Below are 51,816 nucleotides of genomic sequence, written 5' to 3'. Positions count from 1 at the left end.
GCCGCGCTGGAAATCGGCATGGGTCTGAAAGGTGACGTGGTTGTGATGGTCTCCGGTGCTCTGGTACCGAGCGGCACAACTAACACCGCCTCCGTGCATATACTCTGAGCGGGAGTCGAGTCTTTTTAGTCCCATACTAGACTTAAACATTCTTAGCTAACTTCTAACTACTCAGAACCCGTGATGCACCATATCACGGGTTCTGTATTTCAAGAGGGGGTACGCATATGTTATAAATATGCGCTATCTTACCGCCTTGATATCACTGCAGAAAACGTGGTTTACCACCTTTCCATCTTCTGCGGGGCACTTCCATTTTACCTATGCTTCTGAAGAGCTCATACATCACAGTCAGTAGCATTTCATCAAATTTGAGCAAATAGTTCAGCACATTATGCAATAGCAGATGACGTTCTTCTAAGTCATCGTGATACACCATGCTAATATCGTATATTCCCTACTCCTCAAACTTATTCCTATACGCATTACAGTTGTAATATGTTCTGGGTGCACTGCTCAGTGATTTCCAGCCTTGGCCTAATCGACGCCAAAGGTTAATATCAGTGACGGCGTATCGTTTGTGGGCACGGATGGCGCCAGATAACGGCAAGCATTAAACCTCAGGCCTAGGTTCCAATACGCCAGCGAAGGAGGCGATCCGGGTCGGTTTCGATTACTTCAAAGGCAACCTGAATCGGGTCAGCGCAACGGCCAAGTTCTCCGAGCATGAGTACCATTTGCATGTGGTCGAGCTACATAACTCCGGCCCCAGCACCAAAACCAGTCTGGCCGCGCTGGTGGCGTTTTGTTCCATTCTGATGGGCAAGGTGGTGCAGGAGCAGATGGTGGTGCTGGGTGACATGACGCTAGGCGGTGTGGTCAATCCGGTTGAGGATTTGGCTGGCAGTCTGCAACTGGCAATGGACAGTGGCGGAAAACGAGTATTACTGCCGATGGCGTCAGCCTCGGATATTCCAACCGTACCGGCGGAGATCTTCTCCAAGTTTCAAATCAGCTTTTATGCTGATCCGGTGGATGCCGTCTACAAGGCATTAGGGGTTCAGTAGTCAGCCAAAAAAAGAAGTCTCAGGTAGGGCGAGCTACATGCTCACCCTCTGCCTCAGATTTATCTTTTCGTGGCTTGAACATTACCGCATTCCTGCCGGTAGACATCCAGATAGAGATATCCGTAGCTGGCTTTGGGATTAGCCAGACATACCCATTCCCCTTGCTGCAACGTCACCAATTTATCTTGGTCACTCAGTAGTTCTCCTTGTTGAAAGAGCTTGCTAAGGCGCTCAATAAAACTCGGTATAACGGTATCAATGTCGGTGAGCCATTGCTCGTCAGCATCGCCATAGACGCCGCAGCGATCCCAAAGCAGGGAAACCCTGCTTCGTTCAACAATTGCACGTGCGCCAAAACGTGGTTGAACTTGGGTGTGTAATCCCCAACTCCCTATGGTTCCCATTTTCTGTGTACTCCTAATGATGGTAAGTCGTTGTAGAGCTCACTGCTGGCCATGCCTTCTTCCTCCATGGGCTACCTGACCGGCGTGGTAGTTACAAATTCCCTCGTTCTGCCAGCGACACCACACCCTCAGTACCGACGACCAGATGCTCCAAAATCCGGATATCCACCAGTGCCAGGGCATTCTGTAGGCGCAGGGTGATCTCGATATCTGCCCGGCTGGGTTCCGGGTATCCCGACGGGTGGTTATGCACCAGCATCAGGGCGGCAGCATTGTGGGGCAGTGCTCGCTTGACGACATCGCGGGGGTAGATGGTCGCAGCGGACAGGGTGCCAAGGAACAGTTCCTCGTAGGCCAGGATCCGGTGTTGGTTATCGAGGAACAGTGCCGCAAAAACTTCTCGATCCCGTGTTTGCAGCAGCCCTTGCAGGGCCTGATGGGCCAAGTGTTTATCGGTAATAGCTTCTCCCTTGGCCAGTTTCTGCCGGGCAACAGCTTGGGCGATGGTGAGCAGGTCATCGTCGGTGACAAGGTCAGTCACCCGGTAGGTGCCGGGTTGCTCCCCGGCGGTGAGTTTTTGATGCAACATGATTAGGCTCCATACGCCATCGCCCCACCGCATTGGACGCGGCAGGCTAGGCGAAGTAGTTGGTTAATGGGTTACTGAATGGGGTGTGACCGCAGGCTTGGCTGGCTGTGTTCAGGCCGCCAAGGTGTGCGGGGTGTAGTCGTGTAGCGGAATGTGGTAACTGGTGGCGAGCATGGTGCCTAACTGGGTTAGCCAGCGGTGATCCGGATGATCGCACAGCCATTGCGCCAGTCTGTCACCCCGTTCGTTTTCATAGCGTAGGTAGATAGCGTAACCGGCCACCGGCTGGCCTTGGTCATGCACTGCTTCAATCTGACCATTGTGCTCAAGATAAGCCTTCAGCTCGATGGCGATCACGGCGTTAATCATCTTCGCTCTCCTTGTCGGCGATGGGGTCACTCTCCAGGACATAGCCGCGATGGGTGCAGATGCGCTGCAGGTCAGCCAGGAAACTTGCCAGTACGCGAGGCCGCTCGGTGAGCGGCACGGGTCCAGCTTGGCAACGCCAGAAACAGCGACGTTTGGGGGCGATGCAGATCTCATCTCTCGGCTGGCTCATGGTGTGCCAGTCCTCGGCATTGCTGATGGTGAGCAGTTGCCACTGCACGCCTGACCAACGGACCTGCAGGGTGACTGTGCGGATGTGTGGACTATCCGGTGTCAGGTGCAGCAGCCATCGCTGACTACTGCGGGTGGGGGTTATCTTGGCGTTGGCGACAACTTGTCCCAACCACTGACGTGAGTAGTGGGAGAGCGCTAATTCTTGGCTCATCGTGTCCTCCTAATCTCCTGCGACCGTGACGCTGAAACACTCCAACCGGCAGTAGGCAATGAAGTTGCTCTGCCAGATATCGAACAGCTCCCGCGCTTCGGCCAGCCGCAGCGGTCCCCAGCCCAGCATGGTGTGTTCCCCATCAAGGAAGTTGAAATCGAGCTCCTTGCTGAGCTCGGCATCCGAGCCCAGCCCTTGATAACTGAAGTCGGTGACGTAATCGAACAGCCAGCCATCGAGCCCACGGATCAGCCGGATCTCGACTGGGTGCACGCCGCCTTGAGCGGCACTGTAGCCGGGGTTACGAAAGTTGAAGGTCAGTTGGGTTAAGCGCTCGATGTCGAGCTCGGTTTTAGCGACTTCTTGGTTGAGCAGAACCAGCAAAGCTTGGGCAACGGGCAGGGCAAAGCCCTCCCGGAAAAAGGGAATGGCCATGGTGTACTCCTTGTGGGGGTTAATCTTGGTCGAACAGCTCGCGCATTTTTTTGGCCACACGGGCACGGATCTGTTCATCAATAAAGGCGGCAATGCTGGCGAGAGCTGCACTCAGTACCGCTATGTCATCGGTGAGTCCCATCGGCAACACATCCGGGATCGCATCAATGGGCGATATAAAGTAGGCCAGCGCACTGTAAATCAGGAGCTTGGCCCAAAGCGGCAGATCATCCTTTTGGCTGGTGTAGTAGAGCAACAGGCAGGTCTCGATAAAGGGCCGACCGGCACGTTTGGCAAAGGCCCAGAGTTTGTGCCAAAAGCCTTGGTGATCGAACGGCTCGCATTCAGGGGGAATGCAGGGGGGCATAGTGCGTCTCCTTCAAGAGTGGGTGAATGGCAGAAATAAAAAGAGGAGGCAAATGCCTCCTCTTGGATGGGAATGGGTGTGACCTATTGGTCCCACATCAAGCAGTCAAACTCGGGGGTATTGGTGGCGGGCAGAACTGATGCCACCTCTTGGGTCGGCAGTGCGAGCTGCTTGCCGTCAGCCGTCAAAATTCTGATCGACTTGGCCTTGCGTAGTTTGCCCCACATGTCGAAGAAATTGTTCTCACCGACACGGGACTCGGTCTCATAGGGCGCATCGTATTGGCTGCCATCGACGACGATGGAGAAAGCCTGCCCAGCATAAGAGCCGTACTCCTTGCCCTGCACGGTGGCCGTCATGCTGACCTTGCGGGTGTCATTACAGGCGATATAGAGGTTGTTTTGCTCGTTGACCACCGCCGTGTATTCGCTGGTGCCCTGACCCCAGCCGCTGCTCCAGCGTCCGGCCTCGCCATACGCCATGGCGTTGCCGCACAGCAGCAGTGCTGTTGAGGTAATGAAGAGTTTTTTCATCCCTGTGACTCCTAAAGGCTCAAGGATTTAGATGAGCCATTAACGTGGTTATTTTTTGTAAAGCACGCTGAGTGAGTTATCCACCAAGTGCTTAACGATTTCATAGTCTGGATTGTAAGTGGCGAGATTATGTGCCGCGATGGTGACGGCAGATGCGATCCCGGCTAGACCGGTAATACCGCCAAAGACACTGGCCCCTGCTGCGGCGATCCGGCCCTTGGTATACACCCGGCATTTCAGCCCGGCAGGTTCGATGCTGTTTTCAAGTTTTGTCACAGCGGCGCTCATACGCCCAGATAGCCCCACGACTTCGAAAGATTTTCGTGCACGGATCAGTGAGGCCAGCTTGTCAGTACCTAGATCTTCATAAGTCAGTCTTTCCATGTTTTGTTTCCTTGGTCGTTTAGTAAAAGGGTCTTATGGAGCCCACCTGTTGCGAGTTGGTCACGCTGGTTTATTGGTTGAGGGCCTCGCATCTGTGTCAAATCAGCGCCAATTGCCGTTTATGGACTCATTAAGTCTTTAGTCTACCTTTTGAGTCCTTATCGTCAATGGGTCCATGGTCAACCATAGAGGTTGACTGGAGGACCCATGACAGATATCAACCTTGAGCTGTTAGCCAAGAGCGTTGGCAAGGCGATCAGCCACAAGCGTACTCAAGCCGGATTCACGCAAGAGCATGTGGCTGAACACCTCAATATCGGGATGGAAGCCGTCTCTCGAATGGAGCGGGGAATTGTGGTGCCGACCGTGGTGCGGCTGGCGGAGCTCGCTCAACTGTTTGGTTGTGAGCTAGCCGACTTTCTGCGTGAGACCAGTAACCGCCCGACCGAGCAGGGCATTGTGCTGAGCCAGCAACTGGCTCGGCTCGATGATGCTGACCGAACCCTGTTGCTGGAAACGGTAGAACGGTTGGTGGAGCGGTTGGCGCGTCCCCGCTGATCACCCGCCATTCACTGGGGAGGGGATGGGTTCCCTTTCCCCAATTTGTTGGTGAGTGGACTCCTTCTTGGTTGCGGCCTCTGCGGCGTTCTGGTTGCTTGGCTTTGCGGTGCGGCATGCGAAGTAGTCGCCTCCACACCAGCGTTACCATTCGCCGTCTCGTCGCTGTTGGTTTCGGGATAGAACTCCTCCAGCAGCATCGGTACCTCTTCATCAATATCCTCAAACTGGCCGTTACGCAGCAGCTCACGAGCGGCTTGCTCCATCTGGTCGATTGCAAGGCCTGCCTCCTGGTCACGCTGGGCCGCCTCCTGTGCGAGCCTGACAGCCTCGGTCAGGTTGGTTTCCTCCCGCAAGGTTAAATCCACGTAGTAGACCGGGGTGCGGTAGGACTGGGTGGTGCTCTTGGCCCGCAGCCGTAGAGTGAGCGGCAGATAGCGGGTATGGCCCCCGCTCACAGCCTCCAGGTACTTCAGTCGAGCCGCCAGAGTGCGCACCGAGTTGTAGCCGGTGGTGCGGAAGATAAAGCTACCCAGCTCATCCCCTTGCCCCTCCACAAACAGGTTCAGTCGACCGTACAGCTTGCAGCCCTGTTGCCCTGCAAAGGCGCAGCGCTCTGGTCCAGGGCAGCTGACTTCCTCCATGCCTTGCGCCCCCACTCGTCTCGCCACCTCCCCATTCCCGACACACAACGGCCTGCCGGTTTGACGGTCAAAGGCGCTATATTCCGCCCGCAGATTCAAGTCGCTATCGTTGAACAGCACCCGTACCGGAATGGCGCGGATCTTGGTCTGCTCCTGCCCTTGGCTACTTTTTTGCGATGAGTAGTGTTGATGCAGGGGATGGAGCAACCATCCCCCTTTTTGTTGTATCTGGGTGGTGAGGGTGAAACTGTCGTCCTTCTCCGGTACCCACTTATCTTGTTTTTGCACCAGCTTGCCGATGCAGACCCGCCCGATCACGGGCGGGGTTATCGCCAGTCCTTTGATCATGGTGTTTGCCTCAAGGGTTGAATGGTGAAACGGCGCACGCCGGGCACCGGTTTGACGTAACGGGTGAGCAGGTCGGGATGATCCTGACCGAGCTTATCGAGATCCGGCGCCAGCCGGTCTTTACTGCGTTTCCAGGTGATCTTGCCGTCGGCAAACAGCCCGGCTGTCGCTTCACCCAAAGTGGCTTGCAGCCGCTGTTTGAGTTGTGACTCCTGCAGCTCGACGGCTTCCTTTTGCTCGCGCAATCTCAATAGCTCGCCAAACAGCTGGTTGAACTCGGGGGAATCGGAGAGATCCACCGTCTGGCCATCGTCACGCGGAAACAGCCAGCTCAGGGCATTGGCGGCATCACTGGATCCATCAGGCTCAGGCTGTTGGTCTTGTTGCACCATTTGCCAGAACTGTGCTTCCCGCTCGGTGAGATCCTGGATCTTCTCCTCATCGCGCTCGATGCGGTAAATCCGGAAATCCTGGCCGCCGATGAGCACTGCCACCTCAGCCCAGGCATGGCCGGTGACGGCCAGTTGATGCAGCACCTGACACTGGTAAGCCACCGGCACCCCTTCCTCCCACTGTGGGGCGCTGTGATAGCTGGCGGTCTTGATCTCCAGAATGCCCGGCCCATCGGGATGGCCGATTACCTCCCGGTCGAGGTTGGCGAGCATGAAGGGTTGCTCGGGGTGCTGCAGTACCGCATTGACCCGGCGCACCTTATAGCCGGTGCGTTTGGCGTAGACCTGCGCCAGCACAGGTTCCAGTTCGATACCCCACAGCACAGCTTCCTTGTGAGAGATATCCTCCGGCTCCTTGCGGCCAGTCTTCTCCAACCACAGGCTGAGTGGACATTTGTAGGGGGAGAGCCCCACAGCCACGGCGGCATCGGAAGAACCAATGCCGAGCTTGCGGATAGCGAGCCACTGCTCGCGGGTTAATTGAGTAGTGGAGGCCAGTCGCAGGGCCTGGCCGTATTTGGCTTTTGCTTTCATGACGACTCCTGGTTGACGGCATAAATGGCTACGCCCGGATTGGCTTGCGCCAGTCCGGGTGAGGTCGTTATGCGGCTGAATTGGGAAAGAGGAATTACTGCAGCAGAGTGAGTGCCTGATTCAGGGCTTGGGATTTGAGTTGGGCGCCCTGACCAAACCAGGCGGAATCAAGCCGGTGATCCTGGCTGCGAGCACGGCGATGGTGATCCACGTATTCCGTTACCGCATTGACCAGCCCCCAGGCGGTATTGCGGGAGCTGACAAGTTCTGAGCCCATGCCTGCGCCCTGATAGAGCTCATGCAGCCGTTGTACCGGCTTGGTGAGGATGATGTTCTCCTCATCCAGCGGTTGCGCCAACAGGTCGCTGAAAAAGCGCAGTGCCTCTTCGGGGGCGACGGGCCGCTGTGCCAGCGCCTTGGTCTGTGCCTTGAACTCATCCCAATGGGAGAGCCCCAGCCCGAGCGACTCTTTGACGGTCGCAGCATCGAACTGAGTGGAGTGGGGCACCTTGATGGCTCCGGTAGCGCTGCGCAGTGCCATCTGCAGGGTGTTGTTGCAGACTACTCGCAGCGAGGTGAACTGCGCCGTAGTGCAGAGTGTGCCGTCGCAGCTGGTCGACAGCAGCAGATAGGACTTTACCAAGTCATTGCCTTTGAGTTTTAGGTCCTGGCCGGTCTTAGCCAGTGCCCACAGCTTGCGGCCACCTTTGAGCGAGCCCGCGGTCTCCAGCTCAAAACCACCGGCTTCCACTAGGTCTTGATAGAAGTGCAGCACCTCGTGAGGCTGTACCACGTTATAGCGACGAGAGACGACGGATAGAGGCTCCAGATTATCAGAGCGGTACAAAACCTTGCTGTCTGAATAAGGGCGAATATGGAGTGCATCGGAGGCGACGTTAAACATTACGTCACTCTGCTCAATAGTCCAATTCATCCCGGCAGCCTGTAGCCATATATCGAGGGACTGTTGCGGGTGCAAAACATTGCCAAGGCCATGCCAAGGGGTTTGGCCGGTATAGGCCATGGTGTCGATCAGGTGAGCCATATCTCCTCCAAGAATTGCGAAATGCAGACATCAGCCTGCTAACTCATGGGGGTGATGTAGGTTTGAAAGATTATTGAATAGGATTCATTTGCCATTAAATGCTCATTATTTCAAGGGGCGTTACAGCATGATGGTGTTGTGCAATGAACTGCGCTGGAGGGGTACGGAGAGGGGTACGAGGCCAAAAACGACCAAGGGGTTAGCACCATGATGATGCCAACCCCTTGTTTTATATGGCGCTCCCGACTGGAGTCGAACCAGTGGCCTGTCCCTTAGGAGGGGACCGCTCTATCCTGCTGAGCTACGGGAGCTGTGTGGCGGGCATTATACAAGAAGCAACTCCCTTTTAAACCCTTGATTCTTATTCCAATACTGCCAAATCCCCGTTCTGGATGTTAAACGGCGAATATTTGTTCTGGCTGCTGATGATGGCGCCATCGTCGAATACCTGTACCACCTCGAACAGGCCGTCGGCCGGGTTGCGCATCATGCGCGACTTGCCGTAGGGGTCGATAAAGTCGGCGTTGTGCTGGATGCGGAACTGATCGCCAAGCTTGACGCCGTTGCGCCGTCCCAGATTGATGTAGGGGCCGCGTTCGTTCTGGCCGACCACTCTTGCGGTGACCGGGGCACAGGTGAGCTGGGCTACCAGGTCCTGAGCCGCCTGTTGCAACTGGTAGTTGACCTCCTGGCCATAACTTGACTGCCAGAACTGGCCGCTGCTGCTGCCCACTTGCTCCCGCTTGCCAAAGGTCCAGGTGGCGCGCCCTTCGTAGACCTTGCGGTTGACCAGACTGCCGTTGATGCCATCGAACAGGTAGAGCTGCATGCGAAAGTTGCGCACGGGATCCTCATACCAGCTGGTCAGCTGGTTGCCCTGAGACTCGATGGAGAGATCGTCGATGCTGCCGAGCACCAGATACTGGCTGTCGGTACGCAGGCTGAGCGCCTTGATCTCCTCGAGGGCACTGCGATCTCCCTGTTGCAGATGGAGCGGATCGATGCGCAGGTTTTCATCCAGCCACTGGCGCACCGCGACACCTTGCGGCGCATTGGCGAGGGTCTCGAACAGTCGTCGCGAGAGGTTCTCCGGCATGTCGTCCATGGCGCCATAGCTGGCCTGATCCGGATAGCGCATCCGCAGCCTGACCAGTGTCAAATCCTTGGCGAAGTGCTGGGTCTGGCAGATCTGGCGCTCGGCCTGAATGTCGGCCACTAGCGTGATATACATGCGGCCGTTGCGCACCTCTTCCCGCTTGAGCCGATACTGGCGAATGTCGCCGCCGGAGCGGATCTGGATCTGCTCGGATCGCAGGCTGCCATTTTCCAGACGCTGGACGCTGGAAACGGCCGCGCCGCTAGCCAGCAGCGCCTGACGCAGGGCGTCGCGGGTCGCCTGCTCGCGGGCATAGACCTCATCGCCCCCCAGAATGGCGGCGCTGCCCTGCGCTTCTATAAGCTCGGCTCGGGCGCTCAGGCTGGCCAGCAGCAGGGTCAACAGCAGCGGTAATTTCATAGCAGATACCTTGAGTTGGCGGGCAGCCGCGCCATGTTGAGGAAATGGCGCCTGCTGGCCGACATGGATCACAACACGTTCCAAGTGGCAGCGCACGTTGGCGCTGACGATGTCCATTAAAAAGCAAGAATCATGCCTCATTCCCGGCTCAAGCTTTGTCCGGCGCGTCCGATAATAAGTCAGGTGCAGATACAGGAAAGGTATCCATGAACAAACTCATCACGGCGTTGGCGCTTGCCCTGGCATTGACCGGGTGTGGCTCCGACCCTATCAATCGGGATCAGGGTGACCCCCGCCAGGCGGCGCAGGGGATGGAGCTCAACTGGCTGGTGGCGCGCATGACCGATCAGCTGATGGAGCGCAAATCGCTGACCACCCTGACCGAGCCCATCGCGGTGGCCTCTTTCGTCGATCTCGATACCCTGCAGGATACCAACTGGATGGGGCAGCAGATTGAGGAGAGCTTTATCTACGAGCTCAATCGTCGCGGCGAGGTGGTGGTGGACTTCAAGCTGACCGGTAGCATCAAGGTGACGCCGCAGGGGGACTTCGTGCTGAGCCGCAACTATAAGGAGCTCTCTTCCCGTTTGCCGATCTCCCGCATTCTGGTCGGCACCTTCAGCCGCAACAGCAAGGGAATTCTGGTCAATGCCCGCGTTATCGACATGCGCACCAAGATGGTGGAGACCACGGCCCAGAGCCTGATCCCGCAAAAATATCTGTTCGGTGCCAACAATTCGTTTGGTCGGGCATCGATCAATCGCGGTTATCTGATGCGTGACAGTCAGGCCCGGCCGGGCGGTCATCTGGTCAATCTGACCCCGTGAGGAGCGAGTCATGAAGATCCTGTTTGGTTGCCTGTTGGCACTCTTGCTCACCGGTTGCAGCTACAACCGGGTGGTGGATTACACCCAGGGTGGCAAGCCCGATGATTTTCCGGTGCTCAAGGCGGTGGGCTATGCGGTGATCGACATCCAGCCTGGCCCCTCCCAGTCGGAGAAGATGCTGCAAGCCATTCGCGCTTCCAAGATGGATGCTTATCGCGAGCTGGCAGAGCAGCTCAATGGTCAGCAAGTGCGCGGCCAGAGCAGCTATCGTGACCTGACCCAGACCTCCAACTCGCTGGATGTTTCTGTGGCGGGGGTGGTGCGTGGTGCCCGGGTGGTTGCCTCTTATCCGCGCGGCAATACCTATGCCACCGAGATGGAGCTCGATACCCGTGCCCTCTACAACATCAACCAGCTGATGGCCGGTCAGTTCTGAGTTGATGGGCTTGCCGTGAAAACCGGCATCAAAACAAAAGGCGAGCAGGGTGCTCGCCTTTTGTCGTTGTGGGCTGGTTAGCTCCCCATCAGCACCGGCGGCACTGCGGTGGGTTTCACATCCTCGCTCGGGTAGCAGCCCAGCACCTTGATATAGCGGGTGATCTTGGTCAGCTCCACCAGTGCGGCCTGCATCGCCGGGGTCTGCAGGTTGGCGGAGACATCGAGGTAGAACATCTCTTCCCACGGGTTGCCCTGCACCGGACGGGATTCGAGCTTGGTCATGTTGATCTCGTGGTTGCGCAGTACCAGCAGCGCCTCGACCAGCGAACCCGGCTTCTGGGAGGTGGACATGATGAGGGTGGTCTTGGCCGGGATCTGCGGCGCCACGTCGATGGGCTTGCGCGCCACCACGATGAAGCGGCTGTAGTTCTCTTTCTGGTTGGCGAGCTGCTCGGCCAGCACGTCCAAGCCATACAGTTCGCCACCGGCGGCGCTGCCGATGGCGGCGGCCTCCGGGCTTGCCAGTTCCTTCACCTTCATCATGGCGCTGGAGGAGGAGTCGCAGATCTCGTGACGGGCACCTTCCAGCTTGCTCAGATAGTGGGAGCACTGCTGGAACACCTGCGGGTGGGCATAGAAGGTTTTGATGCGACTCAGCTCGGTCGGCACGGCGGTGAGGATGCAGTGCTCAATGGGGTAGGTGAGCTCGCCGACGATGGAGAGGCTGGTGTGCTGCATCACGTCATACACCTCGTTGATGGAGCCCGAGCTGGTGTTTTCGATGGGCAGCACGCCGAAGGCGGCGCGGCCTGACTCCACCGCATCCAGTACTTCACGGAAGTTCTGGCAGTTCACCTCGATCACCTGATCCTTGTAGCGCGCCAGATATTTGCGGGCGGCCAGGCTTGAATAGGAACCGCGCGGTCCCAGATAGGCGACGCTGGTCATCGGCTCCTGCTGCTCCGGGTTGAGCAGGCTCTGCAGATAGGCCTGCTGGGAGAGCACAGAGTCTTCGATGATGGTGTGATAGATGCGGGTGATGTACTGGGCGTCCAGCCCCAGCACGCGCCCTTTCTGGATCAGGGCGACCAGCAGCTCCTGCTCCCGCTGATGGTCACGAATGGGGCGCGGGTTGGCTTGCTTGGCACGGGCGACCTCGATGCTGAGGGTCTTGCGTTTCGCCAGCAGGGCAAGCAGCTCCTGATCCAACCGGGTGATGTCTTGTCTGATCTCGTCGAGCGTTGCCATGATTGTTCCCTATCCAAGTAATCGATTGATATTAATGCAAAAAAAAGCCTCCGCTAGGGGAGGCTCGATTCGTCTTTGCTTTCTGTTCACACGACGACAGGCCTTCCCTCAAGCGGGCCGGATAAACGAGAAAGCAAAGAAGAATGGTGCGTGCATAGGTGTGTCCTTGAAGTAACGTCATAACCATTAAGGGATTTGCCGGTCTGATGCAAGTAAAACTTGCCCGCGGGCAGGGATGGGGGCAGGGTATCCGGTTAAGAAAATGGCGTATAAGCGATGTTCTATTGACTCTGTTTTGATGACTGAAACCCAGTGGGTGAGGTAAAGACGATGGCGATTATTTTCGATCTGGGACGGGTGGTGGTGAGCTGGGATCCGGTAGGCATAGTGCGTTCCGTGCGTGGTCCGCAAGGGGCCGAACAGTTGGCCGAGCAGCTCTTTAACCACCCGGATTGGCTGGAGGTGGACAGAGGCACCATGTCGCTCCATACCATGGCCCGGGAAGCGCAAGCGCGCACAGGCCTCTCGGCGGCACAGAATCTGGCCATTTTACAGGCAGTTCCCGCCTCCCTGCTGCCAGATCCCGCTATGCTAACCCTGATAGCCGAGCTGCACGGGGCGGGGCACACTCTGTATGCCCTCTCCAACATGGGTCATGCCAGCATCGACTGGTTGGAGCAGCATCAGGATTTCTGGCGCTTCTTCAGCGGCAAGGTGGTCTCGGCGCGGGTGCGGATGATGAAGCCGGAGCCGGATATCTACCGCTATCTGCTGGTGTCGTTCGATCTGAAACCGGCAGAGTGTCTCTTCATCGATGACAGTCCCGCCAACATCGCGGCCGCCGAGGCCCTCGGTATCAGGGGGATCGTCTTTACCGACGCGGCAAGTTGCCGCCAGCAACTGGGTGAGCTGGGCTGTTTGCCCGCCACCGGCAAGGGGTGATGCCCCTGTAGGAGCACTATGGAGCATGGCCGGTTTCGCAATTGGCTCAGTCACTATCCCGAGGCGACCCTGATCATCGCCTGCAAGGATGGCAGCGGTTATCAGCTCTGTGTTGAGGCTGAAGGGGAGTGCCTCTGCCTGACCGACAGTGAGGGAGGGCGCTTGACCTTCACCTCGCTGGATCAGGCGCAGGGTTTCTTGCGAGCCCATCGGGTTCACCAAGCAAGATTACGAATTTATGACGCCTAAAATGAAGACTTAGCAGCAGAATCACAGGAAATAATCATCAAGTTTTAATTTTAACCAGACTCTTTAAGGGTCTATTCAGTTTGTTTGCCGCACAATACTGCACCTGTTCATCATCCGGAGCTGTTTAATGGGTGCCAATGTAGTTGTACTGAATCAGGGATATGATCACTCTTTTCAAGCCAGGGAACAGCTGCTGATTGAGCGACTGGCAAGTTTTGACGAGCTGGTTGTCTCTTTTTCGGGACGGTTGGAATCCTGCTACAGCATCGAGCTGTGCCGCGCTGCCGGTGTGAAAATCCACGCAATTACCCTCGATAATCCGACCCGCAGTCGTAGCGAAGTGGCCCGTGCCCGCCGTTATTGCCAGCGTTATGGCATAGATCACTGGGTTATCAAGAGTGACGAGATCGTCTTTTGCGATCGCCTGCCAAATATTGAAGGGCTGATCGACCCGATTCGCCGCATTGGTGAGTATGTGCAGACTCGTTCTGAGTGGGCTCATCTGCCGTTGCTGGTTCCGGCAGCGGTGGAGGAGCGTGATGATTATCTTGCCCAGTTCGGGTCTCTGCCTGCCAACTCAATCTGGTTTTTTGCCGACAACGGATTGATGCGCCGCGATTATCGTTACGGCTTCAACAAGCGTCAGCTCGGTCGCTGGGGAAAGGGGAGCAACGGTTGCCTTAGCAATCGCTTCACCAATCCACGGCAGCTTGAGCAGCGTTATTTGCGAATGGTGGATCAGGCCGAGCAGATGCTGGCCGACATGGGGCTGGACGAGGCACAGGTCTTTTTCCATACCCTGTGTGACTGCTCCACCACCCTAGCCCGGGTGCGTCTGCCAGAACATCAGCGTGCGCAGGCATTTGATATGCAATCGGATATTTTGTCTGCCCTCAAGGGGAGTAAGTTCGATCTGGTGACCCTGGATATGGCACAGAAAGAGCGGCACGATCTCGCCATCTAGCCTGCGGGCAAGCGATGCGGGTGCCAGAACGTGAGTGCCGTCATAGGCAAGGGGCGACGGGACTGTTTATACTGTCGCCCTTTCACCCGTTACCGAGCTTCGCCCAATGAAACCCTTCTCCCGTCTGCTGATTGCCCTGTGCCTCTCCCCCGTATTGGCGCAGGCTGCCCCTCTTTCTCAGGTGACGTTGCCCGATGGTCGGCAGGTTCAGCTCAACGACGACTTCACCTGGGAGTATCTGGTGGTTAAACCGGCCGAGTCCGTACAGGGCATGGCTGCTGATGGGAAGGCTGGGGCCGTGGTAGCCGTCGCTGCTCCGGTGCTGACCGATCAGGCCAAGGCCAATCCGGAACTGCTTGCCCAGATGGCGCGTGACGGTGTGGTGGTCAAGCTGGACAAGATCGAGGGATCTGACCCGCTGGTGCTGACCTTTATGGTGAGCAATACCGGCACCCGCAATGTAGTCGGGGTGCGTGGCATGGTGACCCTGTTCAGTGCTGACGGGGTGCAGCTGAGCCGTCAGGAGGCCCGCTTCTGGGTTGCCGAGAATCGCCTGCCGGAGACCTATCTGCGCAAGGGGCAAGCCCGTCCGTCACTGGCACTCGAGATCCCCCGTCCTGCCGGATTGACTGGTCAGCCGCTGGTGCGGGTCGAAATTGACGAGGTGGTCTTCCGCTGATTTGGCGTTGTTCCGGCCCATGCAAACCGTGTGGGCCGGCAACTTGTTGCCGCTGACACCCCCTGCAATATCTGCTTACATCTGACATGGTTCTGCAATAGCTTGCAGCTCGGCAAGCCGGGAACCTGATCGCACAATGACTCCATACCAGCTCGCTAGCAACGGGCCCAATCACATGGAGTTATCATCATGAAAAAAGCAACTGTCTCTCTTCTGGTTCTGGCCGGGTTTGCCTCTACTTCCGTCATGGCGCAGGATGCCTTCAGCTACGCCAAGGGTTCCGCCACCTGGGCGCACACCAAATCCGACTATCTGAACAACAACCCGCTGTTCCCACGTGATGCCAGCAATCAGGGCACTCGCGATTTTGGCGGTGTGACGCTGGATCTCTCCAAATCGTTCTCCAACAACTTCTACGGTCGTCTGCTCTCCGAGGGCTCCTCTGCCCAGCACGGCAATGACAGCATGGGTATCGGCAGCCTGGGTATCGGTGTTTTCACCCCGCTTAGCACCGGCTTGAACCTCTACGGTGAAACCGGTCTGATGGGTTACACCATGGAGCGCGAGCAGGCGTATGACGTCAAGGGCTGGGATCTGGTGAGCCGCAAGAGCAGTGGCAGCATGTACGGTGAAGTGGGTCTGCGCTACGACATCGGCAATGTCGAGCTCTCCACTGCCTACCGCTACGCCAACATGACCGACGATATGCACGACTTCAAGGTGGGCGGTGCCTACAAGCTCAACCAGAACTGGGCACTGACTGCCGATTACACCTATCGCAACTGGGATCTGCAAAAAGGTTCCATCTCCAGCCTGGGTGTGAAGTACAGCTTCTAATTTTCCTTCCCGTAGTCCGTAGTGTCTTGATTTTTACCCATGGCGTTCGCCATGGGTTTTTTCTTTTTCCGGTGATCCCTTTTTTCTCCTTGTGTCGTATCAGTCGCAAATAGTTATACAACTTTCATTTTTTTGTATAACTGCTATAACTGAATCAAGGCTTATACAAGGAGCGCCATTATGTACAAGATTAAAGTCGGTATCAGTGCCTGCCTGCTGGGACAAGAGGTGCGTTTCGACGGGGGCCACAAGCGCTCCAGCTTCTGCGAACGGGATCTTGGCGCTCACTTTGACTACCACCCCGTCTGTCCCGAGATGGCTATCGGTCTCGGGGCGCCCCGTGCCGCCATCCGGCTGGTCAAGCGCAACGGCGAGATCCGCGCCGAGGCGAGCAACGGTAGCTTCGATGTCACCGAAAAGCTGATTGCCTTCAGCGAGCAGAAGGCACGTCAGCTCGACTTTATCTCCGGTTATATCCTCTGTGCCAAATCACCCAGCTGCGGTATGGAGCGGGTCAAGGTCTATGGCGCCAACAACGAGGGGAGCGCCAAGGAGGGGATTGGCCTCTTTGCCAAGGCGTTAATGGAGGCCAACCCCCTGCTGCCGGTGGAAGAGGATGGTCGGCTCTGTGATCCCATCCTGCGGGAGAACTTCGTGCTGAGGGTCTTCGCCTACCACGACTGGCAGCAGCTCTGCGCCCGCGGCATTACCGCCTCTGCGCTGATCCGCTTCCACTCCCGCTACAAGTATCTGGTGCTATCCCATGCCACCACCCACTACCGGGCGCTCGGCAAGCTGCTCGGCAATCTGGGCAAGTCCACCAACCTGCAGGAGGTGGCCGACAACTACATCAAGGGATTGATGACGGCGCTGACCCTGCGAGCCAACCGCCGCAGTCACACCAATGTGCTGATGCACCTGCAGGGCTACTTCAAGCGGGTGCTGACCCCGGCCCAGAAGCAGGAGCTTGCCGATACCATCGACAAGTACCGCACCGGCATATTCCCCTTGCTGGTGCCGCTCACCCTGATCCGTCACTACCTGCGCGAGTACCCCAATCCCTATCTCGCCGAGCAGGTTTATCTCAATCCGCACCCCGATACGCTCAAATTGCGTTACGGGCTCTGAATCCGTGCTGTTGCCCCGGCGCATGGCTTGCGCCGGGGAGCCTTACCCCTCTGTTTGATGGACGTTGTCATGTCTGATTTATCGCAAGAAGTTGCTCCTCTGGCTGATGAGGGGATCTACCCCATTCGCGAGGTCTCCCGTCTCACCGGCGTCAACGCCGTGACCCTGCGTGCCTGGCAGCGCCGCTACGGTCTGGTGCAACCGGCTCGCACCCAAAAGGGCCACCGCCTCTACAGCGAGCAGGATATCCGCCAGATCGGCGAGATCCTGAGCTGGCTGGAGCGGGGAGTGAGTATCGGGCAGGTGAAGGGGCTCCTGAGCGAACCCCAGGCCCAGCCAGTGAGCGATCACTGGCAGCAAACCCTGGAGCAGTTCAGTCAGGCGCTGCTCGCCTTCAACCAGCGCAAGGCGGAGGCTGAGCTGAACGACCTGCTGGCAAGCTACCCGTTCGAGCTGGTGCGCAGCCGGATACTGCAACCGCTGGTGGAGCGGCTGCTGGGGCTGTGGCGCGAGCGGCCCGATGGCGAGCTGCTGCAACAGGTGTGGCTGGGCTGGCTCCATACCCGCTTCGCCCGCCACCTGATCGAGCAGGAGAAGGGCGTGCCGATCACGCTGGCGAGCTGGGGACAGGTTGGCCCCCTCGATCTGGTGTGGGCCGCCTACGAGCTGATCGGTCAGGGCTATGAGGTGCAACTGCTGGGGGCGGTCGAGCCGCGCCATGCCAGCCTGCTGGAGGGGCGTGCCGTTACCCCCTGGCTGGTGCTGCTGGGGGCTGGGCTCGGCAAGCAGGAGCTGGCCGCCGGGTGGCCCGCAGGCACACGCCTGTTTGGCGAACTGGGGCGCCTCTACGACGATGAGTGGCTTAAAGCTCACGGCTGGCAGGCGAGCCTTGCCGAGCAGATGGCGAACGCGCCTGCTGCGGCTGGCACCAGCGGACGCGGGAGGAAAAAATCATGAAGCTGGTCTGGTTTCGCAATGATCTGCGCCTTGCCGACAACCCCGCGCTGCGGCATGCCTGCGCCGGTGATGAGCCGGTCGCCGCGTTCTTTATCATCCCCCCCACCCAGTGGCGGCAGCACAAAATGGCCCCCATCCGTCAGCGCTTTATGTTGGCGCAGGTAGATGAATTGGGCCGCGAGCTGGCGGCCCTTGGCATCCCGCTCCATCTGCTGCGAGTGGAGACCTTTGCCGAGGCGCCCGCTGCGTTGGCAGACCTCTGCCGCGAGCTGGGGGTGACCCAGCTCTATGCCAATCAGGCTATCGAGATCGACGAGCAGCGCCGCGATCATGCCGTCAGCGCCGCGCTGGCAGAGCAGGCGGTGAGTTGTCACTGGCTCAACGGTTGTTGCGTATTGCCGCCGGGGAAGGTGCTGACCGGCTCGGGTGAGATGTTCAAGGTCTTCACCCCTTTCAGCCGAGCCTGGCTCAAGGCCCTCGATGAAGAGGGGTTTGTCATTCATCGGGCGCCGACACCGCGTGGCGAGCCGTTGCCGTGGCAGCCGTTGGCCGAGCGGGACTTCATCGATGCCACCCTTGGCAAACTGACGGCAGACCCCCGCTGGCCTGTGGGGGAGGTGGAAGCTCTGCGTCGTTTGAATATTTTTCTGGAGCAGGCAGTGCTCGACTATGGCGAGACCCGCGATTTTCCTGCCATCGCGGGCACGTCCGTGCTCTCCCCCTATCTGGCGGCGGGCATCATCAGTCCTCGTCAGTGTGTGGCGGCGCTTCAGCAGCGGCTTGGCTATCGGCCCCAGTCCAAGGCCCAGCCCGGCTTTGTCTGGCTCAATGAGCTGGTCTGGCGCGAGTTCTATCGCCACCTGCTGGTGCTGATCCCGACCCTCTCCATGAATCACCCCTTCAAACCCGAGACGGCGGCCTTGCCGTGGAGCTGGGATCCGGATGCCTTCGCCGCCTGGTGCGAGGGGCGCACTGGCTACCCCATCGTCGATGCGGCGATGCGCTGCCTCAACACCACCGGCTGGATGCACAACCGGCTGCGGATGATAGTGGCGAGCTTTCTCACCAAGGATCTCCATATCCACTGGCGGCTCGGGGAGGATTACTTCATGAGTAGGCTCATCGACGGGGATCTGGCGGCCAACAACGGCGGCTGGCAGTGGGCGGCGGGCACCGGCGCCGATGCGGCGCCCTATTTTCGGGTGTTCAACCCCACCACTCAGGGGCAACGATTTGATCCACAAGGGGAGTTTATCCGTACCTGGGTAACTGAACTTGCCGATATTCCCGCCGCTTATGTGCATCAGCCCCACGATTGGCTGCGACTCAAGGGGCGGCAGGATTATCCGGCACCCATGGTGGATCACGCCGTTGCCCGGGTGAGAGCCATCGAGATGTTTCGCTCTCTGGAGAAATAGGATGAACGAGCCGCTGGCCCGCTTTATTGGCCTCTATCAGCAACTGGACAAACAGCAGTTGCACCGCTTGCCCGAGGTCTATGCCGAACAGGTGGTCTTTACCGACCCGGCTCACCGCATTGAGGGGCTGGCGGCCCTTGGCGACTATTTTGCCGCCCTCTATCAGCGCCTCGCCTACTGCCGCTTCGTCATCACCAGTCAGCAGCAGCAAGGGCCGCAGGCCTGGCTCGGCTGGACCATGACCTTCTCTCACCCCAGATTGCGTGGTGGTGAGCCGGTGACGGTGGAGGGGGCCACCCGCCTCGAGTTCGACGAGGCGGGCAAGGTGTGCCAGCACCGGGACTATTTTGACCTGGGCGCCATGCTCTACGAGCAGTTGCCGCTGCTCGGGTCCGTGGTGCGCACTATCAAGATGAGGCTTGGCGCATGAGCGGCCGGGTGCTGATCACAGGGGCGACCTCCGGCATCGGTCGCCAGTTGGCGCTCGATTACCGGCGGGCAGGCTGGCAGGTGTGGGGTTGTGGGCGCGATGGTGAACGGCTGCAGGCGCTGGGGCTGCACGGTGTCACGCCGCTGCAGTTCGATGCCCAGGATCTGGCCGCTATGAACGGGGTGGCTGCTACGCTGCCATTCCTCGATCTGCTGATCCTCAACGCAGGCAACTGCGAGTACATGGATGTCGGCGATGGGTTTGACAGCGAGCTGTTTGCCCGTGTCATCGACACCAATCTGACCGCCACAGGCCATGCGCTGGCCGCCTTCTTGCCGTTGCTCGGGGCTGGATCTCGGCTGGCCATCGTCAGCTCGTCGGTGAGCTGGCTGCCGCTGCCGCGAGCCGAGGCCTATGGCGCCTCCAAGGCGGCCCTCGACTATCTGGCGGATACCTTGCGCCTCGATTTGGCCAGCAAAGGGATCGGGGTGACCCTGATCCGCCCCGGCTTTGTCCAGACGCCGCTCACCGCCAAAAATGATTTTCCCATGCCCTGTCTGGTGACGGTGGAGCAGGCCTCCCGCGCCATCATGGACGGGCTGACTGCTGGTCGTCACCAGATCCACTTTCCCCGCCGTTTCATCTGGTTGCTGCGCCTGCTTGGTGCGCTGCCGGTGGGGCTCTGGCTGCGCCTTGGCCGCGCACTCGTATCGAAAGGAAGCCATTCATGAAGAAAAAGATCGCCATCGTCGGTTCAGGGATCTCGGGGCTGACCGCCGGTTTTCTGCTCCACAAACTCCATGACATCACCCTGTTCGAGGCGGCGCCGACTCTGGGCGGCCATACTGCGACCGTCGATGTGAATCAGGCTGGCCGCAGCTATGCCATCGATACCGGCTTTATCGTCTTCAACGATCGCACCTACCCCAACTTCTTGAAGTTGCTGGCGCGGATCGGCATGGCGCGCCAACCGGCCGAGATGAGCTTCTCGGTGAAGAGCCCGGAGGGGCTGGAGTATAACGGCCACAACCTCGACACCCTATTTGCCCAGCGCAGCAATCTGTTGAGCCCCCGTTTCTACGGTTTTGTTGGCGAGATTTTGCGCTTCAACCGGGAGGCACGGGCCTGGCTAGCAGATGGTCAACATCAGGGGGCTGGCCCCGAGCTGACGCTGGGAGACTTTCTGCTGGCGGGGGAGTTTAGCGACTACTTCGCCCGCCACTACATCTTGCCGATGGGAGCGGCGATCTGGTCATCGACCCTGGCCGATATGCGCGCCTTTCCCCTTGGCTTCTTCCTGCGCTTTTTTGCCAACCATGGCCTGCTGGATGTGGCCAATCGCCCCCAGTGGTACGTGATTCCGGGCGGCTCGCGGGAATATATCGGCCCCCTTACCGCGGGTTGGCAGTCGCAGATCCGCCTCGCCTGTCCGGTGCAGAGCGTACGGCGGGACGCGGATGGCGTGGTGATCCAGAGCAGTTACGGTGAGGAGCGGTTTGACGAGGTGATCTTCGCCTGCCACAGTGATCAGGCGCTGGCGCTGCTGGCGGATCCCGGCGAGCGGGAGCAGGCCATTCTCGGCGACATGCCCTATCAGGCCAACGATGTCTGGCTCCATACCGATGCTCGCTGCCTGCCCACCCGCCGCAAGGCATGGGCCAGCTGGAACTATCAGCTCGATGGCAATGACGAGGCGCGGCCGCTGGTGAGCTACAACATGAACATCCTGCAGGGGGTGAACTCGCCGGAGCCCTTCTGCGTCAGCCTCAACCCCAAGGGCAAGGTGGATGAGAGCAAGGTGCTGCGCCGCTTCGTCTATCACCATCCGGTGTTCAATCTGGCCTCTATTGCCGCCCAGCAGCGGCGCGCGGAGATCTGCGGCCAGCAGCACACCCATTTCTGTGGTGCCTACTGGTACAACGGCTTCCATGAGGATGGGGTGCGCAGCGCGCTGGATGTCGCCAGGCGCTTCGGTGCCGAGCTATGAATGGCGCCACCGTTGCCACCGAACATGGGCGTGCCGACGAACTGGCTGGCGTCACCAGCGCCATCTGGCAGGGCTCGGTGCGCCATCGCCGTTTTGCGCCGCGGGCTCACGCCTTCTCCTACAGCCTCTTTATGCTGGGACTGGATCTCGACGAGCTGCCGCGGCTCGATCAGGGACGCTGGTTCGGTGTGGAGCGCTCGGGGCTGCTCTCGTTTCACCGCCATGACTATCTCAAGGGGAGTGAGGGAAGCCTCAAGCAGGCGGTGTGGCAGAAGGTGAGCGAGCTGGGTGGCGATGCCGACTCCGAGGGGCGGGTGCTGCTGCTCGGCAACGTGCGCTGTTTGGGATTCTACTTCAGCCCGGTCAACTTCTACTTCTGCTATCGGCAGGGCGAGGCGCGCTATCTGCTGGCAGAGGTGTCGAACACCCCCTGGAACGAGCGTCACTACTACCTGCTGGATCTGGCGGCGCTGGCACCCCATGACAAGGATTTTCACGTCTCCCCCTTTATGGGGCTGGCGATGCGTTATCACTGGCGGATCAGGCCGCCCGAGCAGGAGACACTGATCCACATCGAGAGTCATCCCGTATCCGGTGAAGCCAAGCTGTTTGACGCAACCCTGGCGCTCACTCGCGAACCCTTGTCGCGCAAGGGGCTGGTGGCCCTGCTGGCCCGCTGGCCATGGATGACCATGAAGGTGCTGCTCGGGATCTACTGGCAGGCCCTGCGTCTTTTTATCAAACGAACACCGATATTTACCCATCCGGAGAGCCGCTAATGGAACTTGCTCAATCAACCCTCTCTGCCTCTTTCATCGACAAGGGGGCAAGACAACTGCTGCTCAATCTGCTGGGTCGCCTCGAACATGGCCAGCTGCTGCTGCGGGATGGCGGTGAGCGCCACAGCTTTGGCGTCGCGGGTACCGATCTGCATGCCGAAGTGGTGGTGCAAGATCCTGCCTTCTATCGTCGCCTGTTGCTGGGGGGCAGCATTGCCGCCGGGGAAACCTGGGTGGAGGGGCTCTGGACCAGCCCGGACCCGGTGGCGCTGGTGCGGCTGCTGGCCCGGAATCTGACCCTGCTCGACTCCCTCGAGCGGCGCCTCGGCTGGCTCAGTTTCCCGTTCAACAAGGTGCGCCACTGGCTCAACCGCAATACCCTGACAGGTTCGCGCTCCAACATCGCCGCCCACTACGATCTCGGCAATACCCTCTATCAGGGGTTTCTCGACAGCCATATGCAGTACTCGAGCGCCATCTATCCGAGCGCCGAGGCCACTCTCGAAGAGGGACAGCAGGCCAAGCTGCGCACCATCTGCGAGCGGCTGGCGCTGGGGCCTGACGATCATCTACTGGAGATCGGCACCGGCTGGGGCGGTCTCGCCGTCTATGCCGCCCGCCACTACGGCTGCCGGGTGACGACCACTACCATCTCCCGGGCCCAGCATGACTATGCCAAGGAGTGGATTGCGCGGGAGGGGCTGGGGGATCGCATCACCTTGCTGCTGGAGGATTACCGCAAGCTGGAGGGCACCTATGACAAGCTGGTCTCCATCGAGATGATCGAGGCGGTAGGCCACGCCTTCCTGCCCGACTATTTCCGCCAGTTGTCACGGCTGCTCAAGCCCGGTGGTCGCCTGCTCATCCAGGCCATCACCATCGCCGATCAGCGCCATGCCCAGTATCTGCGCGGCGTTGATTTCATCCAGCGCTACATCTTCCCCGGTGGCTGCCTGCCGAGTGTCTCCCAGATGGCGGGGTTGCTGGCGCGGGAGACCGACATGCAGCTGGTGCGGTTGCACGATCACGGCCATCACTATGCCCGCACCCTGGCTCACTGGTGCGATCGCTTTCTGGCGTTGGCGCCCGAGCTGCCCAAGCTCGGTTACAGCCAGGATTTCATCCGGCTGTGGCACTTCTACTTCGCCTATTGCGAGGGGGGATTCTGGGAGCGCACCATCAGTCTGGTGCAGCTGGAGGCCGCCAAGCCGGGGCCCGCTGGCTGGTCGGGTGATGTGCCAGTAAGCGGTCACTGACCATGTGGCAGTGGGCTCACCTGCTGGGATTCAACCTCTACTGGTTGCTGGCGGTGAAGTGGCAGCAGCCGGGCCCGCTGCTGGCAATGTTGCTGCTGCACTTTATTTTCTCACCCAGCCGCCTGAGTGACTGGCGGCTGCTCCCCATCGCGGTTGCTGGCTGTCTGCTGGATGCCCTGCTCTGGCAGCTCGGCCTGTTCCGTTTCCCGTCCGGTTTTCCCCTCTGGCTGGTGCTGCTCTGGCTCGGTTTTGCCCTGACGCTGGCCCACGGTATGCGCTGGCTGCTGCGCTTGCCTCGCTGGCAGCAGGCACTGTTTGGCGTATTTGGTGGTGCCTCCTCCTATGTGGCGGGGGCCGCCATGGGGGCAGTACACTTACCCTGGGGCATCTGGATCAGTTCGGCGCAGCTGGCTGTGATCTGGATGTGGTGGTTACCCGTACTCCTGTGGGTAATGGTCAAGCTGGAGGGTGAGTCATGACAAACACCTTTTCGACCGACTCGTTGCTTTTTTCCAAGTGGACCAAAGAGAGCCAGCATGAGCTGACTGATCGCTTCTATCTGGTGGTTGCCTGCCAGCGGGATGCGCAGGGGCAGCTGGTGCAGGTGGTGATGCAGGATATCAACACCCTGCAGGAACAGGAGATGGATTGGCATGAACTGGAAGACCCCAACCACTGGCATATGGGGTGGAATTAACCCGCTGCTGCTGGCGTTTACGCTCTTTGCTGCAACCGCGGTGCAGGCTTCTGCCGCACCCTGGCAGCAGCTGCGCCCGGTCGGGCAGGGGGAGATGAACTGGCTCTGGTTCAAGCTCTACGATGCCACCCTCTACAGTGCGAGCGGGCGCTATCAGCCCGGTCACTATCCACAGGCACTGACCCTCACCTATGCCAGATCCATCGAGCGGGAAGATCTGCTGAGCGCCACTGCCGCCGAGTGGCAGCGACTCGGTCTTGGCTCTGACGCCGAACGTCAGCGCTGGCTCGGCCAGCTCGCTGCACTCTGGCCCGATGTGCAGGCAGGCGACAAGCTCACCTTCTATGTCGACAAGGGCGGGGCAGGCCACTTCTGGTGGCAGGAGAAACCCCTCGGCACTCTGGCCGATCCGCAATTCTCGGCCGCTTTTCTCGCCATCTGGCTGGCTGACAACAGCCGCGATCCCGCCCTGACCCGCCGCCTGCGTGGCCAACCCTGAACATGGAGTTTCCAATGTTTTTCTATCGTGCATACCGCTGGTTGCTGTTGCTCCCTTTTTTGCTGCTGAGCGGCTGTGGTGCCAGTCTCGATGACTATCGGGGGCAGGGGCCAAACTGGGATCTCGCCCGTTTCTTCAACGGTAAATTAGTGGCTCACGGTCTGGTAACCGACCGCAGCGGCGAAGTGACCAGTCGCTTTCGGGTCGAGATGGTGGGTCGTTGGAAGGATGGCAAGGGAGAGCTGTTCGAGCAGTTCTACTTTGATGATGGCCGCCAGCAGACCCGTACCTGGTATCTGAGCAAGGGGGTTGACGGTCACTGGCGAGGTACTGCTTCCGATGTGGTGGGGGAGGCGATGGGTAAAAGCCAAGGGTTTGCCCTCAACTGGCGTTATCAGCTTGATCTGGCGCTGCCGGATGGCGAGGTAGTGCGGGTGAGCTTCGATGACTGGATGTATCTGCTGGACGAAGATCGTCTGATCAATCGTGCCGAGATCAGCAAGTTCGGTATCCATCTTGGCGAGGTGATCCTCTATATCGAACGTCAGCCCTGACCGTTAACGCAAGATAACGACCAGTAAAAAGCGCGCCGATGGCGCGCTTTTGTTTACCGAAAAACCAGAGTCATCAGATGATGCGGTTCTCTTCCAGCATCTTGCGACGGGCCTCTTCCTTGGCCATCTTCTTCTTGCGGTTGTCGCAGGGTTCCGGGCAATCGCACTCTTTCTCGATGCCGACGCTACCCAGACCGCCACAGGAGCCGGAGATGGTCTTCTTCTGGAAGATATAACCGATAGCCATGGCGGCTATCACCAGCATGAATACCCCGAAGGTGATCAGAAAAATCTGCATCTCTACCTCTTACTTCTTGACCAGATAGGGCTTGAAGGCATCGGAGTAAGCCTCTTCAAAGCCGTTGTCCGTCTTGGTGATCACGAAGATCGCCAGGCCGCGCTCGTTGGCATAGGCCAGGCTTTTCTCGGTCCCCATCACCATAAACACGGTGGCCAACCCGTCTGCGGTCATGCAGGAGGGGTGGATCACGGTGACCGATACCAGACGGTGCTGGATCGGCTTGCCGCTGCGCGGATCTATGGTGTGGGAGAAGCGTTGACCATCCAGTTCATAGTAGTTGCGGTAATCGCCGGAGGTGGCCACCCCGTTGTCACCGGGCACTATCACCTCTTGCACTGTGCCGGTGCCTGCGGTGGGCTTCTCGATGGCGACGCGCCAGGGGTGACCCTTGCCGTTGACGCCATTGATCCGCAGCTCGCCGCCAATCTCCACCAGATAGTTACGCGCCCCCAGTGACTCCAGATACTCGGCTACCTTGTCCACACCAAAACCCTTGGCGATGGCGGAGAGATCGACGTAAAGATCCGGAATGTCTTTTTGCAGGGTATCGGCATCCACCGAGGTGATGACGTGCAGGTTGCCCAGACCGGTCTTCTGGCGAGTCTGGGTGATCAGCTCGTCGGAGGGGACCTTGGTCGGCTTCTTGTCCGGGCCAAAGCCCCACAGATTGACCAAGGGGCCAACGGTGACGTCCAGCGCCCCCTGGCTCTCACGGCCAATGTGAATGGCCTCTGTGACGACCCGTGCGGTATCGCGGGAGACCACTACCGGTTTGTTGTCACGGCTCTGGTTGAAGCGCGACAGTTCGGAATCGGGGCGATAGGTCGACATCTGATCGTTGACCCGCTCCAGCAAGACATCCACCTCAGCTTGAAGCTTGGCCGGATCGCTGATGGCGCTGTCCGCCACCTTGATAGAGTAGTAAGTGCCCATGGTGCTACCGGTGATGTGGATCTCCGGCTTGGATTGGACCGTCTCCTGACCGCACCCAGTCAAGAAAAAGGCTAGCCCGAAGGCTAGCCAGGTCTTTACAACACTGTGCATGGATTAACCACCAAAGTCATCCAACAGGATGTTTTCGTCTTCAACGCCCAAGTCTTTGAGCATGTTGATGACGGCAGCATTCATCACCGGAGGTCCACACATGTAGAACTCGCAATCTTCCGGTGCTTCGTGGTTCTTGAGATAGTTCTCGTAGAGCACGTTGTGGATGAAGCCGGTGTAGCCGTCCCAGTTGTCTTCCGGTTGCGGATCAGACAGCGCGACGTTCCAAGTGAAGTTCTCGTTCTCGGCGGCGAGCATGTCAAAGTCTTCGACATAGAACATTTCGCGCTTGGAACGGGCACCGTACCAGAAGCTCATCTTGCGCTTGGACTTCAGGCGACGCAGCTGGTCGAAGATATGGGAACGCATCGGCGCCATACCTGCACCACCACCGATGAATACCATTTCGGCATCGGTGTCCTTGGCGAAGAACTCACCGAACGGACCGGAGATAGTCACCTTGTCGCCAGCCTTCAGGCTGAAGATATAGGAGGACATCTGTCCCGGAGGGGCAGTCCAGTTGCTCGGGGGCGGGGTCGCGATACGCACGTTCAGCATGATGATGCCGAACTCTTCCGGATAGTTGGCCATGGAGTAGGCACGGATGATCGGCTCATCGACCTTGGACTCCAGCTCAAAAATCTTGAAGCGATCCCAGTCACCGCGATACTCCTCGGGAATATCGAAGTTCTTGTAGTGCACGTGGTGAGCCGGGGCTTCAATCTGGATATAACCACCGGCGCGGAACGGTACGCTCTCGCCATCGGGGATCTGCAGCTTGAGCTCCTTGATGAAGGTGGCCTTGTTATCGTTGGAGATAACAGTACATTCCCACTTCTTCACCCCGAAGATCTCTTCCGGCAGTTCGATATCCATGTCGGAGCGAACGGTAACCTGACAGGCCAGACGCTCGCCATGACGGGCTTCGCCCTTGCTGATGTGATCCAGTTCGGTCGGCAGAATGTCGCCGCCACCGGATTTCACCCGTACCTTGCACTGGCCGCAGGAGCCACCGCCGCCACAGGCGGAGGAGACGAAGATACCGCTGCCAGCCAGCACGCCGAGCAGCTTGCCACCGGCCGGGCTGGTCACAGCCTTGGCCGGGTCACCATTGATGCTGATTGTCACGTCGCCCGCGGTCACCAGCTTGGACTTGGCGAACAGAATGACTGCCACCAGTGCCAGCAGGATCACGGTAAACATGACCACACCCAAAATAATTTCCATCTATCGTTCCTTTCTGATTGCAGGAAAGCCGATTACAGGGAGATACCAGAGAAGGACATGAAGCCCAGCGCCATCAGACCGGCGGTGATGAAGGTGATGCCCAGACCGCGCAGGCCTTCCGGAACATCGGAATACTTCATCTTCTCGCGGATACCTGCCAGCGCAACGATCGCCAGCATCCAGCCTGCCCCTGAACCCACACCGTAGACCACAGACTCCATGAAGTTGTAGTCACGCTGCACCATGAAGGAGACGCCACCGAAGATGGCGCAGTTCACGGTGATGAGCGGCAGGAAGATACCCAGCGCGTTGTAGAGTGCCGGGAAGTACTTGTCCAGCGCCATCTCCAGGATCTGTACCAGTGCTGCAATCACACCGATGAAGGTGATGAAGCTCAGGAAGCTCAGATCCAGACCGGATACCAGAGCGCCATCTTTAAGCACGTAGTTGTAGATCAGGTTGTTGGCAGGAACCGCGATGGTCTGCACCACAATAACGGCAATACCCAGACCCATGGAGGTCTTTACCTTCTTGGACACCGCCAGGAAGGTACACATCCCCAGGAAGAAGGAGAGTGCCAGGTTTTCGATGAAGATCGATTTAATCAACAGACTCAGATAGTGTTCCATACCTTAATCCTTCGCCTCCACCTGCTTGGGATCCTTGGTGCGCACGCCCCAAATGATCAAACCAATGATGAAGAATGCACTCGGCGGCAGCAGCAGCAGGCCGTTGGGCACATACCAGCCACCGTTGTTCACCAGCGGCAGCAGCTCGATGCCGAACCAGGTGCCGGAGCCCAGCAGTTCACGCACGGTCGCGACACTCAGCAGAATGGCGCCATAGCCCAGACCGTTGCCGATACCATCCAGGAAGGAGGGCAGCGGGGCACTCTTCATGGCGTACGCTTCGGCGCGGCCCATTACGATACAGTTGGTGATGATCAGACCCACGAAGACCGACAGTTGCTTGGAGATGTCATAGGCGTACGCCTTGAGCACCTGGTCAACCACGATAACCAGTGAGGCGATGATCGCCATCTGCACGATGATCCGGACGCTGTTCGGGATCTGGTTGCGGATCAGGGAGATGAACAGGTTTGAGAAGGCGGTGACCGCCATGACCGCGAGGGTCATTACAAACGCAGTTTTCATCTGGCTGGTAACCGCCAGTGCAGAACAGACGCCCAGCACCTGCAAGGCGATGGGGTTGTTGCCCAGCACAGGCGTCAACAGCAACTTCTTCATTTCGCTCTTGTCAGCCATTGTTGATTTCTCCTGCACGAACCTTGGCCAGGAAAGGACCGAAGCCCTTGGGACCCATCCAGAAGTCGAAGGTATGCTGTACGCCGTTACCGGTCAGGGTGGCACCGGAGAGACCATCGATCTCGTGCTCGGAGCCCGCCGGAGCATGGCCCTTGATGACGCGCAGCGCCGGCATGCCATTCTGGTCGAACAGTTTCTTGTCCTTGAACAGCGCCTGCCAGGCCGGATTTTCGATCTCGCCACCCAGACCCGGGGTTTCACCGTGGTCATAGTAGGTGATGCCCTTGATGGTCTGGCCATCAGCGGCAACGGCGACGAAGGCATACATGGTCGACCACAGACCCTGACCGTAGATGGGCAGGATGATGCTGTCGATCTTGCCTTCGGCATCCTTGGCGAAGAATACCGGGATCTGCTTGGAGATCTGACGCAGGCTGGCCTTGTCGTCAGCGGCGGCAAGACGGATGCTGCGGGCCGGATCTTTGGCTGCCTGCTTGGTGTCGAAGTTGTCGGCATCGCCGTCAACAAAGTCACCGGTCGCCAGATCCACCAGACGCGCTTCGATCTTCTCGCCATACAGTTTGGCCAGGTCGCGCTTGGCCACTTCGCTTACATCCACACCGGCTACGGCGAGAATGTTGCTCTGCTTGTCCAGCGCCTTGTTTTCCTGCTGGGTAGAACGCAGGCCCACAGCGGCAACGGATACCACGATGGAACAGGCCAGACAGAGGCCGGTGACCACGCTGACGGTGCCGAGGGTTGAATCTTTATTAAACGCCACGAGCAATCCTCCGCTTGATGTTTGCCTGAGCGACGAAGTGGTCAAACAGGGGAGCAAACAGGTTCGCAAACAGAATGGCCAGCATCATGCCTTCCGGGAACGCAGGGTTGACCACGCGAACCAGCACGACCATTACGCCGATCAGGGCGCCGTACCACCACTTGCCTTTGTTGGTAAAGGCTGCGGAGACAGGGTCGGTCGCCATGAAGGCCATACCGAAGGCGAAGCCACCCAGTACCAGATGCCAGTGCCACGGCATGTTGAACATGGGGTTGGTATCGGAACCGATGACGTTGAACAGCAGGGAGGTGGCGATCATACCGATCATCACGCCAGCGATGATGCGCCAGGAGGCGATGCGCATGTAGACGATCATGGCGGCACCCAGCAGGATCATCAGGGTAGAGACTTCACCGATGGAACCCGGCAGGTTACCCAGGAAAGCGTCCATCCAGCTGATAGCTTGGCCGGTTGCACCGTTGATCAGCGCCATCTGGCCGCCTTGGGCCCACTGGCTCAGGGCAGTCGCGCCGGAGAAGCCGTCAACGGCAACCCACACGGCGTCACCGGAGATCTGGCCCGGGTAGGCGAAGAACAGGAACGCACGACCAGCCAGCGCCGGGTTCAGGAAGTTCTTGCCGGTACCACCGAACACCTCTTTGGCCATCACCACACCGAAGGTGATACCCAGCGCAGCTTGCCACAGGGGCAGCTCGGGCGGCACGATCAGGGCAAACAGGATGGAGGTTACGAAGAAGCCTTCGTTGATCTCGTGTTTGCGCACCATGGCGAACAGCACTTCCCAGAAACCACCGACAAAGAAGACGGTGATATAGATTGGGAAGAAGTGGGTGGCGCCAATCAGCATCTTGCTGCCGATACCGGCAACAGCCGGATCGAGGGAGGCGCCCAGCATGGTAGCCAGGGCATATTGCCAGCTGCTGGCACCAGCAGCCGAGCCCATGTGGGCAATGGCGGCAATCGCCTGGTTACCAACGTTGTACATGCCCCAGAACATGGCCGGGAACACGGCCAGCCACACCATGATCATCATGCGCTTCAGATCGAGCGCATCACGAACGTGGGAGGCGTTGCGGGTAACGCTACCCGGGGTGTAGAACAGGGTGTACGCCGCTTCGAACAGGGCATAGTACTTGGCGTACTTTCCACCCGGTTCGAAGTGGTGTTCCATATTTTCAAGAAGTTGCTTGAAACTCATCGCTTAACCTTCCAGTTCAATCTTGGTCAGGCACTCACGCAAGATCGGGCCGTACTCTGTCTTGCCGGGGCAGACAAAGGTACAGAGCGCCAAATCTTCCTCATCCAGCTCCAGGCAGCCCAGTGCTTGCGCACCGTCGGTATCGCCGGAGACCATGTCCCGCAGCAGCAGGGTTGGCAGGATGTCGAGTGGCATCACCCGCTCATAGTTGCCGATAGGCACCATGGAACGGTCACTACCGTTGGTAGTGGTGGTGAAGTTGATCAGCTTGCCCTTCATCAGATGAGAGAGGGTGGTACGGGTGATAGAGAACTTGTTGGCGCTGGGGTTGATCCAGCCCAGGAACTCTTTCTCGCGACCTTCACCCAGCACGCAAACCTGATTGTGGTAGCGGCCCAGGTAGTCGTGAACACCTTCGGCTTTGGCACCACTCAGGATAGAACCGGAGATGATACGGTTTTCGTCGGCACGCAGCTCATTATTGGTGAGCTGACTGATGCAGGCGCCCAGACGGGTACGCAGCAGACGCGGCTTGAGCACGTTCGGGCCAGCCAGTGCGATCACCTTGTCAGTGAAGATCTGACCGGTGGTGAACAGCTTGCCGAATGCGATCACATCCTGATAGTTGATGTGCCACTGCACCTTGGTGCTGCTGACCGGATCCAGGAAGTGGATATGGGTACCCGGAAGACCGGCAGGGTGCGGACCAACGAAGATCTCTTCCTTGACCTGAGCCAGCGGAGAGTGGGGCAGACTGCCTTCGCCTTTACAGACGTAGACTGCGCCGTCGGTCAGGCGGGTCAATACGGCCAGACCATCGAGGAAGGCCTGCGGCTGTTCCTTGATAATCAGCTCGGCATCGGCTGCCAGCGGGTTGGTGTCCATTGCAGTTACAAAGATTGCGCGCGGGGCAGACGCTACCGCGGGGACTTTGCTGAACGGACGGGTACGCAACGCAGTCCACTGACCTGATGCGACCAGGATCTCTTGCACCTTGCTGCGCTCGAGCTTGGCCAGCTCGGCAGAGGCAAAATGCTCAAACGTCACCTGTTCATCGGAACCGTCGAGGTCGATGACCACAGACTGGAGAACACGTTTGGCACCACGGTTGATCTCTGAAACCACACCGGTGGCAGGAGCTGTGAATTTAACGCCCGGATTCTTCTTGTCTTCAAAAAGATCCTGACCTTTGATGACGCGATCACCTACTTTGACGAACATAGTAGGTCGCATCCCCACAAACTCCTCGCCCAGTGTCGCAACACGGGTGATGGCGGGGCCATCGTAGATTACTTGCTCTGGCGCACCCAGCACGGGGATGTCCAGTCCTCTTTTGATTGTAATCATACTTACTTGCACTACCGTTACGGGAGAGGTTGGTTAGCGCCGAGAAATACATCACGACGGGTGGTTGAATGAGTCGACGTTGTGGTTGCGCCAGGTGGGCAGGCTCAACAATTATTCAACATGCAGGCTCACTCAAAAGCGCTTGAGTTTACCACTTAAGGTGCATTTTCTGCCATGCCAAATGGGCAAAATCCCCGTGCCATCACAAAATTAACCTGCAATGAATAAGCCCCTGACACCTTGTAAGTAGTGGTTTTAAAGGTTTTTTTATTTCGATACCTCGATGGGGGTATTTGCCTTTGTCTCCACTATCAGCAAAAAGCCTTGATGCCGAAATATACCCCCTTGGATGTAGCCTTTTCGGGGCCAATGGGGGAAATATGTTTAATTTTTGTTGGCAGGTTATCGAGGGGAATCCTGTGGTACAACCTGTTTCAGGAGAGTGACGGTTTGCCAACGCAGCTCGGGGTGCGCGGGGCGTGGCCTTTTTCCTGCCACTCGGTCTCGGTGTAGGTATGCAACGCCAGTGCATGAACGGCACCGGCCAGCTCGTCGGCCAGCACCGAATTGACCTGACGATGACGGGCCAGCAGCCGCTGCCCTGCAAATTGCTCGCTGACGATCACCACCTTGAAGTGGCTCTCAGATCCCGGTTCCACACGGTGCATGTGGCTCTCGTTGATCACCTCCAGCACGGTGGGGGAGAGGGCGGCGGTCAGCTTGGCTTCAATCAGTTGTTGGATGGTCATCGGATCGGCTTCCAGAGTGAATGTCGGGTCATTCTATCGGCAGTCGCGGGATGGAATAAGTCCCCATAAGAGGGAAATCACCCGTCAGTTGCCCCCTTGATGCGCATCGAACTGGTGAAATTCCTGCTCCTCGCTAGAATAGCGCCACTTTGCGTCGCCCCTGGCGCCTGTATACACGAATCAAGCCGAGGTTGGACTCTTCCTATGCAAACCCTTCTCGACACTCCCCATTGCCAGCTCACGCTCTACCGCTATCCGCGCCAGAGTCAGGAGACCCTGCAAGCCTGGGATGCGGCTGACGAATACCTGATCAACACCCTGGCGGAGTCTCCCCTCGAGCAGGCGGGCCCCGTCATCATCATGAATGACGGTTTTGGCGCGCTGGCAGCCTATCTGCATCCGTACTCCCCCTGCTGCGTCACCGACTCCTACATCAGTGAGCGGGCGACCCAGGCCAATCTGGCCGAAAACGGACTGGATGCAGGCGGGGTTCGCTTGCAGGATGCGCTGGCGCCGCTGCCCGATGCCCCTGCGCTGGTAGTGATCAAGGTCTCCAAATATCAGGCTCTATTGGAGCAGCAACTGCTGGCATTGCGTGCGGTAGTGACACCGGCAACCCGCGTTATCGCTGCCGGCAAGGCGAAGGATATTCATACCTCCACCCTCAAGTTGTTCGAGAAGTATCTGGGGCCTACCCATACCTCGCTGGCCTGGAAGAAGGCGCGCCTCATTCACTGCGAGCCGCAGGCAGAACGTCCCGCGCTGGCCAACCCCTTCCCGACTGTCTGGCCGCTGGAGGGGAGTGGCATGCTCATCCACAACCATGCCAACGTCTTCTCGCGCACCAGTCTCGATATCGGTGCCCGCTTTATGCTGGACAACCTGCCCATCCACAGTGCCCGCAAGGTGATCGATCTGGGCTGTGGTAACGGGGTGCTGGGTCTGTCGCTGCTTGCCAAAGACAGCGAGGTGGAGGTGACCTTTATCGATGAATCCTATATGGCGGTCGCCTCGGCACAGCTCAACGTCGAGCACAATCTGCCCGATGCACTGCCGCGCGCCCGTTTTATGGTCAATAACTGTCTCGACGGGGTGGCGGTCGGCTCGGCGGATCGGATCCTCTGCAACCCTCCTTTCCATCAGCTGCAGGCGATCACCGATCATATCGCCTGGCAGATGTTCAGCGATGCGCACCGGGTGTTGCCTCAAGGGGGTGAACTCTGGATAGTAGGCAACCGTCATCTGGACTATCACAACAAACTCAAGCGCTTGTTTGCCAACGCACAAGTCGTTGCGTCGAACAGCAAATTCGTTATTTTGAAAGCCATCAAACGCTAAAGCCAAAGGAAACCATGATGAAAAAGTCACTCTTGCTGCTGGCCGCCCTGATGCTGGGCGGGTGTGCCACTCATTGGCCGGAGACAGCGCTGCTCAATCCGCAGGTGATCCCCGCCAACCAGCAATACTACTCTGGCAATCGCATCACCATGGAAGGGGTGGACAAGCGTGAGGCTGCCTACGTCTTCTCCATCAAACATAAAGAGAAAGCCCCCGTGCTGGTCAACAGCGAGCGTCCGCTCAACCTGCTGATGGCCGAGCGGCTGGCCGAAGGGCTGCGCAGCCAGGGTCTGGAAGTGGGCAACAGTGGCACCACCAACCTGACGCTGGTGATCTCCAACGCCGCAGTCAATGTGGAAGAGAAGACCTTTACCTATGTCACCAAATCCCGCGTCAGCCTGCAGGTGATCGCCGATTTCCAGGGCAACCGTCTGACCAAGCAGTTCAACATGTCCTCCAGCAAGGAGAGCCCGAGCGAGCCAAGCATGGCCGACCTGGAGTCTACACTGAACCTGCAACTGGGTAGCGTGCTGCAGCAGATCATGGCGGATGATGCGCTGCGCGGTTACCTGAAAGGTCAACCGAACGGTGCAGGGGTCTGATGATGAAAAAACTCTGGTTGCTGGCCATGCTGATCGCTCCGCTGGCGTTCGCGGGCCCGAAAGTCAGAATGGAGACCAACCACGGCAATATCGTGGTGGAGTTGGCGTCCAAGCAGGCGCCCCAGACGGTGAAGAACTTCCTGCGCTACGTGGCTGATGGCAGCTATGACGGCAGTATCTTCCACCGGGTGATCCAGGATTTCGTGGTGCAGGGTGGGGGTTACAACCAGCAGTTCCAGCAGTTGCCGACTTATGAGCCTGTGGTCAACGAGTCGCGTGGCGGTCTGCCCAACAAGCGTGGCTCCATCGCCATGGCTCGCACCCAGGCGGTCGACAGCGCTACTCGCCAGTTCTACTTCAATCTGGTCGACAACAATAACCTCAACGCCGGTGGCTCTGCGGGTTATACCGTGTTCGGTCAGGTGGTTCAGGGGATGGAGGTGCTGGACAAACTGGCTCAGGTACAGACCGGTTACAGCCCCATTCTGCGCGCCAACGATGTGCCGACCAGTCCCATCATTCTGAAGAAGGTGCTCTTGCTGGCAGAAACTCCGGCAGACAAGAAAGTCGACAAGAAAGCGGGCAAGTAACTCTCGCCGGACGCGGTTCGTCACCTCGCCCTCGTCAGGCCACAATACAAGGCTCATCCCGTTCAGGATGGGCCTTTTCTCTATCCGGACTTCTTTTGCCTATCTCTTTGCTCGCCTTGGCTATCTGCCATCAACCTGCCAAAATGACGCACTTTTCCAAAGTCGTCAGGTAGTTGAACATGATCCGCAAACCAAGCTGGAGAGAGTCCCTCGCCGTCTATCTCGAATTTCGGGTGTTTATTCTCTTTGCCATGGGTTTTTCATCGGGTCTGCCGCTGCTGCTGGTGTTCGGTACCCTCTCATTCTGGTTGCGCGAGGCCGATGTCAGCCTGACCGATATCGGCTATATGAGCTGGGTGGCGCTCGCCTATGGATTTAAATGGCTGTGGTCGCCGCTGGTAGATCGCATGCCGCTGCCGTTGCTCTCCGCGCTGCTGGGGCGTCGCCGTAGCTGGATGTTCTTCTCCCAGCTGCTGATTGCCGCCGCGCTGGTAGGCATGGCGTTCTGCGATCCCAAGACCGAGCTGGCTCAGCTGGCGATGTTTGCCCTGCTGGTGGCCTTTGCCTCGGCGACTCAGGATATCGTCATCGACGCCTATCGCATCGAATCCGCCCCCGAGCGGCTACAGGCGGCGATGGCTGCCTCCTACATGACCGGTTACCGGCTGGCGATGATCATGGCGGGCGCCGGTGCGCTGGCGCTGGCAGCCTGGTTTGGCAGCAATAGTGGCTATGACTATCGTGGCTGGCAGATTACCTATCTGGTGATGGCGGGTCTGATGTCACTCGGGGTCATCACCACGCTGTTTTGCCACGAGCCGGATATCGATCTGGCCGAGCAGGGTAAACAACAGGCCGAACGCAAGGCGCAGCTCCTGGAAAAAGGGTGGCCTGCTTTGCTGGCGAGTGCGGGGGCCTGGGCCTATGAGGCCGTCTGGTGTCCGTTCGCCGACTTCTTTCGTCGCTATGGCAGCTCGGCGCTGCTGATCCTGGCTCTGATCGCCTGCTATCGGGTTGCCGATGTGGTGATGGGGGTGATGTCCAACAGCTTCTATGTGGATATGCAGTTCAGCAAGACTGAGGTTGCCACCATTACCAAGGTGTTTGGCGTCATCATGACGCTGGTGGGGGCTGCGCTGGGGGGCGTGCTGGTGATGCGCTTCGGTACGCTGCGCATCCTGTTCTTGGGGGCGCTGCTCACCGCCAGCACCAATCTGCTGTTTGCCCTGCTCAATCAGGTTGGTCACAACCTGGAACTGCTGACGCTGATCATCTCGCTGGATAACCTCAGTGCCGGTATTGCTACCGCGGCCTTCGTGACCTATCTCTCCAGCCTGACCAATGTGGCATTTTCGGCCACTCAGTACGCCCTGTTCAGCTCGGTAATGTTGCTGCTACCCAAGTTGCTGGCCGGTTTTTCCGGACAGGTTGTGGAGCAGATTGGCTACAGTGCCTTCTTTGTCGGAACCAGTTTACTGGGCTTGCCCGTGTTGTTGTTGATTGTGCTTGTCGCCAGAAAAGGGAGTGAGTTGCTCTCAACGGCTGACAAATAGCAAGCGTTTGCGTAGAATCGGGGGTGATTAGATTCACACTTCCGGATAAAGTTCCCGAGAAGTTGTTTCACCCCCAATTTTATTTGATTAGAATCCCTCTCGCTCCTTGTGGGCAGGCTACGGAAAACCTCAACTAACGCACAAGAGACCAATAAAATGGCCAAATTTACCAAGACTCTGATCGCTGCCGGTCTGCTGGCTGCTGCCGCTACCCCGGCCTTCGCTGCTGACTACAGCGGTGATATCCACAAGAATGACTACAAGTGGATGCAGTTCAATATCATGCACACCATCGATCAGAAGCCCCATGGTCCGGATGGTTACAACGATACTTATTTCGAGATGGAGTTTGGTGGTCGTTCAGGCATTTTTGACCTGTATGGTTACGTCGATTACTTCGATATTTTTGACTCCAAGCACAGCGACAAGCACAAGCAAGAAAACCTCTTCATGAAGTTTGCTCCGCGTGTATCTCTGGATGCATTGACTGGCCAAGACCTCTCTTTTGGTCCGGTGCAAGAAGTTTACGTTGCCACCCTGTTTAACATCGGTGGTGTACAAGGCCTGAATGATGCATTTGTAGGTCTGGGTGCTGACGTTATGGTGCCGTGGTTTGGCAAAGTTGGTATGAACCTGTACAAGCGTCATGCTAACGAAACCTTCAGTGGTCAAGGCGAAGGCTGGAACGGCCAACAGTTCTCCATGAACTGGTTCAAACCTTTCTATACCTTCTCCAATGGCAGCTTCGTCTCTTACCAAGGTTATCTGGATTACACCTGGGGCATGAAAGAAACCAGTCATTCTGATGGTCTGGGAACCTTCCACGGTATCTACTGGCATTCCGACCGTTATGCCGTTGGCTACGGTCTGAAGTACTTCAACGAAATCTACGGTATCGACAACTCTGACGCGTTCAAGTCTACCGGTTTCGGCCACTACTTCTCTGTTACCTACAAGTTCTAATAAAGCTTGGGGTACAAAAAACCGGAGCATCTGCTCCGGTTTTTTTATGGCCGCGATTTAGATAGCGTGGCGCGAGTCATCAAGTGCGCCACGGCTGAGTGGATAAATCAGTCGCGGAAGTTCTGGAACTGCATCGGTTGACCCAGTTCGGCGCCACGGACCAGTGCCATGGTCTCTTGCAGATCGTCACGCTTCTTGCCGGTGACACGTACTTCATCACCCTGGATGGCGACCTGTACCTTGATTTTGGAGTCCTTGATCAGCTTGACCAGCTTCTTGGCGATCTCTTTCTCGATCCCCTGCTTGAATTTTACGGTCAGGTGGAAACGCTTGCCGGAGTGAACGGAGTCACCCACTTCCATGGAGCTGTTTTCGATGTTGCGCTTGAGCAGGGCACCGCGCAGGATTTCGACCATCTGCTTGAGCTGGAAATCGGCATCGGCTTCCAGCTTTACCTCTTCCTTGTTCAACTCGAAGCTGGCTTCTACCCCACGAAAATCGAAACGGGTGGCCAGTTCACGATTGGCGTTGTCGACTGCGTTCAACACCTCGTTCATTTTGACTTCAGAGACAATATCGAATGACGGCATAGCCGGAGCTCCTCATGTTGCGTTATCGGGGGGCAAATCTACCAGAAAACGGGCAAATTTGCTGATTTTGATGGGGTTGCTCTGCTAGAATCCCCTGCGCACAGGACGGGTGGACCCGTTAGTGTCCACCAGCGACATCTTCACTTATCCCCGGTAACAGGTTGAGAGGATTGCAACCCTTACCCTGACAGAGTCACACCATGCCAAGCGGATTAAAAAATTCCCGACAGCCCGTTATTCCACCCGTTGCTCCGAAGTGGTCACTGTTGGGTTGTGGCGCCCTCGGCGGCGTTTTTGCCTCCCTGCTGACCCAGAGTGGTCAATCAACCCGTGTCTTGTTGCGCGAACATCATAAGTCCACGCTCCATCCGGGGATCGATTTCACCTCGCTGGAGGGGCATGTCCAGCTGCTCAATATCGAGCGCGGATTTGTCAGCAAACCCGGCAAGATCCAGCGTCTGCTTGTGATGACCAAGGCCAGTCAGGTGATTGCCGCACTGACACGGCTGGTGGGTAAGCTGGATGCCGGCGTGCCGATCGTGCTGCTGCACAACGGGATGGGCATTGCCGAGCAGGTGGTCGAGATGTTCCCGCACAATCCGGTGATTGCCGGTGTCACCAGCCATGGCGCCATGCAGTGCGGCCATTTCGTGTTCCGTCATACTGGCAAGGGTGAAACCTGGCTTGGCCCGATCAACGATGCCGCCAAGGCCCATGCCGCGCTCGCGGACGAGCTGGCGCTGGCACTGGGGCAGGCTGGCTGGGATGAACAGGTATTGGCGCGCCAGTGGCAAAAGCTGGCCATCAACTGTGCCATCAATCCCCTGACGGCCCTCTACAAGCTGAAAAATGGCGAGCTGGCTGGCCCCCGTTTTGCCGATGCCCTGCAGCAGATCTGTGTGGAAGTGGCGGATGTGATGTGTGCCGAAGGAGTTGCGACCACGGCAGAGGAGTTGCAGCGTCGGGTGATGACAGTGGTGGAACTGACCGCTGACAATTACTCCTCCATGCATCAGGATATGGAGCTGGGACGCGAGACCGAGATTGAGGCCATCACCGGCTTCCTGTTGGCCAAGGCTGCCCGGCATGGCATTGCCGTACCGGTCAATCAGGGTCTCTATCAGGCGATTAAAGAGAAGAGTCAGGCTGTCTGATCTTTTACATGACAGAGCAAGCTGCAAGGAGGCGAACGTGAGTGTACTGGTGCTGGTGGCCCCCGGGTCGGAAGAGATAGAGACGGTTGCGATTGTCGATACCCTGGTGCGTGCCAGCATCGAGGTGGTGCTGGCCTCTTGTTGTCCAGCCGGATCCCGTCAGGTGAAGGCATCGCGCGGGGTACAGCTGGTGGCTGATTGTCATATCGACGAGCTGACCCGTCGGGACTTTGAAGCCATCGTGGTGCCCGGCGGTTTGCCCGGCAGCGAAGTGATCCGCGATACCCCGCTGGCCATCGATCTGCTCAAAGAGCAGGCCGCTCTTGGCCGCTGGCGCGCTGCCATCTGCGCCGCCCCTGTGGTGGTCTTGCAACATCACGCTCTGCTGGATGGTGCCATTGTCACCTGTCATCCCGGCTTTCAGTCCCGACTACCGGCATCGCAGCTGTCACATGAGCGGGTAGTCAGAGATGAGGCTCATCGCCTTATCACCAGCCAGGGGCCGGGCAGCGCCATCGAGTTTGCGCTCGAACTGGTTCGGGGGCTGTGCGGGGATGAGGTAGCGGCCACTGTCGCTGACCCTATGGTGCTGCCTTGAGCGCACTCTGTTGCTGAATCCAGCTGGCCATGCTTTGAAAACGGGCCCCGGTCATCTTGATCGGGGCCCGTTTGTTATCTGCTGTTGTCGGTCACGCCATCTTGTCCGGCTCAGTAGTCGTACTGTTTGCACTTCTTCTTGCGAAACTCTTCACGCCAGCGTGACAACTCTTGCTTTGTGCCGAGTGTGTCCCCTTTCTTGATGGCCTGTTCCAGTATCTCAATCCGGTCGTACAGCCAGCGGCACTCTGCCGTCGGGTTGTTCTTGCCGATGCCGGTCAACGGTAGCAAACAGAGTCCCAGCCAAAGATATTTCATCCCGAACGCTCCTTGTCATTGTGGTAGTAAAGGTCTCCTTAGAGTCTACTATTTTAGCCGCAACGAGAGAGATAGAGCTGCGGTTATCCTTGGGGTAAGATGGTGCCATGTCTGTTTATTTATACAGTGGTATGCGCAAGATCATCCATATCGACATGGACTGCTTTTTTGCCGCGGTGGAGATGCGGGACAATCCGGCGTTGCGGGAGGTGCCGCTCGCCATCGGTGGGGCCTCCGAGCGGCGCGGCGTCATCTCGACCTGCAACTATGTGGCGCGCCGGTTCGGGGTGCGCTCTGCCATGCCGAGCGCCCTGGCGAAAAAACTCTGCCCGCCGCTGGTACTGATCCCTGGGCGAATGGCGGTGTACAAGGATATCTCTCGTCAGCTCAGAGCCATTTTCCTCCGCTATACCGATCAGGTTGAACCGCTGTCGCTGGACGAGGCTTACCTCGACGTGACCCACAGCCGCTGTTGTGGCGGCAGCGCCACCCTGATGGCGCAAGAGATCCGGCAAGCCATCGTCACCGAACTGGGATTGACCGCCTCGGCCGGAGTGGCCCCCAACAAGTTTCTCGCCAAGCTCGCTTCGGAGCAGCGCAAGCCTGATGGTCTGTTTATCATTCGTCCCGACGAAGTGGCCGAATTTGTCTGCCAGTTGCCCCTCGGCAAACTGCCCGGGGTGGGGCGCAAGACCGCCGAGCGGCTGGAGGCCCAGGGGCTCTACACCTGTGAGGATGCGCGGGCCTTGTCGGCACAAGAGCTGTGCAGTCGTTTTGGCAAGCTGGGGGAGATGTTGACGACCCGGATCTGGGGGCTGGATGAACAGCCGGTGCAGGCGCACCGGATCCGCAAAACCATCGGGGTGGAGACCACCTTGGCGAGCGATGTTTGTGACGAAGCCGCCTGCCTGACGGTATTGCAGCAACTGCTGCCGGAGCTGGAGCGGCGATTTCAGCTGGCGTGCCCTGCCGAGCAGGTGATGGGGCAGGGAATCAAGCTCAAGTTTGCCGATTTCCACCAGACCACCGTCTATCGCAGTCAGGGTGGCTATCAGCCAGCCTTGTTCGTTCCCCTGCTCAAAGAGGGGCTACAGCGGGCGCAAGGGCGTTCGGTTCGCCTGCTGGGCTTGGTGGTGGGTTTGCCAAAAGAGGGTGAAGTTAATCAACTCTCGCTGGATTTGCTGTGAGAGAGTTAAGTTTTTGTTTATAAAGTCGATAATCTATCCATATCTGTATGACGTAGGAATATTGGCATGAGCGCTCTTTCTGTCCAGGGTCGGATTACCCTGATCGCCGGTTGCTGTCTGTTGGTGACAGCCGCCGCTCTGGTTGCCTCTTCGATTTACAACGCGAACAAGATGCAACAGCAGGTGCGGCAAGCCACCATGCATGAGGCGCAGCAGTCTGCCGAAAACTGGATGAAGGCGATGGGCTCGGAGCAGGCGGCCAAGGTGACCAGTTATCTCGATGAGGCCTATTTCCGCGCCAGTTTGCTGGCGGAGAGCGTGTTGTTCCAGCGCAAGAATGCGGCCGAGAACTTTGTCCATTCGGAGGCGCTGCGCAGCGCCGTCAATCAGCAATTGCACGATGCCGTTGCCTCATCGACCAATCTGCTTGGTGTCTATGCGGTGTTCGAGCCTGACCAGCTGGATGGGGAAGACAGCAACTATCAGGGCTCAACGGCGCTGGGTTCCAACGACAAGGGGCGTTTTTCCAGTTACTGGGCCTACGACAACGGCAAGATAGAGCCGGAAGTGCAGAATGAGGATGTACTGGCCGATGAGAGCCCGACCGAGGCTGGTGGAATCGAAAATGAGTGGTATCGCTGCAGCATTCGCACCCGTGCCCTCTGCCTGCTGGAGCCCTATCTGGACGATGTGGGCGATAAACAGATATTGATGACCTCGGTGACGGTCCCGCTCCTGGAGCAGGAGACCTTGCTGGGGATGGTCGGGGTCGATATCTCGCTGGCCACTTTGCAGAGTCTGGTCAGCACCATGGACAAGGAGCTCTATGAGGGCAAGGGCAGAATCTTGCTGGTCAGTCACGAAGGGCGCGTGGCGGGAGCCGATGAGTTCGATGTGACCATGGGGCGCGGGCTGGATCAGAAGTATCAGGGGCTGGCCAGCGAGCTGAAAGGCTGGCTCAGTCAGGGTCAGGAGCTGACTCGCTGGAGCAGCGACGGCGCCCTGTTGCAGACCTTTGTCCCGGTATCCATGCGTGGCACCGACCGTAAATGGGGCATCTACATTGAATTGCCACGGGCCGTAGTGCTGGCCTCGGCCCAGCAACTGCAAGATGAGCTGGCCAGTGAAGCCAATCGCAGCGTGGTCTCGCAGCTGTCAATCGGGGTGCTGATCTCGCTGGTGGCCCTGAGTTTTATCTGGTTGATGGCGCGCCAGATTGTGGCGCCCATCCGCGCCGTGGTTGCCCGCCTCAAGGATATCGCCAGCGGTGAGGGGGATTTGACCCAGCGTATCGAGATCCAGCGGCAAGACGAGATCGGCGAACTGGCCAAGTGGTTCAACAGCTTCCTCAACAAGTTGCAATCCACCATCAGTCAGGTGATTGATACTGTCTCCGGTACGCGTAACAGTGCCGAGCGAGCCGCGCAGGTGGCCGAGCGCACCAGCAGCGGCATGCAGGCCCAGTATCAGGAGATCGATCTGGTGGCGACGGCATTTGAAGAGCTGAGCGCCACGGCGTTGCAGGTCTCCGGTAATGCCGGCTCGGCGGTGGCGGCAGCCAACACCACTGATGCCGCGGCGCAAGAGGGCAAATATGTCGTTGCCGACACCCAGGAGGCGATGCGCAAGCTGATGACCATCATCAACGATGCCCAGCCGGTGGTGGAGCGACTCTCCGCCAACAGCGACAACATCAATGACATCCTCATCGTGATCCAGGGGATTGCCGAGCAGACCAACTTGCTGGCGCTGAATGCGGCTATTGAAGCGGCGCGGGCCGGTGAGCAGGGCCGTGGCTTTGCCGTGGTGGCCGATGAGGTGCGCAATCTGGCGGGTCGTACCCAGAATGCCATCGTCGAGATCCAGACCCTGATCAGCCAACTGCAATCCGGTACCGGCGCCGTGGTCAAGGCGATCCGCGATGGTCATGGTCAGGCTGACGAGACCCTCGTCAAGGTGGATCTCTCGGTGCAGGTGCTGGAGCAGATTATCCAGTCGGTCTCCACCATCCATCAGATGAACGAGCAGATTGCCCGGGCGGCACAGGAGCAGAGCCGGGTGGCGGACGAGATCAACCGCAACGTCAGCAACATTCGTGATGTGAGCCATACCATCCGGGCCGAGGCGGCGACATCCGCCGAAAATGGTCGCGAGCTATCTGCGCTGGCGGATAAACAGCAGCAGCTGGTGGGGCAGTTCAAGGTATAGAAGGGATGAAAAAAGGCGCCATCCAGCTGGAGGCGCCAAACACATTCAGATGACAGACTGGGTCAAACCGGTGAGATTTGAGCCCCTCTTCCCGCAGAGGAAGAAACACAACACCACAATCACAGTCGAAAGGCTCACTAAAAACACATGTAAACCAACACGTAGTAGAAAATGTGAGCCATATGACGACTGATTGCTGGGCGAATTATGTTTATTCACTGGTCGACCCGCAACCGACAAATTATAATGCGCCCCATTAGAAAAACTCATCGTCGGCTGGTGTCATGTCTCGTCGTTTACCCCCGCTCAATGCCCTCAAGGCGTTTGAAGCTGCGGCTCGTCACTTAAGCTTTACCCGCGCAGCAGAAGAGTTGTTTGTGACTCAGGCTGCCATCAGTCACCAGATCAAGGCGCTGGAGGAGTATCTTGGCATCAAGCTGTTCCGTCGCAAAAATCGCTCCTTGTTGCTGACCGAAGAGGGGCAGGGTTATTTCCTGGATATCAAGGACATCTTTGCCTCCATCTCAGAGGCGACCGACAAGCTGCTGGCCCGCAGTGCCAAGGGGGCATTGACTGTCAGTTTGCAGCCGAGTTTCGCCATCCAGTGGTTGGTGCCGCGGTTGGTCAAATTCAGCGAGCGTCATCCTGATATCGATGTACGGATCAAGGCGGTCGACCTTGACGAAGGGTCGCTCACCGACGATGTGGATGTCGCCATCTACTACGGGCGCGGAAACTGGCCGGGTCTGCGCTCGGACAAGCTGCATACCGAATACCTGATCCCGGTCTGCTCCCCCTTGCTGCTGACCGGGCCCAAACCGCTGCGTACGCCGCAAGACTTGACTCTTCATACCCTGCTGCACGATACCTCCCGTCGCGACTGGAAGGCTTGGTTCCGCCAGCTCGATATCGATGCACCCAACGTCAATCAGGGGCCCATCTTTAGCCACTCCACCATGGTGATCCAGGCGGCGATCCACGGCCAGGGGGTGGCGCTTGGCCACAGCGTGCTGGCACAACCCGAGATTGAGGCCGGCCGCCTTATCTGCCCGTTCGAGCAGGTGCTGGTGAGCAAAAATGCTTTCTATCTGGTGTGCCAGGAACAACAGTCGGATCAGGGCAAGATCGTGGCCTTCCGTGACTGGATGCTGGAGCTGGTGGAGCAGGAAGAGGCGCGTCGCAGGGCAAGGCTCGCCGATGCCTGATGTGATCCGCGAGGGGGCAATTGATGCCCCCGTTCGCATTTTGCTGGCCCACGGGGCAGGTGCGGGGATGGATCATGTTTTTCTTGCCGAGTTGTCACGCCTGCTGGCTGGCCCCGACATCGAAGTGGTGCGTTTCAACTTTCCCTACATGACAAGGCGTGCACAGGATGGCAAGCGCCGCCCGCCGGACAGAGCACCTGTGCTGCTAGCCCATTGGCGCGACATGATCCGCGAGTTTGCCCATCCACGGCTGTTTCTGGCAGGCAAGTCGATGGGCGGGCGGACGGTGGCGGAACTGTATAGCGAAGGCGAGGGTGAGATGAATGCTGCAGGATTGCTCATTCTCGGGTATCCTTTCCACCCTCCGGCCAAGCCCGACAGCTGGCGAGGCGAGGTACTCAAGCATATTGCTGTGCCAACTCTGCTGTTGCAGGGGGAGCGCGATACCTTAGGTAGTCGCGCCGAACTGGTCGATTTCCCCTTCTCACCCGCCGTATCGGTCCATTGGTTGACCGATGGTGATCATGGTTTCAAACCGCGTAAAGCCAGTGGCGTGAGTGAGCAGGATAATATGCAGCATGCAGCGGCGGCCATCAGCCATTTTGTGGCCCGGCATGGATAGCACGAGAGGGTTGGCTTTATTGCCAGCCTCGATGAGAAAGGGAGAGTGAGGATGCAGATCCATCGACATTGGCTGATACTGGCCGGTTTCTTCGGGTTGACGGCCACCATGCTGGGGGCTTATGGCGCCCATGGATTGGCGGCGACCGGCATTACGCCCGAGCGTCTGGCGGCATTCAATACCGCCGTGCAATATCAGTTTTTTCACGCATTGGCCCTGCTGGTTCTGGGCTGGTGTGGTGTGCGCAGCAGGGTGATCCACCTGGCTGGCACCGCTTTTGTGCTGGGGATTATCGGATTCTCCGGCAGTATTTACGCCATGGTGCTGCTTGGCAGCAAGGGGCTGGGGTTGATTACTCCGGCCGGTGGCCTCTGTTTTATGTTGGGATGGGCGGCCCTGATCTGGGCTGGCTGTCGTCTTGGAGGAAAAAATGAATAATCTGCTGCTTTATTGCCGCCCCGGTTTTGAGAAAGAGGCGGCTGCAGAGATCACTGAGCGTGCCGGTAACATGCAGTGCTACGGTTTCGCCCGGGTCAAGGACGACAGCGGTTATGTGATCTTCGAACTGTATGACGAGGAGCAGGCGGACCTGCTGGCTCGCAAGCTGCCGTTCCGGGAGCTCATCTTCATCCGCCAGATGCTGGTGGTCACCCATGAGCTGAAGGATCTGGATGTCGCGGACAGGATCTCCCCGATCCTTGAGGCGGTGAGTGACTACACCATTTGCGGCGATCTGCGGGTCGAAACCGCGGATACCAACGAAGCGAAAGAGCTGTCAGCCTTCTGCCGCAAGTTCACCGTGCCGCTGCGTCAGGCGCTGCGCAGCAACGAGATCCTGACCAAGAAGGAGACGCCGAACCGTCCGGTGTTCCACGCCTTCTTCATGGCCAATGATCATGTCTTGCTGGGTTACTCCTACTCGTTCAACAACTCCGGATTCCACATGGGGATCCCGCGCCTGCGCTTCCCGGCCGATGCACCGAGCCGCTCCAGCCTCAAGCTGGAGGAGGCGTTTTACGTGTTCGTGCCGCGGGAAGAGTGGGATGTGCGTCTCTGTTCAGGCATGAAGGCGGTGGATCTGGGCGCCTGCCCGGGTGGCTGGACCTATCAGCTGGTGCGCCGTGGCATGATGGTGACGGCGGTCGACAACGGCATGATGGCCCAATCCCTGATGGATACCGGTCAGGTCAAGCATATCCGGGATGACGGTTTCGTCTGGCGTCCGAGCAAGAAGAACACCTACTGGCTGGTGTGCGACATGGTCGATAAACCGGCGCGGGTCGTTCACATGATTGCGGACTGGTTCCGTGAGGGTGACTGCCAGGAGGCGATGTTCAATCTCAAGCTGCCGATGAAGAAGCGTTATGTTGAATCGGTACACAATATCGAGGTATTGCGCGAGATGCTCAAGGAGATCGACAACGCGTTCGTGATCCAGGCCAAGCAGCTCTATCACGATCGGGAAGAGATCACCGTGCATGTTTACAACAAGTACTGGGTCTCCAAACTCGAGCCCAAGGCGTGATGTAGCAGTTCTGCCCGTACGATAAATACCAAGGCCGACAGGGAAACCTGTCGGCCTTTTGCTATTCGGGAGGCAAAAAATCAGAAACGGTAATCGAGGCGCAGGGAGGATTCGTCGTCGGTCACCTTGATCTCTATCTGCAGCGGGATGGTTTTGTCGACCGGATTGAATTGCATCTTTATCCCGTCTCCTCTCAGCCTGAGGGCGGTGTTCATTCCGCCAGCCTTGAACTTGACCTTGGGTCTGAAGCGTTCAACCGACAGACTGACGCTTTTTTCCGGGGTCAGATTAAGCTGCGGGTAGGAGGTGATCTTTTGATTACCAAAGTTGTCGGTGGAGACTTCAATACCAAACGACAGGGGTTTGGGTGCCTTGAGCAGGTCGTTGGTATTCAGGCTCGAGCGCCATACCTCGGTGGCAGTCCGTTTTTCCTGCTGTGGCAGTTTGGCGGTTTGGGTCTGTTGATCCTGCTCGAAAGCACTGGCAGTACCACACACCAGCAGCAGACCCGACACCAGATAGCACCCGTATCCCTTCATGAAAAACACTCCCTGTTCTTTTTCTCTATTGAACATAGTTGCTGTTTGGGGAGTGGCAAAGGATTCGGAAACATAAAAAAGGGAGCCGAAGCTCCCTTTTAAAATCAATGAATTAACTCACAGGCGATCGATGATGGCCTGGGTGAATTCGCTGGTGGAAGCCGTTCCACCCAGATCGCGGGTGACCCGATCACCGGATTCGATGGTGGCTCGTACTGCCTCGCGGATCCGCTCTGCTTTATCCTGCATGCCGAGGTACTCCAACATCTGGATGGAGGCGAGGATCACCGAGGTCGGGTTGGCAATGTTCTTGCCTGCAATGTCAGGCGCAGAGCCGTGGACCGCTTCGAAGATGGCCGCGCCATCGCCGATGTTGGCGCCGGGCGCCATGCCAAGGCCGCCAACCAGACCGGCGCAAAGATCCGAGAGGATGTCGCCGAACAGGTTGGTGGTGACCATGACATCGAAACGCTCCGGGTACATCACCAGATTCATGCAGGCGGCATCGACGATCATCTCTTCGCTCTGGATATCCGGGTAGTGGCTGGCGATTTCACGTGCTACTTCGAGGAACAGGCCGGAGGTTGACTTGAGGATGTTCGCCTTGTGGATGATGGTGACCTTCTTGCGCCCTTCCTGACGAGCCAGCTCGAAGGCAAACTTGACGATGCGCTCGGCCCCTTCGCGGGTGATGATGCTCATCGCCTCGGCACTCTTGTTGTCATCACTGCGCTTCTGACCTGCACCCGAGTACATCCCTTCGGTGTTTTCACGCACCGTGATGATGTCGATGTTGTCGTAACGGCTTCTGGTGCCCTTGAAGGAGATGACCGGGCGCACGTTGGCGTAGAGGTTGAACTTCTTGCGCAGGGAGACGTTGATGGAGGTAAAACCGCCGCCGACCGGTGTGGTCAATGGCCCTTTCAGGCTCACCTTGTTCTTCTCAATCAGATCCAGGGTAGCCTGGGGCAGCAGCTCGCCATGCTTCTCGAGGGCAACCAGACCTGCATCAGCGTATTCGTACTCAAAATCACAGCCCGCATGGGTCAGGATCTGGATGGCTGATTCAATAATGCTGGGGCCGATGCCGTCGCCGGGGATCACGGTAATTTTTCTTTTGGACATGAGAGGGTTCCACTTCCAGGGTATAGGGGAGGATGGGGCTGCTTTATAGCATTTACTCAGCAAACCAACCACATTCCTTTACATTCTACTCACTTTTATCAACAGCGAGGGTGAGTCTCGTCATGGTTCACGCCCTTGCCTGCATTTTTGTTCGGCACTTTAGTCTGGCTGGGGCGGGTAGCGGATGTCCCGCAGGTTGAATCCCAGCGGAATATCCCGCTGCAAGTGCACCAGCCGTTGGGCCAGCAGGGCCTCATCCTGATGCTGGCGCAGCTTGAGCAGTGGCGTGGCGGCGTCCTCTTGCTGGCAGGCTTCGAGCATGGATGCCAGATTGCCATATTGCTGCAACAGCTGGGTGGCGGTCTTGGGGCCGATCCCCGGAACCCCCTTGATATTGGAACCGCTGATACCGGTCAGGGCCCAGAAGTCGACCAGCTGATTAGGTGCTACCCCATATTGCTGCTGGACGAAGGCGGCATCCAGCCAGCGCTTGTTGAAGTAGTCGCGCACCCGGATCTGCTGGCAGATCAGTTGGCAGAAGCCCTTGTCGGTGGAGATGATGGTCGCCTGATGGCCATGGCTGGCGATGCCGCAGGCGAGAGTGGCGATAAGGTCATCTGCTTCATCGGTCTCGGAGAGCAGGGCATCGACCCCGCACTCCCAAAAGGCATCCTGCAGGGTCGCCAGCCCTTCACGCAGTTCGGGGGGCATGGGAGTTCGCCCTTCCTTGTAGGCCGGATAGACCTCCTTGCGCCAGCTATGCACCTCGCCATCAAACACGGCAATGACATGGGTCGGCTCGCTATTGGCCAGCAGCTTGCGGCAGGTATTGATAAGGTTGGCGCGGGTGGCAACCAGCGCCTGGGCAGGGGTCAGTGCCTGCTGGGCCTGTACCGCGTGCAGACGGCGAATGAGGTTGAGGGCATCGATGATGAGCAGGTGTGGCCGGATAGTTGACATGGGGCACTCTTGGCTGTCGGGACGCCCCATTGTAACAAACCGCTCGCCTTATGGGGGATTGATGGCGGTTGGGAAGGCATAGCGCAAATAAAGAGGGGCGCCGATGCGCCCCTCTGTCGATGATGTATCTGTATCCTAGCGGACGATTTCGTAGCAAGGCACATACTGACTGCCCGGCAGCTTCATCCGCTGCTGCTTGACGAAGCTCTCCAGCAGCTTGTCCATCAGGTGCATCAGCTCCTTGTCGCCGTGCAACTTGAAGGGGCCCTTCTTCTCGATGGCGCGAATGCCCCCTTCCTTGACGTTGCCGGCGACGATACCGGAGAAGGCTCGACGCAGGTTGGCGGCCAGCAACTGGGGCGGCTGGTTGCGGTGCAGATCCAGACTGGCCATGCTGGCGTGATCCGGCTCGAAGGGGAGCTGGAACTCCGGCTCAATCTTGAGGGACCAGTTGAAAGAGTAGGCATCGCCGACCGATTTGCGGTATTCGCGGATTTTCGGCATCGCCTCTTTCATCACCCGGGCCACTTCCGGTGCATCGCCGACAATGATCCGGTAGAGCTTGGTCGCCGGTTCACCGAGGGTCGCCTTGATGAAGTCGTCGATGGCACGGAAGTAGTCGGCACTCTCTTTCGGGCCGGTCAGGATGATGGGCATCGGCTGCCGCTCGTTGGCCGGATGCATCATGATGCCGAGCAGATAGAGCAGCTCTTCGGCGGTGCCGACTCCGCCCGGGAAGATAATGATGCCGTGACCCAGACGCACGAAGGCTTCCAGCCGTTTCTCGATATCCGGCAGGATCACCAGCTCGTTGACGATGGGGTTGGGCGGTTCGGCCGCGATAATGGAGGGCTCGGTCAGGCCGATGTAGCGCCCGTTGCGTACCCGCTGTTTGGCATGGCCGACGGCGGCCCCCTTCATCGGGCCCTCCATGGCGCCAGGGCCACAGCCGGTACAGATGTTCAGCTCACGCAAGCCCAGTTCGCTGCCCACGGCGCGGGTGTACTGGTATTCGATCTCGTTGATGGAGTGGCCACCCCAGCAGACGATCAGGTTGGGATCGGCGCCGGGCAGGATCACCTTGGCGTTGCGCAGAATGGCGAACACCACGTTGGAGATATGAGTGGAGTTGGTCAGATTGACCTGGCGGTTGGACTCGAGCTGATTGGAGACATAGAGAATGTCGCGCAGCACCGAGAAGAGGTGCTCCTGAATGCCGCGAATGATCTCGCCATCGACAAAGGCGTGCTCGGGGGCATTGAACAGTTCC

62 protein-coding genes, 1 tRNA gene and 1 other annotated feature (1 of these 64 running past the window's edge) are annotated in these 51,816 nt (G+C 58.3%); of the genes, 34 read left to right on the top strand and 29 right to left on the bottom strand.

All coding sequences use genetic code 11. The features are described 5' to 3' along the window. The first annotated feature begins 656 nt into the window (after positions 1-656). Positions 657-1,067: a S16 family serine protease gene (locus tag OKC43_RS10680; RefSeq protein WP_270659166.1), complete on the top strand. Its 411-nt coding sequence runs from the start codon at positions 657-659 to the stop codon at positions 1,065-1,067. 59 nt (positions 1,068-1,126) lie between these two features. On the opposite strand, the gene OKC43_RS10675 is transcribed toward OKC43_RS10680, so the two are convergent. From OKC43_RS10675 to OKC43_RS10640, 8 genes are all read right to left on the bottom strand, one after another. After that, positions 1,127-1,471: a type IV toxin-antitoxin system YeeU family antitoxin gene (locus tag OKC43_RS10675; protein ID WP_082177875.1), complete on the bottom strand. Its 345-nt coding sequence runs from the start codon at positions 1,469-1,471 to the stop codon at positions 1,127-1,129. Between the two features lie 91 nt (positions 1,472-1,562). Then, positions 1,563-2,060: a RadC family protein gene (gene radC, locus OKC43_RS10670; protein ID WP_168176951.1), complete on the bottom strand. Its 498-nt coding sequence runs from the start codon at positions 2,058-2,060 to the stop codon at positions 1,563-1,565. A 111-nt stretch (positions 2,061-2,171) separates the two neighbouring features. Continuing rightward, positions 2,172-2,429, bottom strand: a complete 258-nt coding sequence (locus OKC43_RS10665) for a hypothetical protein (protein WP_270659159.1) — start codon at positions 2,427-2,429, stop codon at positions 2,172-2,174. Continuing rightward, entirely contained in the window at positions 2,422-2,832 is a 411-nt protein-coding gene (locus tag OKC43_RS10660; RefSeq protein WP_100654381.1) for a hypothetical protein, read from the bottom strand. The genes OKC43_RS10665 and OKC43_RS10660 overlap by 8 nt, the downstream gene beginning before the upstream one ends. A 9-nt stretch (positions 2,833-2,841) precedes the next feature. Next, entirely contained in the window at positions 2,842-3,267 is a 426-nt protein-coding gene (locus OKC43_RS10655) for a DUF2787 domain-containing protein (protein ID WP_100654380.1), read from the bottom strand. A gap of 19 nt (positions 3,268-3,286) precedes the next feature. Then, positions 3,287-3,634, bottom strand: coding sequence for a YkvA family protein (locus OKC43_RS10650; RefSeq protein ID WP_100654379.1), 348 nt, complete (start codon positions 3,632-3,634; stop codon positions 3,287-3,289). Between the two features lie 83 nt (positions 3,635-3,717). Further along, a complete protein-coding gene (locus OKC43_RS10645) occupies positions 3,718-4,167 on the bottom strand; it encodes a hypothetical protein (protein WP_100654378.1) in 450 nt (149 codons plus the stop codon). Positions 4,168-4,215: 48 nt separating this feature from the next. Then, positions 4,216-4,551, bottom strand: coding sequence for a hypothetical protein (locus OKC43_RS10640; RefSeq protein ID WP_042658366.1), 336 nt, complete (start codon positions 4,549-4,551; stop codon positions 4,216-4,218). Positions 4,552-4,758: 207 nt separating this feature from the next. Between OKC43_RS10640 and OKC43_RS10635 the strand changes: the two genes are divergently transcribed. After that, positions 4,759-5,109 (top strand): helix-turn-helix domain-containing protein, encoded by a 351-nt coding sequence (locus OKC43_RS10635; protein ID WP_101530889.1) that lies wholly within the window; start codon positions 4,759-4,761, stop codon positions 5,107-5,109. A gap of 11 nt (positions 5,110-5,120) precedes the next feature. Here OKC43_RS10635 and OKC43_RS10630 read toward each other — a convergent pair whose 3' ends face one another. From OKC43_RS10630 to OKC43_RS10610, 5 genes are all read right to left on the bottom strand, one after another. Beyond that, positions 5,121-6,101 carry a recombination directionality factor gene (locus OKC43_RS10630; protein WP_100654376.1) on the bottom strand — a complete coding sequence of 327 codons (981 nt, stop codon included), beginning with the start codon at positions 6,099-6,101 and terminating at the stop codon, positions 5,121-5,123. Next, positions 6,098-7,087: a YqaJ viral recombinase family nuclease gene (locus OKC43_RS10625; protein ID WP_100654375.1), complete on the bottom strand. Its 990-nt coding sequence runs from the start codon at positions 7,085-7,087 to the stop codon at positions 6,098-6,100. Before OKC43_RS10625 ends, OKC43_RS10630 begins: the two co-directional genes overlap by 4 nt. Positions 7,088-7,181: 94 nt before the next feature. Then, complete coding sequence (locus tag OKC43_RS10620; protein ID WP_270659154.1) at positions 7,182-8,132, bottom strand: DUF932 domain-containing protein; 951 nt, start codon at positions 8,130-8,132, stop codon at positions 7,182-7,184. Between the two features lie 234 nt (positions 8,133-8,366). Beyond that, positions 8,367-8,443 (bottom strand) — tRNA-Arg (locus OKC43_RS10615). A 50-nt stretch (positions 8,444-8,493) separates the two neighbouring features. Beyond that, entirely contained in the window at positions 8,494-9,648 is a 1,155-nt protein-coding gene (locus OKC43_RS10610) for a flagella assembly protein FlgT (RefSeq protein WP_236271847.1), read from the bottom strand. 206 nt (positions 9,649-9,854) lie between these two features. Here OKC43_RS10610 and OKC43_RS10605 point away from each other — a divergent pair, with 206 nt between their 5' ends. Then, positions 9,855-10,475, top strand: a complete 621-nt coding sequence (locus OKC43_RS10605) for a FlgO family outer membrane protein (protein ID WP_005338718.1) — start codon at positions 9,855-9,857, stop codon at positions 10,473-10,475. Positions 10,476-10,485: 10 nt separating this feature from the next. Then, positions 10,486-10,911, top strand: coding sequence for an LPP20 family lipoprotein (locus tag OKC43_RS10600; RefSeq protein ID WP_005349622.1), 426 nt, complete (start codon positions 10,486-10,488; stop codon positions 10,909-10,911). 77 nt (positions 10,912-10,988) lie between these two features. Here OKC43_RS10600 and pheA read toward each other — a convergent pair whose 3' ends face one another. Beyond that, positions 10,989-12,161, bottom strand: coding sequence for a prephenate dehydratase (pheA, locus tag OKC43_RS10595; RefSeq protein WP_021230338.1), 1,173 nt, complete (start codon positions 12,159-12,161; stop codon positions 10,989-10,991). 38 nt (positions 12,162-12,199) lie between these two features. Then, positions 12,200-12,321: a sequence feature (Phe leader region), on the bottom strand. Between the two features lie 170 nt (positions 12,322-12,491). Between pheA and OKC43_RS10590 the strand changes: the two genes are divergently transcribed. From OKC43_RS10590 to OKC43_RS10510, 17 genes are all read left to right on the top strand, one after another. Then, on the top strand, positions 12,492-13,103 hold the full coding sequence (locus OKC43_RS10590) for an HAD family hydrolase (protein ID WP_058058235.1): 612 nt from the start codon (positions 12,492-12,494) through the stop codon (positions 13,101-13,103). A gap of 18 nt (positions 13,104-13,121) precedes the next feature. Further along, a complete protein-coding gene (locus tag OKC43_RS10585; protein ID WP_270659151.1) occupies positions 13,122-13,352 on the top strand; it encodes a DUF6482 family protein in 231 nt (76 codons plus the stop codon). A 127-nt stretch (positions 13,353-13,479) separates the two neighbouring features. Further along, positions 13,480-14,316 carry a hypothetical protein gene (locus OKC43_RS10580; protein WP_236271848.1) on the top strand — a complete coding sequence of 279 codons (837 nt, stop codon included), beginning with the start codon at positions 13,480-13,482 and terminating at the stop codon, positions 14,314-14,316. A 106-nt stretch (positions 14,317-14,422) separates the two neighbouring features. After that, positions 14,423-14,995, top strand: a complete 573-nt coding sequence (locus tag OKC43_RS10575; protein ID WP_058058236.1) for a DUF3157 family protein — start codon at positions 14,423-14,425, stop codon at positions 14,993-14,995. Positions 14,996-15,184: 189 nt separating this feature from the next. Next, on the top strand, positions 15,185-15,832 hold the full coding sequence (locus OKC43_RS10570) for an autotransporter (protein WP_201952272.1): 648 nt from the start codon (positions 15,185-15,187) through the stop codon (positions 15,830-15,832). Positions 15,833-16,012: 180 nt separating this feature from the next. Further along, the gene (locus tag OKC43_RS10565) at positions 16,013-16,960 is read left to right on the top strand and encodes a YbgA family protein (protein ID WP_005343644.1); all 948 of its coding nucleotides are present in this window, start codon (positions 16,013-16,015) and stop codon (positions 16,958-16,960) included. 69 nt (positions 16,961-17,029) lie between these two features. Continuing rightward, positions 17,030-17,917, top strand: a complete 888-nt coding sequence (locus tag OKC43_RS10560; protein WP_236271849.1) for a MerR family transcriptional regulator — start codon at positions 17,030-17,032, stop codon at positions 17,915-17,917. Then, positions 17,914-19,335: a deoxyribodipyrimidine photo-lyase gene (gene phrB / locus OKC43_RS10555; protein ID WP_236271850.1), complete on the top strand. Its 1,422-nt coding sequence runs from the start codon at positions 17,914-17,916 to the stop codon at positions 19,333-19,335. The genes OKC43_RS10560 and phrB overlap by 4 nt, the downstream gene beginning before the upstream one ends. A 1-nt stretch (position 19,336) precedes the next feature. Then, entirely contained in the window at positions 19,337-19,765 is a 429-nt protein-coding gene (locus OKC43_RS10550; RefSeq protein WP_236271851.1) for a nuclear transport factor 2 family protein, read from the top strand. Beyond that, positions 19,762-20,496, top strand: coding sequence for an SDR family NAD(P)-dependent oxidoreductase (locus OKC43_RS10545; RefSeq protein ID WP_236271852.1), 735 nt, complete (start codon positions 19,762-19,764; stop codon positions 20,494-20,496). The genes OKC43_RS10550 and OKC43_RS10545 overlap by 4 nt, the downstream gene beginning before the upstream one ends. Then, positions 20,493-21,752, top strand: a complete 1,260-nt coding sequence (locus tag OKC43_RS10540; RefSeq protein WP_236271853.1) for an NAD(P)/FAD-dependent oxidoreductase — start codon at positions 20,493-20,495, stop codon at positions 21,750-21,752. The genes OKC43_RS10545 and OKC43_RS10540 overlap by 4 nt, the downstream gene beginning before the upstream one ends. Next, a complete protein-coding gene (locus OKC43_RS10535; protein WP_236271854.1) occupies positions 21,749-22,531 on the top strand; it encodes a DUF1365 domain-containing protein in 783 nt (260 codons plus the stop codon). The genes OKC43_RS10540 and OKC43_RS10535 overlap by 4 nt, the downstream gene beginning before the upstream one ends. Beyond that, on the top strand, positions 22,531-23,787 hold the full coding sequence (locus OKC43_RS10530) for an SAM-dependent methyltransferase (protein WP_236271855.1): 1,257 nt from the start codon (positions 22,531-22,533) through the stop codon (positions 23,785-23,787). The genes OKC43_RS10535 and OKC43_RS10530 overlap by 1 nt, the downstream gene beginning before the upstream one ends. 2 nt (positions 23,788-23,789) lie before the next feature. After that, positions 23,790-24,266: a DUF2878 domain-containing protein gene (locus OKC43_RS10525; RefSeq protein ID WP_236271856.1), complete on the top strand. Its 477-nt coding sequence runs from the start codon at positions 23,790-23,792 to the stop codon at positions 24,264-24,266. Next, positions 24,263-24,484, top strand: coding sequence for a TIGR02450 family Trp-rich protein (locus OKC43_RS10520; RefSeq protein WP_005338671.1), 222 nt, complete (start codon positions 24,263-24,265; stop codon positions 24,482-24,484). The genes OKC43_RS10525 and OKC43_RS10520 overlap by 4 nt, the downstream gene beginning before the upstream one ends. After that, entirely contained in the window at positions 24,441-24,983 is a 543-nt protein-coding gene (locus OKC43_RS10515) for a chalcone isomerase family protein (protein WP_236271857.1), read from the top strand. The genes OKC43_RS10520 and OKC43_RS10515 overlap by 44 nt, the downstream gene beginning before the upstream one ends. A 14-nt stretch (positions 24,984-24,997) precedes the next feature. Next, positions 24,998-25,537, top strand: coding sequence for a DUF3833 domain-containing protein (locus OKC43_RS10510; protein ID WP_088869984.1), 540 nt, complete (start codon positions 24,998-25,000; stop codon positions 25,535-25,537). Positions 25,538-25,610: 73 nt separating this feature from the next. Here OKC43_RS10510 and nqrM read toward each other — a convergent pair whose 3' ends face one another. The 9 genes from nqrM to OKC43_RS10465 form a co-directional block, all read right to left on the bottom strand. Further along, a complete protein-coding gene (gene nqrM, locus OKC43_RS10505; RefSeq protein WP_005338668.1) occupies positions 25,611-25,835 on the bottom strand; it encodes a (Na+)-NQR maturation NqrM in 225 nt (74 codons plus the stop codon). Positions 25,836-25,844: 9 nt separating this feature from the next. Then, positions 25,845-26,882 (bottom strand): FAD:protein FMN transferase ApbE, encoded by a 1,038-nt coding sequence (locus OKC43_RS10500; RefSeq protein ID WP_005338666.1) that lies wholly within the window; start codon positions 26,880-26,882, stop codon positions 25,845-25,847. 3 nt (positions 26,883-26,885) lie between these two features. After that, complete coding sequence (gene nqrF / locus OKC43_RS10495) at positions 26,886-28,109, bottom strand: NADH:ubiquinone reductase (Na(+)-transporting) subunit F (protein WP_005338656.1); 1,224 nt, start codon at positions 28,107-28,109, stop codon at positions 26,886-26,888. A 32-nt stretch (positions 28,110-28,141) separates the two neighbouring features. Beyond that, on the bottom strand, positions 28,142-28,738 hold the full coding sequence (gene nqrE / locus OKC43_RS10490; protein WP_005338645.1) for an NADH:ubiquinone reductase (Na(+)-transporting) subunit E: 597 nt from the start codon (positions 28,736-28,738) through the stop codon (positions 28,142-28,144). A 3-nt stretch (positions 28,739-28,741) separates the two neighbouring features. After that, on the bottom strand, positions 28,742-29,374 hold the full coding sequence (locus OKC43_RS10485) for an NADH:ubiquinone reductase (Na(+)-transporting) subunit D (RefSeq protein WP_005338644.1): 633 nt from the start codon (positions 29,372-29,374) through the stop codon (positions 28,742-28,744). Beyond that, entirely contained in the window at positions 29,367-30,155 is a 789-nt protein-coding gene (locus OKC43_RS10480; RefSeq protein WP_005338643.1) for a Na(+)-translocating NADH-quinone reductase subunit C, read from the bottom strand. The genes OKC43_RS10485 and OKC43_RS10480 overlap by 8 nt, the downstream gene beginning before the upstream one ends. Continuing rightward, positions 30,145-31,374 (bottom strand): NADH:ubiquinone reductase (Na(+)-transporting) subunit B, encoded by a 1,230-nt coding sequence (locus OKC43_RS10475; RefSeq protein ID WP_005338642.1) that lies wholly within the window; start codon positions 31,372-31,374, stop codon positions 30,145-30,147. The genes OKC43_RS10480 and OKC43_RS10475 overlap by 11 nt, the downstream gene beginning before the upstream one ends. A gap of 3 nt (positions 31,375-31,377) precedes the next feature. Beyond that, positions 31,378-32,721, bottom strand: coding sequence for a Na(+)-translocating NADH-quinone reductase subunit A (locus OKC43_RS10470; RefSeq protein WP_005349684.1), 1,344 nt, complete (start codon positions 32,719-32,721; stop codon positions 31,378-31,380). A 434-nt stretch (positions 32,722-33,155) separates the two neighbouring features. Then, complete coding sequence (locus tag OKC43_RS10465; protein ID WP_042053239.1) at positions 33,156-33,470, bottom strand: BolA family protein; 315 nt, start codon at positions 33,468-33,470, stop codon at positions 33,156-33,158. Between the two features lie 204 nt (positions 33,471-33,674). Between OKC43_RS10465 and OKC43_RS10460 the strand changes: the two genes are divergently transcribed. The 5 genes from OKC43_RS10460 to OKC43_RS10440 all read left to right on the top strand — a co-directional run bounded on the left by OKC43_RS10460 (position 33,675) and on the right by OKC43_RS10440 (position 38,516). Continuing rightward, on the top strand, positions 33,675-34,808 hold the full coding sequence (locus tag OKC43_RS10460; RefSeq protein WP_236271858.1) for a methyltransferase: 1,134 nt from the start codon (positions 33,675-33,677) through the stop codon (positions 34,806-34,808). Between the two features lie 17 nt (positions 34,809-34,825). Next, positions 34,826-35,410 (top strand): YajG family lipoprotein, encoded by a 585-nt coding sequence (locus tag OKC43_RS10455; RefSeq protein WP_005349692.1) that lies wholly within the window; start codon positions 34,826-34,828, stop codon positions 35,408-35,410. Between the two features lie 2 nt (positions 35,411-35,412). Beyond that, a complete protein-coding gene (locus OKC43_RS10450; protein WP_236271897.1) occupies positions 35,413-36,000 on the top strand; it encodes a peptidylprolyl isomerase in 588 nt (195 codons plus the stop codon). Between the two features lie 173 nt (positions 36,001-36,173). Next, positions 36,174-37,553 carry an AmpG family muropeptide MFS transporter gene (locus OKC43_RS10445; protein WP_236271859.1) on the top strand — a complete coding sequence of 460 codons (1,380 nt, stop codon included), beginning with the start codon at positions 36,174-36,176 and terminating at the stop codon, positions 37,551-37,553. Between the two features lie 156 nt (positions 37,554-37,709). Continuing rightward, entirely contained in the window at positions 37,710-38,516 is an 807-nt protein-coding gene (locus OKC43_RS10440) for a nucleoside-specific channel-forming Tsx family protein (protein ID WP_005349699.1), read from the top strand. A gap of 107 nt (positions 38,517-38,623) precedes the next feature. Here the strand turns inward: OKC43_RS10440 and OKC43_RS10435 are convergent, their stop codons facing one another. Beyond that, positions 38,624-39,106, bottom strand: coding sequence for a YajQ family cyclic di-GMP-binding protein (locus OKC43_RS10435; protein WP_005338634.1), 483 nt, complete (start codon positions 39,104-39,106; stop codon positions 38,624-38,626). Positions 39,107-39,306: 200 nt separating this feature from the next. On the opposite strand from OKC43_RS10435, the gene OKC43_RS10430 reads away from it, so the two are divergent. Then, positions 39,307-40,260, top strand: coding sequence for a ketopantoate reductase family protein (locus OKC43_RS10430; RefSeq protein ID WP_236271860.1), 954 nt, complete (start codon positions 39,307-39,309; stop codon positions 40,258-40,260). Positions 40,261-40,297: 37 nt separating this feature from the next. After that, a complete protein-coding gene (locus tag OKC43_RS10425) occupies positions 40,298-40,858 on the top strand; it encodes a DJ-1 family glyoxalase III (RefSeq protein ID WP_236271861.1) in 561 nt (186 codons plus the stop codon). 110 nt (positions 40,859-40,968) lie between these two features. On the opposite strand, the gene OKC43_RS10420 is transcribed toward OKC43_RS10425, so the two are convergent. Then, positions 40,969-41,175 (bottom strand): hypothetical protein, encoded by a 207-nt coding sequence (locus OKC43_RS10420; protein ID WP_021230317.1) that lies wholly within the window; start codon positions 41,173-41,175, stop codon positions 40,969-40,971. 131 nt (positions 41,176-41,306) lie between these two features. Between OKC43_RS10420 and dinB the strand changes: the two genes are divergently transcribed. From dinB to rlmM, 6 genes are all read left to right on the top strand, one after another. After that, the gene (gene dinB, locus OKC43_RS10415; RefSeq protein WP_236271898.1) at positions 41,307-42,362 is read left to right on the top strand and encodes a DNA polymerase IV; all 1,056 of its coding nucleotides are present in this window, start codon (positions 41,307-41,309) and stop codon (positions 42,360-42,362) included. Between the two features lie 66 nt (positions 42,363-42,428). Next, positions 42,429-44,570, top strand: coding sequence for a methyl-accepting chemotaxis protein (locus tag OKC43_RS10410; RefSeq protein WP_236271862.1), 2,142 nt, complete (start codon positions 42,429-42,431; stop codon positions 44,568-44,570). A gap of 284 nt (positions 44,571-44,854) precedes the next feature. After that, a complete protein-coding gene (locus OKC43_RS10405) occupies positions 44,855-45,775 on the top strand; it encodes a transcriptional regulator GcvA (RefSeq protein ID WP_005338622.1) in 921 nt (306 codons plus the stop codon). Further along, positions 45,768-46,397, top strand: coding sequence for an alpha/beta family hydrolase (locus OKC43_RS10400; protein ID WP_236271863.1), 630 nt, complete (start codon positions 45,768-45,770; stop codon positions 46,395-46,397). The genes OKC43_RS10405 and OKC43_RS10400 overlap by 8 nt, the downstream gene beginning before the upstream one ends. A 51-nt stretch (positions 46,398-46,448) precedes the next feature. Continuing rightward, the gene (locus OKC43_RS10395; RefSeq protein WP_179903289.1) at positions 46,449-46,835 is read left to right on the top strand and encodes a DUF423 domain-containing protein; all 387 of its coding nucleotides are present in this window, start codon (positions 46,449-46,451) and stop codon (positions 46,833-46,835) included. Then, on the top strand, positions 46,828-47,922 hold the full coding sequence (gene rlmM / locus OKC43_RS10390) for a 23S rRNA (cytidine(2498)-2'-O)-methyltransferase RlmM (RefSeq protein WP_179903290.1): 1,095 nt from the start codon (positions 46,828-46,830) through the stop codon (positions 47,920-47,922). The genes OKC43_RS10395 and rlmM overlap by 8 nt, the downstream gene beginning before the upstream one ends. Before the next feature lie 80 nt (positions 47,923-48,002). On the opposite strand, the gene OKC43_RS10385 is transcribed toward rlmM, so the two are convergent. The 4 genes from OKC43_RS10385 to ppnN all read right to left on the bottom strand — a co-directional run. Beyond that, entirely contained in the window at positions 48,003-48,461 is a 459-nt protein-coding gene (locus OKC43_RS10385) for a hypothetical protein (RefSeq protein WP_005358627.1), read from the bottom strand. 117 nt (positions 48,462-48,578) lie between these two features. Beyond that, entirely contained in the window at positions 48,579-49,586 is a 1,008-nt protein-coding gene (locus OKC43_RS10380) for an isocitrate dehydrogenase (protein WP_005349723.1), read from the bottom strand. A 159-nt stretch (positions 49,587-49,745) separates the two neighbouring features. Beyond that, positions 49,746-50,546, bottom strand: coding sequence for a flap endonuclease Xni (gene xni / locus OKC43_RS10375; RefSeq protein ID WP_236271864.1), 801 nt, complete (start codon positions 50,544-50,546; stop codon positions 49,746-49,748). A gap of 135 nt (positions 50,547-50,681) precedes the next feature. Further along, positions 50,682-51,816 carry the 3' portion of a nucleotide 5'-monophosphate nucleosidase PpnN gene (gene ppnN / locus OKC43_RS10370; protein WP_005338611.1) on the bottom strand. 221 nt of this gene lie beyond the right edge of the window, so the window shows 1,135 of its 1,356 coding nt (coding positions 222-1,356); its start codon lies beyond the right edge, outside the window; its stop codon occupies positions 50,682-50,684.

The sequence above is a fragment of the Aeromonas sp. Y289-2 genome, assembly GCF_027705925.1.
Lineage (GTDB): Bacteria > Pseudomonadota > Gammaproteobacteria > Enterobacterales > Aeromonadaceae > Aeromonas > Aeromonas veronii.
Note: the sequence above shows the minus strand (reverse complement) of the source record. Positions and strands in the feature narration are given on the sequence as shown.

Excerpts from the sequence above, each read along its gene's own strand:
- OKC43_RS10675 (WP_082177875.1), bottom strand. The coding sequence starts at position 1,471 with ATGGGAACCATAGGGAGTTGGGGATTACACACCCAAGTTCAACCACGT.
- radC (WP_168176951.1), bottom strand. The coding sequence starts at position 2,060 with ATGTTGCATCAAAAACTCACCGCCGGGGAGCAACCCGGCACCTACCGG.
- OKC43_RS10665 (WP_270659159.1), bottom strand. The coding sequence starts at position 2,429 with ATGATTAACGCCGTGATCGCCATCGAGCTGAAGGCTTATCTTGAGCAC.
- OKC43_RS10660 (WP_100654381.1), bottom strand. The coding sequence starts at position 2,832 with ATGAGCCAAGAATTAGCGCTCTCCCACTACTCACGTCAGTGGTTGGGA.
- OKC43_RS10655 (WP_100654380.1), bottom strand. The coding sequence starts at position 3,267 with ATGGCCATTCCCTTTTTCCGGGAGGGCTTTGCCCTGCCCGTTGCCCAA.
- OKC43_RS10650 (WP_100654379.1), bottom strand. The coding sequence starts at position 3,634 with ATGCCCCCCTGCATTCCCCCTGAATGCGAGCCGTTCGATCACCAAGGC.
- OKC43_RS10645 (WP_100654378.1), bottom strand. The coding sequence starts at position 4,167 with ATGAAAAAACTCTTCATTACCTCAACAGCACTGCTGCTGTGCGGCAAC.
- OKC43_RS10640 (WP_042658366.1), bottom strand. The coding sequence starts at position 4,551 with ATGGAAAGACTGACTTATGAAGATCTAGGTACTGACAAGCTGGCCTCA.
- OKC43_RS10635 (WP_101530889.1), top strand. The coding sequence starts at position 4,759 with ATGACAGATATCAACCTTGAGCTGTTAGCCAAGAGCGTTGGCAAGGCG.
- OKC43_RS10630 (WP_100654376.1), bottom strand. The coding sequence starts at position 6,101 with ATGATCAAAGGACTGGCGATAACCCCGCCCGTGATCGGGCGGGTCTGC.
- OKC43_RS10625 (WP_100654375.1), bottom strand. The coding sequence starts at position 7,087 with ATGAAAGCAAAAGCCAAATACGGCCAGGCCCTGCGACTGGCCTCCACT.
- OKC43_RS10620 (WP_270659154.1), bottom strand. The coding sequence starts at position 8,132 with ATGGCTCACCTGATCGACACCATGGCCTATACCGGCCAAACCCCTTGG.
- OKC43_RS10610 (WP_236271847.1), bottom strand. The coding sequence starts at position 9,648 with ATGAAATTACCGCTGCTGTTGACCCTGCTGCTGGCCAGCCTGAGCGCC.
- OKC43_RS10605 (WP_005338718.1), top strand. The coding sequence starts at position 9,855 with ATGAACAAACTCATCACGGCGTTGGCGCTTGCCCTGGCATTGACCGGG.
- OKC43_RS10600 (WP_005349622.1), top strand. The coding sequence starts at position 10,486 with ATGAAGATCCTGTTTGGTTGCCTGTTGGCACTCTTGCTCACCGGTTGC.
- pheA (WP_021230338.1), bottom strand. The coding sequence starts at position 12,161 with ATGGCAACGCTCGACGAGATCAGACAAGACATCACCCGGTTGGATCAG.
- OKC43_RS10590 (WP_058058235.1), top strand. The coding sequence starts at position 12,492 with ATGGCGATTATTTTCGATCTGGGACGGGTGGTGGTGAGCTGGGATCCG.
- OKC43_RS10585 (WP_270659151.1), top strand. The coding sequence starts at position 13,122 with ATGGAGCATGGCCGGTTTCGCAATTGGCTCAGTCACTATCCCGAGGCG.
- OKC43_RS10580 (WP_236271848.1), top strand. The coding sequence starts at position 13,480 with ATGGGTGCCAATGTAGTTGTACTGAATCAGGGATATGATCACTCTTTT.
- OKC43_RS10575 (WP_058058236.1), top strand. The coding sequence starts at position 14,423 with ATGAAACCCTTCTCCCGTCTGCTGATTGCCCTGTGCCTCTCCCCCGTA.
- OKC43_RS10570 (WP_201952272.1), top strand. The coding sequence starts at position 15,185 with ATGAAAAAAGCAACTGTCTCTCTTCTGGTTCTGGCCGGGTTTGCCTCT.
- OKC43_RS10565 (WP_005343644.1), top strand. The coding sequence starts at position 16,013 with ATGTACAAGATTAAAGTCGGTATCAGTGCCTGCCTGCTGGGACAAGAG.
- OKC43_RS10560 (WP_236271849.1), top strand. The coding sequence starts at position 17,030 with ATGTCTGATTTATCGCAAGAAGTTGCTCCTCTGGCTGATGAGGGGATC.
- phrB (WP_236271850.1), top strand. The coding sequence starts at position 17,914 with ATGAAGCTGGTCTGGTTTCGCAATGATCTGCGCCTTGCCGACAACCCC.
- OKC43_RS10550 (WP_236271851.1), top strand. The coding sequence starts at position 19,337 with ATGAACGAGCCGCTGGCCCGCTTTATTGGCCTCTATCAGCAACTGGAC.
- OKC43_RS10545 (WP_236271852.1), top strand. The coding sequence starts at position 19,762 with ATGAGCGGCCGGGTGCTGATCACAGGGGCGACCTCCGGCATCGGTCGC.
- OKC43_RS10540 (WP_236271853.1), top strand. The coding sequence starts at position 20,493 with ATGAAGAAAAAGATCGCCATCGTCGGTTCAGGGATCTCGGGGCTGACC.
- OKC43_RS10535 (WP_236271854.1), top strand. The coding sequence starts at position 21,749 with ATGAATGGCGCCACCGTTGCCACCGAACATGGGCGTGCCGACGAACTG.
- OKC43_RS10530 (WP_236271855.1), top strand. The coding sequence starts at position 22,531 with ATGGAACTTGCTCAATCAACCCTCTCTGCCTCTTTCATCGACAAGGGG.
- OKC43_RS10525 (WP_236271856.1), top strand. The coding sequence starts at position 23,790 with ATGTGGCAGTGGGCTCACCTGCTGGGATTCAACCTCTACTGGTTGCTG.
- OKC43_RS10520 (WP_005338671.1), top strand. The coding sequence starts at position 24,263 with ATGACAAACACCTTTTCGACCGACTCGTTGCTTTTTTCCAAGTGGACC.
- OKC43_RS10515 (WP_236271857.1), top strand. The coding sequence starts at position 24,441 with ATGAACTGGAAGACCCCAACCACTGGCATATGGGGTGGAATTAACCCG.
- OKC43_RS10510 (WP_088869984.1), top strand. The coding sequence starts at position 24,998 with ATGTTTTTCTATCGTGCATACCGCTGGTTGCTGTTGCTCCCTTTTTTG.
- nqrM (WP_005338668.1), bottom strand. The coding sequence starts at position 25,835 with ATGCAGATTTTTCTGATCACCTTCGGGGTATTCATGCTGGTGATAGCC.
- OKC43_RS10500 (WP_005338666.1), bottom strand. The coding sequence starts at position 26,882 with ATGCACAGTGTTGTAAAGACCTGGCTAGCCTTCGGGCTAGCCTTTTTC.
- nqrF (WP_005338656.1), bottom strand. The coding sequence starts at position 28,109 with ATGGAAATTATTTTGGGTGTGGTCATGTTTACCGTGATCCTGCTGGCA.
- nqrE (WP_005338645.1), bottom strand. The coding sequence starts at position 28,738 with ATGGAACACTATCTGAGTCTGTTGATTAAATCGATCTTCATCGAAAAC.
- OKC43_RS10485 (WP_005338644.1), bottom strand. The coding sequence starts at position 29,374 with ATGGCTGACAAGAGCGAAATGAAGAAGTTGCTGTTGACGCCTGTGCTG.
- OKC43_RS10475 (WP_005338642.1), bottom strand. The coding sequence starts at position 31,374 with ATGAGTTTCAAGCAACTTCTTGAAAATATGGAACACCACTTCGAACCG.
- OKC43_RS10470 (WP_005349684.1), bottom strand. The coding sequence starts at position 32,721 with ATGATTACAATCAAAAGAGGACTGGACATCCCCGTGCTGGGTGCGCCA.
- OKC43_RS10465 (WP_042053239.1), bottom strand. The coding sequence starts at position 33,470 with ATGACCATCCAACAACTGATTGAAGCCAAGCTGACCGCCGCCCTCTCC.
- OKC43_RS10460 (WP_236271858.1), top strand. The coding sequence starts at position 33,675 with ATGCAAACCCTTCTCGACACTCCCCATTGCCAGCTCACGCTCTACCGC.
- OKC43_RS10455 (WP_005349692.1), top strand. The coding sequence starts at position 34,826 with ATGAAAAAGTCACTCTTGCTGCTGGCCGCCCTGATGCTGGGCGGGTGT.
- OKC43_RS10450 (WP_236271897.1), top strand. The coding sequence starts at position 35,413 with ATGAAAAAACTCTGGTTGCTGGCCATGCTGATCGCTCCGCTGGCGTTC.
- OKC43_RS10440 (WP_005349699.1), top strand. The coding sequence starts at position 37,710 with ATGGCCAAATTTACCAAGACTCTGATCGCTGCCGGTCTGCTGGCTGCT.
- OKC43_RS10435 (WP_005338634.1), bottom strand. The coding sequence starts at position 39,106 with ATGCCGTCATTCGATATTGTCTCTGAAGTCAAAATGAACGAGGTGTTG.
- OKC43_RS10430 (WP_236271860.1), top strand. The coding sequence starts at position 39,307 with ATGCCAAGCGGATTAAAAAATTCCCGACAGCCCGTTATTCCACCCGTT.
- OKC43_RS10420 (WP_021230317.1), bottom strand. The coding sequence starts at position 41,175 with ATGAAATATCTTTGGCTGGGACTCTGTTTGCTACCGTTGACCGGCATC.
- dinB (WP_236271898.1), top strand. The coding sequence starts at position 41,307 with ATGCGCAAGATCATCCATATCGACATGGACTGCTTTTTTGCCGCGGTG.
- OKC43_RS10410 (WP_236271862.1), top strand. The coding sequence starts at position 42,429 with ATGAGCGCTCTTTCTGTCCAGGGTCGGATTACCCTGATCGCCGGTTGC.
- OKC43_RS10405 (WP_005338622.1), top strand. The coding sequence starts at position 44,855 with ATGTCTCGTCGTTTACCCCCGCTCAATGCCCTCAAGGCGTTTGAAGCT.
- OKC43_RS10400 (WP_236271863.1), top strand. The coding sequence starts at position 45,768 with ATGCCTGATGTGATCCGCGAGGGGGCAATTGATGCCCCCGTTCGCATT.
- OKC43_RS10395 (WP_179903289.1), top strand. The coding sequence starts at position 46,449 with ATGCAGATCCATCGACATTGGCTGATACTGGCCGGTTTCTTCGGGTTG.
- rlmM (WP_179903290.1), top strand. The coding sequence starts at position 46,828 with ATGAATAATCTGCTGCTTTATTGCCGCCCCGGTTTTGAGAAAGAGGCG.
- OKC43_RS10385 (WP_005358627.1), bottom strand. The coding sequence starts at position 48,461 with ATGAAGGGATACGGGTGCTATCTGGTGTCGGGTCTGCTGCTGGTGTGT.
- OKC43_RS10380 (WP_005349723.1), bottom strand. The coding sequence starts at position 49,586 with ATGTCCAAAAGAAAAATTACCGTGATCCCCGGCGACGGCATCGGCCCC.
- xni (WP_236271864.1), bottom strand. The coding sequence starts at position 50,546 with ATGTCAACTATCCGGCCACACCTGCTCATCATCGATGCCCTCAACCTC.